Source organism: Lysinibacillus pakistanensis, assembly GCF_030123245.1.
Lineage (GTDB): Bacteria > Bacillota > Bacilli > Bacillales_A > Planococcaceae > Lysinibacillus > Lysinibacillus pakistanensis.
On sequence record NZ_CP126101.1, the window covers coordinates 3,176,395 to 3,234,065 of the forward strand.

General features: G+C 37.2%; 52 protein-coding genes, 1 pseudogene and 1 riboswitch (2 of these 54 only partly in view). Of the genes and pseudogenes, 17 read left to right on the top strand and 36 right to left on the bottom strand.

The genetic code is table 11. The annotated features are described in order from the left end of the window. The 3 genes in view from QNH24_RS15765 to QNH24_RS15775 are tightly spaced (at most 43 nt apart) and all read left to right on the top strand, a layout consistent with a single transcriptional unit that may run on beyond the window. Nucleotides 1-337 carry the 3' portion of a glycosyltransferase family 2 protein gene (locus QNH24_RS15765; RefSeq protein ID WP_054772184.1) on the top strand. Its footprint begins 263 nt before the window's first position, so the window shows 337 of its 600 coding nt (coding positions 264-600); the start codon falls outside the window, past its left edge; the stop codon is at nt 335-337. A 43-nt stretch (nt 338-380) separates the two neighbouring features. Then, the gene (locus tag QNH24_RS15770) at nt 381-1,409 is read left to right on the top strand and encodes a polysaccharide biosynthesis protein (RefSeq protein WP_283872866.1); all 1,029 of its coding nucleotides are present in this window, start codon (nt 381-383) and stop codon (nt 1,407-1,409) included. Continuing rightward, entirely contained in the window at nt 1,406-2,260 is an 855-nt protein-coding gene (locus QNH24_RS15775; RefSeq protein ID WP_283868517.1) for an SDR family oxidoreductase, read from the top strand. The genes QNH24_RS15770 and QNH24_RS15775 overlap by 4 nt, the downstream gene beginning before the upstream one ends. Before the next feature lie 46 nt (nt 2,261-2,306). Here the strand turns inward: QNH24_RS15775 and QNH24_RS15780 are convergent, their stop codons facing one another. The 3 genes from QNH24_RS15780 to QNH24_RS15790 are packed head-to-tail and all read right to left on the bottom strand — an operon-like array spanning nt 2,307 to nt 5,765. Then, a complete protein-coding gene (locus tag QNH24_RS15780; protein WP_283868518.1) occupies nt 2,307-3,062 on the bottom strand; it encodes an alpha/beta fold hydrolase in 756 nt (251 codons plus the stop codon). A 17-nt stretch (nt 3,063-3,079) separates the two neighbouring features. Further along, complete coding sequence (locus tag QNH24_RS15785; protein WP_283868519.1) at nt 3,080-4,318, bottom strand: DNA polymerase IV; 1,239 nt, start codon at nt 4,316-4,318, stop codon at nt 3,080-3,082. A 49-nt stretch (nt 4,319-4,367) separates the two neighbouring features. After that, nucleotides 4,368-5,765: an aminotransferase-like domain-containing protein gene (locus tag QNH24_RS15790; protein WP_283868520.1), complete on the bottom strand. Its 1,398-nt coding sequence runs from the start codon at nt 5,763-5,765 to the stop codon at nt 4,368-4,370. A 129-nt stretch (nt 5,766-5,894) separates the two neighbouring features. On the opposite strand from QNH24_RS15790, the gene QNH24_RS15795 reads away from it, so the two are divergent. Next, on the top strand, nt 5,895-7,058 hold the full coding sequence (locus tag QNH24_RS15795; protein ID WP_283868521.1) for an aminotransferase-like domain-containing protein: 1,164 nt from the start codon (nt 5,895-5,897) through the stop codon (nt 7,056-7,058). 51 nt (nt 7,059-7,109) lie between these two features. Here QNH24_RS15795 and QNH24_RS15800 read toward each other — a convergent pair whose 3' ends face one another. Continuing rightward, nucleotides 7,110-7,664, bottom strand: a complete 555-nt coding sequence (locus tag QNH24_RS15800) for a helix-turn-helix domain-containing protein (RefSeq protein ID WP_283872867.1) — start codon at nt 7,662-7,664, stop codon at nt 7,110-7,112. 116 nt (nt 7,665-7,780) lie between these two features. On the opposite strand from QNH24_RS15800, the gene QNH24_RS15805 reads away from it, so the two are divergent. Next, entirely contained in the window at nt 7,781-8,371 is a 591-nt protein-coding gene (locus QNH24_RS15805; protein WP_283868522.1) for a LysE family transporter, read from the top strand. Nucleotides 8,372-8,426: 55 nt separating this feature from the next. Here the strand turns inward: QNH24_RS15805 and QNH24_RS15810 are convergent, their stop codons facing one another. Next, on the bottom strand, nt 8,427-8,549 hold the full coding sequence (locus QNH24_RS15810) for a hypothetical protein (protein ID WP_283868523.1): 123 nt from the start codon (nt 8,547-8,549) through the stop codon (nt 8,427-8,429). 511 nt (nt 8,550-9,060) lie between these two features. Here QNH24_RS15810 and QNH24_RS15815 point away from each other — a divergent pair. Then, complete coding sequence (locus QNH24_RS15815) at nt 9,061-9,264, top strand: hypothetical protein (protein WP_283868524.1); 204 nt, start codon at nt 9,061-9,063, stop codon at nt 9,262-9,264. An 85-nt stretch (nt 9,265-9,349) separates the two neighbouring features. Then, nucleotides 9,350-9,691, top strand: a pseudogene (locus tag QNH24_RS15820) (transposase); the annotation flags it as partial. A gap of 108 nt (nt 9,692-9,799) precedes the next feature. On the opposite strand, the gene QNH24_RS15825 reads toward QNH24_RS15820, so the two are convergent. The 6 genes from QNH24_RS15825 to bioD form a co-directional block, all read right to left on the bottom strand. Further along, nucleotides 9,800-10,525, bottom strand: a complete 726-nt coding sequence (locus QNH24_RS15825) for a hypothetical protein (protein WP_283868525.1) — start codon at nt 10,523-10,525, stop codon at nt 9,800-9,802. Nucleotides 10,526-10,656: 131 nt separating this feature from the next. After that, the gene (locus QNH24_RS15830) at nt 10,657-11,136 is read right to left on the bottom strand and encodes a PH domain-containing protein (RefSeq protein ID WP_283868526.1); all 480 of its coding nucleotides are present in this window, start codon (nt 11,134-11,136) and stop codon (nt 10,657-10,659) included. A gap of 728 nt (nt 11,137-11,864) precedes the next feature. Beyond that, nucleotides 11,865-12,860 (bottom strand): biotin synthase BioB, encoded by a 996-nt coding sequence (gene bioB, locus QNH24_RS15835; protein WP_283868527.1) that lies wholly within the window; start codon nt 12,858-12,860, stop codon nt 11,865-11,867. Further along, on the bottom strand, nt 12,860-13,450 hold the full coding sequence (locus QNH24_RS15840) for a biotin transporter BioY (protein ID WP_283868528.1): 591 nt from the start codon (nt 13,448-13,450) through the stop codon (nt 12,860-12,862). The genes bioB and QNH24_RS15840 overlap by 1 nt, the downstream gene beginning before the upstream one ends. Next, on the bottom strand, nt 13,414-14,820 hold the full coding sequence (bioA, locus tag QNH24_RS15845) for an adenosylmethionine--8-amino-7-oxononanoate transaminase (RefSeq protein ID WP_283872868.1): 1,407 nt from the start codon (nt 14,818-14,820) through the stop codon (nt 13,414-13,416). The genes QNH24_RS15840 and bioA overlap by 37 nt, the downstream gene beginning before the upstream one ends. Beyond that, complete coding sequence (gene bioD / locus QNH24_RS15850) at nt 14,801-15,505, bottom strand: dethiobiotin synthase (RefSeq protein ID WP_283868529.1); 705 nt, start codon at nt 15,503-15,505, stop codon at nt 14,801-14,803. The genes bioA and bioD overlap by 20 nt, the downstream gene beginning before the upstream one ends. A gap of 264 nt (nt 15,506-15,769) precedes the next feature. Between bioD and QNH24_RS15855 the strand changes: the two genes are divergently transcribed. From QNH24_RS15855 to QNH24_RS15865, 3 genes are all read left to right on the top strand, one after another. Continuing rightward, nucleotides 15,770-16,234: a hypothetical protein gene (locus QNH24_RS15855; RefSeq protein ID WP_054771665.1), complete on the top strand. Its 465-nt coding sequence runs from the start codon at nt 15,770-15,772 to the stop codon at nt 16,232-16,234. Between the two features lie 73 nt (nt 16,235-16,307). Continuing rightward, entirely contained in the window at nt 16,308-16,832 is a 525-nt protein-coding gene (locus QNH24_RS15860; RefSeq protein WP_283868530.1) for a hypothetical protein, read from the top strand. A 78-nt stretch (nt 16,833-16,910) separates the two neighbouring features. Continuing rightward, nucleotides 16,911-17,597, top strand: coding sequence for a response regulator transcription factor (locus tag QNH24_RS15865; RefSeq protein WP_283868531.1), 687 nt, complete (start codon nt 16,911-16,913; stop codon nt 17,595-17,597). Nucleotides 17,598-17,619: 22 nt separating this feature from the next. On the opposite strand, the gene QNH24_RS15870 is transcribed toward QNH24_RS15865, so the two are convergent. The 5 genes from QNH24_RS15870 to QNH24_RS15890 form a co-directional block, all read right to left on the bottom strand. After that, the gene (locus QNH24_RS15870; protein ID WP_283868532.1) at nt 17,620-22,758 is read right to left on the bottom strand and encodes an ATP-binding protein; all 5,139 of its coding nucleotides are present in this window, start codon (nt 22,756-22,758) and stop codon (nt 17,620-17,622) included. A gap of 22 nt (nt 22,759-22,780) precedes the next feature. Next, a complete protein-coding gene (locus tag QNH24_RS15875; RefSeq protein ID WP_283868533.1) occupies nt 22,781-22,999 on the bottom strand; it encodes a hypothetical protein in 219 nt (72 codons plus the stop codon). Between the two features lie 68 nt (nt 23,000-23,067). After that, complete coding sequence (locus QNH24_RS15880; RefSeq protein ID WP_283868534.1) at nt 23,068-24,468, bottom strand: HD-GYP domain-containing protein; 1,401 nt, start codon at nt 24,466-24,468, stop codon at nt 23,068-23,070. Nucleotides 24,469-24,700: 232 nt separating this feature from the next. Then, nucleotides 24,701-25,738, bottom strand: coding sequence for a beta-carotene 15,15'-monooxygenase (locus QNH24_RS15885; RefSeq protein ID WP_283868535.1), 1,038 nt, complete (start codon nt 25,736-25,738; stop codon nt 24,701-24,703). Between the two features lie 396 nt (nt 25,739-26,134). Beyond that, nucleotides 26,135-27,019 (bottom strand): AraC family transcriptional regulator, encoded by an 885-nt coding sequence (locus QNH24_RS15890; RefSeq protein ID WP_283868536.1) that lies wholly within the window; start codon nt 27,017-27,019, stop codon nt 26,135-26,137. Nucleotides 27,020-27,128: 109 nt separating this feature from the next. Between QNH24_RS15890 and QNH24_RS15895 the strand changes: the two genes are divergently transcribed. Together QNH24_RS15895 and QNH24_RS15900 are read left to right on the top strand one after the other, a co-directional pair. Further along, nucleotides 27,129-28,046 carry an EamA family transporter gene (locus QNH24_RS15895; RefSeq protein WP_283868537.1) on the top strand — a complete coding sequence of 306 codons (918 nt, stop codon included), beginning with the start codon at nt 27,129-27,131 and terminating at the stop codon, nt 28,044-28,046. 200 nt (nt 28,047-28,246) lie between these two features. Further along, the gene (locus QNH24_RS15900; protein WP_283868538.1) at nt 28,247-29,293 is read left to right on the top strand and encodes a Cj0069 family protein; all 1,047 of its coding nucleotides are present in this window, start codon (nt 28,247-28,249) and stop codon (nt 29,291-29,293) included. A 56-nt stretch (nt 29,294-29,349) separates the two neighbouring features. Here QNH24_RS15900 and QNH24_RS15905 read toward each other — a convergent pair whose 3' ends face one another. The 4 genes from QNH24_RS15905 to QNH24_RS15920 form a co-directional block, all read right to left on the bottom strand. Then, nucleotides 29,350-29,982: a LysE family transporter gene (locus tag QNH24_RS15905; protein ID WP_283868539.1), complete on the bottom strand. Its 633-nt coding sequence runs from the start codon at nt 29,980-29,982 to the stop codon at nt 29,350-29,352. A 326-nt stretch (nt 29,983-30,308) separates the two neighbouring features. Further along, on the bottom strand, nt 30,309-30,761 hold the full coding sequence (locus tag QNH24_RS15910; protein ID WP_283868540.1) for a hypothetical protein: 453 nt from the start codon (nt 30,759-30,761) through the stop codon (nt 30,309-30,311). Nucleotides 30,762-31,094: 333 nt separating this feature from the next. Continuing rightward, the gene (locus QNH24_RS15915; protein ID WP_283868541.1) at nt 31,095-31,835 is read right to left on the bottom strand and encodes a tetratricopeptide repeat protein; all 741 of its coding nucleotides are present in this window, start codon (nt 31,833-31,835) and stop codon (nt 31,095-31,097) included. 107 nt (nt 31,836-31,942) lie between these two features. After that, complete coding sequence (locus tag QNH24_RS15920; RefSeq protein WP_283868542.1) at nt 31,943-33,658, bottom strand: methyl-accepting chemotaxis protein; 1,716 nt, start codon at nt 33,656-33,658, stop codon at nt 31,943-31,945. A gap of 201 nt (nt 33,659-33,859) precedes the next feature. Here QNH24_RS15920 and QNH24_RS15925 point away from each other — a divergent pair, with 201 nt between their 5' ends. The 3 genes from QNH24_RS15925 (at nt 33,860) to nspC (ending at nt 36,722) form a co-directional block, all read left to right on the top strand. Next, the gene (locus QNH24_RS15925; RefSeq protein WP_054771659.1) at nt 33,860-34,066 is read left to right on the top strand and encodes a hypothetical protein; all 207 of its coding nucleotides are present in this window, start codon (nt 33,860-33,862) and stop codon (nt 34,064-34,066) included. 290 nt (nt 34,067-34,356) lie between these two features. Beyond that, nucleotides 34,357-35,586, top strand: coding sequence for a saccharopine dehydrogenase family protein (locus QNH24_RS15930; protein WP_283868543.1), 1,230 nt, complete (start codon nt 34,357-34,359; stop codon nt 35,584-35,586). Continuing rightward, complete coding sequence (gene nspC, locus QNH24_RS15935; RefSeq protein ID WP_283868544.1) at nt 35,583-36,722, top strand: carboxynorspermidine decarboxylase; 1,140 nt, start codon at nt 35,583-35,585, stop codon at nt 36,720-36,722. Before QNH24_RS15930 ends, nspC begins: the two co-directional genes overlap by 4 nt. A 428-nt stretch (nt 36,723-37,150) precedes the next feature. Here nspC and QNH24_RS15940 read toward each other — a convergent pair whose 3' ends face one another. The 6 genes from QNH24_RS15940 to mce all read right to left on the bottom strand — a co-directional run bounded on the left by QNH24_RS15940 (nt 37,151) and on the right by mce (nt 43,473). Next, complete coding sequence (locus QNH24_RS15940) at nt 37,151-38,038, bottom strand: amidase (protein ID WP_283868545.1); 888 nt, start codon at nt 38,036-38,038, stop codon at nt 37,151-37,153. 43 nt (nt 38,039-38,081) lie between these two features. After that, nucleotides 38,082-38,169: riboswitch (cyclic di-GMP riboswitch) on the bottom strand. Nucleotides 38,170-38,306: 137 nt separating this feature from the next. Further along, nucleotides 38,307-38,795, bottom strand: coding sequence for a chemotaxis protein CheW (locus QNH24_RS15945; protein ID WP_283868546.1), 489 nt, complete (start codon nt 38,793-38,795; stop codon nt 38,307-38,309). Between the two features lie 26 nt (nt 38,796-38,821). Continuing rightward, complete coding sequence (locus QNH24_RS15950) at nt 38,822-39,937, bottom strand: M20/M25/M40 family metallo-hydrolase (protein ID WP_054771657.1); 1,116 nt, start codon at nt 39,935-39,937, stop codon at nt 38,822-38,824. A 477-nt stretch (nt 39,938-40,414) separates the two neighbouring features. Then, nucleotides 40,415-41,368: a hypothetical protein gene (locus QNH24_RS15955; protein WP_283868547.1), complete on the bottom strand. Its 954-nt coding sequence runs from the start codon at nt 41,366-41,368 to the stop codon at nt 40,415-40,417. A gap of 138 nt (nt 41,369-41,506) precedes the next feature. Beyond that, nucleotides 41,507-43,054: an acyl-CoA carboxylase subunit beta gene (locus QNH24_RS15960; protein WP_283868548.1), complete on the bottom strand. Its 1,548-nt coding sequence runs from the start codon at nt 43,052-43,054 to the stop codon at nt 41,507-41,509. Nucleotides 43,055-43,059: 5 nt separating this feature from the next. Then, the gene (gene mce / locus QNH24_RS15965; protein WP_283868549.1) at nt 43,060-43,473 is read right to left on the bottom strand and encodes a methylmalonyl-CoA epimerase; all 414 of its coding nucleotides are present in this window, start codon (nt 43,471-43,473) and stop codon (nt 43,060-43,062) included. Nucleotides 43,474-43,598: 125 nt separating this feature from the next. On the opposite strand from mce, the gene prli42 reads away from it, so the two are divergent. Next, nucleotides 43,599-43,694, top strand: coding sequence for a stressosome-associated protein Prli42 (gene prli42, locus QNH24_RS15970; RefSeq protein ID WP_158003016.1), 96 nt, complete (start codon nt 43,599-43,601; stop codon nt 43,692-43,694). Nucleotides 43,695-43,714: 20 nt separating this feature from the next. Here prli42 and QNH24_RS15975 read toward each other — a convergent pair whose 3' ends face one another. The 10 genes from QNH24_RS15975 to QNH24_RS16020 all read right to left on the bottom strand — a co-directional run bounded on the left by QNH24_RS15975 (nt 43,715) and on the right by QNH24_RS16020 (nt 57,193). Then, complete coding sequence (locus tag QNH24_RS15975) at nt 43,715-44,692, bottom strand: aromatic acid exporter family protein (RefSeq protein WP_283868550.1); 978 nt, start codon at nt 44,690-44,692, stop codon at nt 43,715-43,717. Nucleotides 44,693-44,920: 228 nt separating this feature from the next. Then, complete coding sequence (locus QNH24_RS15980) at nt 44,921-45,361, bottom strand: BrxA/BrxB family bacilliredoxin (RefSeq protein WP_054771654.1); 441 nt, start codon at nt 45,359-45,361, stop codon at nt 44,921-44,923. Between the two features lie 171 nt (nt 45,362-45,532). Further along, entirely contained in the window at nt 45,533-46,624 is a 1,092-nt protein-coding gene (gene meaB, locus QNH24_RS15985) for a methylmalonyl Co-A mutase-associated GTPase MeaB (RefSeq protein WP_283868551.1), read from the bottom strand. After that, nucleotides 46,624-48,777: a methylmalonyl-CoA mutase gene (scpA, locus tag QNH24_RS15990; RefSeq protein ID WP_054771653.1), complete on the bottom strand. Its 2,154-nt coding sequence runs from the start codon at nt 48,775-48,777 to the stop codon at nt 46,624-46,626. Before scpA ends, meaB begins: the two co-directional genes overlap by 1 nt. Beyond that, nucleotides 48,774-50,477: a methylmalonyl-CoA mutase family protein gene (locus QNH24_RS15995; RefSeq protein WP_283868552.1), complete on the bottom strand. Its 1,704-nt coding sequence runs from the start codon at nt 50,475-50,477 to the stop codon at nt 48,774-48,776. Before QNH24_RS15995 ends, scpA begins: the two co-directional genes overlap by 4 nt. Nucleotides 50,478-50,598: 121 nt before the next feature. Continuing rightward, nucleotides 50,599-51,945, bottom strand: coding sequence for a dihydrolipoamide acetyltransferase family protein (locus tag QNH24_RS16000; protein WP_283872869.1), 1,347 nt, complete (start codon nt 51,943-51,945; stop codon nt 50,599-50,601). Nucleotides 51,946-52,152: 207 nt separating this feature from the next. Continuing rightward, nucleotides 52,153-53,136 (bottom strand): alpha-ketoacid dehydrogenase subunit beta, encoded by a 984-nt coding sequence (locus QNH24_RS16005; protein ID WP_283868553.1) that lies wholly within the window; start codon nt 53,134-53,136, stop codon nt 52,153-52,155. Continuing rightward, the gene (locus QNH24_RS16010; RefSeq protein ID WP_283868554.1) at nt 53,136-54,152 is read right to left on the bottom strand and encodes a thiamine pyrophosphate-dependent dehydrogenase E1 component subunit alpha; all 1,017 of its coding nucleotides are present in this window, start codon (nt 54,150-54,152) and stop codon (nt 53,136-53,138) included. Before QNH24_RS16010 ends, QNH24_RS16005 begins: the two co-directional genes overlap by 1 nt. A 338-nt stretch (nt 54,153-54,490) precedes the next feature. Further along, nucleotides 54,491-55,918: a dihydrolipoyl dehydrogenase gene (gene lpdA / locus QNH24_RS16015; RefSeq protein WP_283868555.1), complete on the bottom strand. Its 1,428-nt coding sequence runs from the start codon at nt 55,916-55,918 to the stop codon at nt 54,491-54,493. A 180-nt stretch (nt 55,919-56,098) separates the two neighbouring features. Beyond that, entirely contained in the window at nt 56,099-57,193 is a 1,095-nt protein-coding gene (locus QNH24_RS16020) for a Leu/Phe/Val dehydrogenase (RefSeq protein WP_283868556.1), read from the bottom strand. A gap of 307 nt (nt 57,194-57,500) precedes the next feature. On the opposite strand from QNH24_RS16020, the gene QNH24_RS16025 reads away from it, so the two are divergent. Further along, a protein-coding gene (locus tag QNH24_RS16025) for a DUF2627 domain-containing protein (RefSeq protein ID WP_283868557.1) crosses the window boundary here: on the top strand, nt 57,501-57,671 show its 5' portion. The gene runs 66 nt beyond the window's last position; only the first 171 of its 237 coding nucleotides appear in the window; it begins with the start codon at nt 57,501-57,503; its stop codon lies beyond the right edge, outside the window.

Sequence of the window (57,671 nt, forward strand, 5' to 3'; positions counted from 1 at the left end):
TGATGATCATTATTTGCCCGCTATACGTAATGTGTTAGCACAGGTAGATGGTCAATATGATATTTATTATTACAACATGCTAACAAAGGCTGGTTATGCATTTATAAAAGATGACTCCAATCGTTATACATTACCTGGACAATTTAAAATTATTCGAAGAAGTTTAATAGGAGATGCGAAATTTACTATAAGAAAAGATATTGCTGGGGATTGGGATTTTAATTGTGCCTTAATGGATAAAAACCCCACTAGTAAATATACAAATGAATTAGCCTATTGGTATAACTTTCCGAGAGAAAATTCTGAATATGATTTACACCGAAGAGGCTTAAAATAACAGCATTTTCAAAATTGATTGAGGAGGTGTGACAGTCAAAACAATGTTTAAAGATAAAATTTTGCTAATCACCGGGGGCACTGGCTCTTTTGGCAATGCGGTATTAAAAAAGTTTTTAAATACCGACATTCAAGAAATTCGTATTTTCTCTAGAGATGAGAAAAAACAAGATGATATGCGTAAGCTCTATCAGCATCCTAATCTTAAATTTTTTATTGGGGATGTACGAGATATTCAAAGCATCCATAATGCAATGTATAATGTCGATTATGTTTTTCATGCCGCTGCTCTTAAGCAAGTTCCTTCCTGCGAATTCTTTCCTTTAGAGGCTGTGAAAACAAATATTCTAGGAACAGATAATGTATTAACCGCTGCTATTCAAGCTGGTGTACAAAAAATTATTTGCTTATCTACGGATAAAGCTGCCTATCCTGTTAATGCGATGGGCATTTCCAAGGCGATGATGGAAAAAACCTTAATTGCTAAATCAAGAATGGTTCATCAAGATCAAACATTGATCTGCGGTACACGATATGGCAATGTCATGGCTTCACGAGGCTCTGTCATTCCTTTATTTATCGAACAAATTAAATCTGGTAAGCCTTTAACCATTACAGACCCAAAAATGACGCGCTTTATGATGACCCTTGATGAAGCGGTAGAATTAGTTTTATACGCCTACCATCATGCTGAGAACGGAGATATTATGGTACAAAAATCTCCAGCAGCCTATATCGAGAATTTAGCTCAAGCGTTACTAGAAATTTTCCAAGCTCAGAATAGCATACAAACAATTGGAACACGACATGGAGAAAAGCTGTATGAGGTGTTATTAACAAAGGAAGAGGCCGCAAAAGCCATCGATATGGGCAATTTTTATAGAATCCCTGCCGATAATCGCGATTTAAATTATGGAAAGTATTTAGAAGAAGGCTCGCCGAAAATAACATTATCGAATGAGTACAACTCTAATAATACAAAAATACTGACAGTAGCTGAAATAAAAGAAAAGTTACTAAAGCTCACTCTTCTGCAAGAAGAACTACAACATTGGACGGGAGGAAAGCCTTGAAATATTTAGTGCTTGGTGCTACTGGAATGGCAGGTCACATCATTTCCATCTATTTGAGTGAGCAAGGGCATGATGTGACAACCTATTCTAGAACTGCCTTTTCATATGGAAGAAATAGAACCGGGGATATAACAGATCCTATTTTTTTATGTTCACTTTTACTAGATGATACCTATGATGTTGTCATCAATTGTATTGGTATGCTTAATAATGCCTGTGAGATGAATCAGAAGGAAAGTATCTATGTCAATAGCTATTTACCACATGCCATTGTTTCCTTATTGGAAAATCGTCAAACGAAGCTTATTCATCTAAGCACGGATTGCGTATTCTCAGGAAAGGCGCCTCCCTATCAGGAAAATAGCCTGCGTGATGGGGAAACCTTTTATGATCGTACAAAGGGATTAGGAGAAATCGAAAATCCAAAACACTTAACATTGCGTAATTCTATTATTGGACCCGATATGAAGGTGGATGGTATTGGCCTCTTCAACTGGTTTATGAAACAGCAAAACATGATGAACGGCTATACTGGCGCGATTTGGACGGGAGTTACTACTCTTGCTCTAGCAAAGGCGATAGAGCGTGCACCATCTGAAGGAATAACAGGCATCTATCACCTCGTTAACAATCAGAGTATTTCAAAGTACGATCTTTTGCAGCTATTCAATAAACACTTTAAGGACAATCAGGCAACCATCCATGCATGTCAACTTCTGAACGTCGATAAAACGCTTATTAATACTCGAAACGATTTTTCATTTGTTGTCCCTAGCTATGAGGAGATGGTCATTGAAATGAAGCACTGGGTAGAAGCGCATAAGGATTTATACCCTCACTATTTTAACTAATGAAAACTTTACTGAATCTACTAGCTTTAAGTTATGTAGGTTCTTTTTAATGAATAATTTTTCCTTCTGGCAGATGCCCCTCCTTCATCCAATTCTCAACAAAATGGTTAAAGAATGTAGGATTTGCGAAAGATATACCATGGCCAATATTAGATAGCACAACACCCTTACAATTGGGATTACGATTAACTAGCAGTCTAGCAGATTTTTTCATGATTCCCTTTTCCCTTTCACCAACGGTCACCAAAATCTGGCAGCTAGCTTGAGAAAAGTTGTCAGGGATTGCAAAGGACATATTTTCTTGCAGAATATTCGTAAGTGTTTCTATTTTTATTTTTAAACTATCTTGATAATACTGCTGAAAATATTCTTGATTTATATACAATGCTTTAGCTTGTAGCTTTGCGAATGATTTATTTTTTATGAGAGGAAAAGATAATGTAATGAATGGTCCTATCAGCTTTTTTGTAATTGGAGAAGGTATAACTAAAGCACTGTTAATAATCGCATTATCTATCAATTGAGCATTTAAACTTAGCATTTTTACAATAATTTGTGCACCTAAAGAAAAGCCGATCACTGTGACATGTTTACCATGTGCTTTTTCTTCTATTATTTTTAGAAGTTTCCTGGCACACTCTTCAATTGAAAAATGCATATCGTCATCTATTAATTCTGGCACAACACAGTGAAATTTGGAAAAATGTTGGATTTGTTTATCCCACATCCATCCCCCAACGCCACCACCATGAATAAACATCACAAAAGTGGTATGTTCACTACCATATTCTTGATAATCCATAACCCAATCCCCCAATACTACTCATGATCATCTAAAAAATCTTTACTAAAGCTCGTTTGTGATTGATAGTTTGAGCGTTTGCCGATATCAACCCCTCGCTTAATAATGCCCTTCCCAAAGCGTGCTTCGATTTCATCAACAATTTTTATTATAGGTTCGTCCTTGATATGCTCTTCAAAATTGAAAATAGAAAGCTGCTGTGAAAAATCTTTACGATCCACAACATTTGACACTGTCACGCCTAATAATCTAACAGGTGCCTCATCCCAATGCTTATCAAAGAGTTCACAGGCAACTTGGTAAATTTCTTCAAAGCGATAAATAGCATTGGATACCGTTTTTGAGCGTGTATGATTATGCCAATCTGCATCACGGATTTGTATGCTTACTGTTGAACCCGCCAGACGTTTGGCATCTAATCGTTCCGCAACCTTTTGACAAAGTCCATCAATTGTTTTATGTAGAATCCGAATGTCTACTACATCCTCTGGTAAGGTTGTGGAGTTCCCAACACTTTTTGTATCAAAAATGGCATCTGGATCTACCATTCTTGAATCCTCCCCATTCGCCCTAGCATGGAGACGTACACCATTCTTTCCTAAAATCTGCTTTATCGTATATTCCTCAGCTTTAGCTAAATCGCCAATTGTAAAAATACTGTGTGCATTTAATTTTTTGGCTGTACTAGTCCCAATGCCATGCATAGTAACAACATCAAAAGGCCAAAGAATTTGCTCAATATCTCGGATTCGTAATACAGTAATGCCCATTGGTTTTTTCATATCAGAGGCTGTTTTTGCCAAAAATTTATTTGGTGCAATACCAATAGAGCATGGTAAATCAAGCTCTGCATGTATTTGATCTTGTATTTCCTGGGCAATATTAAGTGCATGTCGCTCCTTACTTAATTCAGTAACATCCATATACCCCTCATCAATAGAAACAGGCTCCACTAAATCGGTATAGCTACGTAGTATGGTAAACATCTGCTTGGATGCTTCACGATACTTTTGAAAATCTGGTGGTAATAACAATAATTCGGGACATTTTCTCAATGCCTCATGAACTGTCATTGTTGTGTAAATCCCGAGAGCCCTTGCCTCATACGAGCAAGTGACAAGAATACCGCGGCGTTCTTTTGGGTTCCCAGCAATCGCTATAGGCTTACCCTTTAAGCTTGGGTTATGTGCCTGTTCAACTGAAGCATAAAAACTATTCATATCTACATGAAAAATAATACGCCCTTTATGCGTCATCCCTATCACCACTTTTCCTTACATAGCCCTATTATAAGCCTTCTTTTCTTTAATCAACAAATGTATAATCTCCATTGCTTTCAAGTAAATCCTTCAAAATAATGAGTGCCTGTTCAAGCTGATTCTCCGGTGCAGTAATGGCTAGTCGAACTGCGTTGATCGGTTTCGCATTTCCCACTGCAAAACGCTCTGCAGCATACACCTGTACACCAGCCTTTGCTGCAAGCAATTCAAACTGTACACCTGTAAATTTATCAGGAAGTATAAGCCATCTGAAAATACATGCTTCATCCCCTAAAATATTGTAATTACCTAGGTATTGATTAACCAATGCATTTTGTTGCTTTGCATACAACTTGTGTTTTTCTAAAATCGTTTCTGCTACACCATCATGAATCAATCTTGTGGCAAGCTCTAGCATCATTGGTGATATCGAAATATTGATATTATAAAGCGTCTCCATTATTCTTTTTCGCAGTGCTGAAGGTGTAATGATATACGATAATCGTAATCCAGGTGATATGGTTTTAGACAAGCTGGCAATATAAATAACTTTTTCTGGTGCATAGGAAGCTATCGGTGCAAGAGGCTGCTCCTTCAAAAAGCTATAGATGGCATCCTCAATAATAATTAAACCTGTATCCCTTGCTACTTCTGCAATCATTCTCCTTGTTTCTAAAGACATTGTGTGAGTAGTTGGGTTGTGAAAATCCGGAATTACATACAAACCTTTAATATGCTCATTTTTACAGGCATATAATAGCCCCTCTCTGGTCATTTCACCATCCTTTTGCTGTATTGCTACTAGTTGGATTCCTAACATATTGGCAGCTGTTTTTATCCCAGCATAGGTGATAGGGTCTGTGCCAATTCTATCTCCCGCTTGGAATAAAGCAGCTAATGTTCCGACAATCGCATTTTGTCCCCCAGCCCCAAGCAAAATAGGCTGATCCGTTTGAAAATTGACTTTTTCTAAAAGCTTTAATGCTGCCTCATTTTGCCACACATTTCCTTCAAGACGTCCATATTGAAAGAGTTTATTAAAATTAGAATCATTCATCATTTTTTTCATATAACGAGTAATATCTTCATTTACATAGTTATCTGGCAGAACAGAGCCCATTTCGATCATATGAGGGGAATGGTTAGTGGGTAATAAAATTTTATTGGTTGCGGCATCAGAGGACACAAATGTTCCGCTTCCTATCGAAGCATAGATGAGCCCCTTTTGCCCACAAAGTTTAAAAGCTCTTGTGATTGTACTTAAATTAACATCTAAAAAGTCAGCTAATTCCCGTTGCGGGGGCAGCTTTGTCCCAGGTAAGAGCTTCCCGTCCTTTATATCTTGTTCAAGCTGTTCAGCTATGGCTATATATAATGGAGCTGAAATATTGCTAATATTTGGTCTCCAGCTCATTGGATACTCTTCAAATGAATTTACTGGCATTCTCTATGCTCCTTTTCTCGTCATTTTTGCATACAATATTTTAATTGTCTTGCATACAATGATAATATTGTATGCATGTGATTTCAATGCTATAATTTTTAAAAAATCAGAAAAAAGGAACGATTAATTATGCAATATTCAGAAAGAATCTTAAAAACACCTTCTTCATTCATCCGCAATATCTTGAAAGTAACAGATGCAGAGGACGTTATTTCCTTTGCAGGGGGTCTTCCTAACCCCATCTCTTTCCCAATCGATGCGTTAAGAGCATCTGTCGATCATGCCATCACAGAAAATGGTAGCCGACTATTCCAATATTCTTCAACACAGGGATATGCACCATTACGTGAGTACATTGCTGCAAAATACCAACGTCTACATGGATTAGATGTTCACGCTGATGATGTCTTTATTACTACAGGTTCACAGCAAGCTCTTGAATTAATTGGAAAGGTACTAATTAACAAAGGAGACGGCATCGTTATTGAAGAGCCTGGTTATTTAGGTGCCATTCAAGCCTTTACATTAAGTGAGCCAACATTTTATGGTGTAACACTCGAAAATGATGGTCTAAATTTAGAAGAGCTAGAGAAAGCCCTACAACAGCCAAATGTAAAATTTATTTATACAGTTCCAAATTTCCAAAATCCAACAGGGCTAACGTATTCTAAAGAAAAACGTCAGCAGATTTGCGACATCATCGCAAAATATGATGTGGCGTTAATTGAGGATGATCCATATGGAGAATTGCGCTTTCAGGGCGAGCCACTGCCATACATCGGTGCAGGCAAATTAGAGAACAGCATTTTACTTGGTTCTTTCTCTAAAACGATTACGCCAGGAATGCGTCTAGGCTTTATCATTACAAAGAATAAAGAGCTCATGCAACATATTGAAACAGCAAAGCAAGCAACTGATCTACACACAAATATTTTTGCTCAATATGTAATTTATGACTATCTAGCAAACAATGATTATACTGAGCATGTTCAGAAAATTATAACATTATATAAAAATCAAGCTGAAGCAATGCTAGATGCGATGCAAGAGTTCTTCCCGGCACATGTGGAGTATACAAGACCTGAGGGTGGTATGTTTATTTGGGCTACGATGAACAATGGTGCATCAGCTCTTGATGTCTTCCACAAAGCAATGGAGCAAAAAGTAGCATTTGTCCCTGGCGACCCATTCTATACAGCAAAAACGGGAGTAAGTACAATGCGTCTTAATTATACAAATGCAACCCCTGAAATTATTCGTGAAGGCATTAAACGATTAGGTAGCATTTTATAATCTACATCAAAGAAACCGTATGAGCTTTTTAGATTCGCTCATACGGTTTGTTTATATAGGATAATAGATTGTCATACTTAACCGTGTTAAGGACTGGCCCGCATTAAAATAGATGTGCGGCCGATCTGCTTTAAATCGAATAGAGTCACCAGCTTTTATGGTGTATTGCTTGTCATTGATCGTCAATGCTAGTTCCCCATCAAAAACCGTGATAAATTCTTCTGTCCCATCTCGATGTGCCTCGGCAATTAACTTTCCTTGATGGTCAATCTCCACAGTATAAATTTCGAAGCGATTCTCCTCCTGAAAAGAAAAATAAGGATAAACCCTATACCTTCCATTATCCTCCGTTAATACTTGAACATCCTCTAATAAAATTACCTCTGTTTCAGGTTGTGGTTGATTAATGAGCGTCGTAAATGAAACCTTTAGACCATTTGCAATCTTCCAAATGGTTGTGAGCGTTGGGCTCGATTCCCCTCGTTCAATTTGCCCTATCATGGTCTTACTTACTCCACAAAGCTGTGAAACTTTCTCTAGGCTTAGCTTTTCCTTCTCTCGAATAGCTTTTAAATTTTTTGCAAACACAAGATGAATTTCTTCTATCTTTCAACACCCCTTTTGTATGTACAATATAACGTACATTTTGTATAATAAAAAGCACGAACGTTATATTGTTTATTTCGAACATTATAACATACTATCAAAAAGGAGGGACTACAGTGCCATTATTTTCTTTTTTAACTTTCGTTGTCATTACAAGTTTTACCCCAGGTCCTAATAACTTTATGGCCATGCTATTTGCCAATAAACAAGGTTTTACAAAAACGATTCCCTTTTCTCTCGGAGTCGGTGCAGGCTTTTTTATGCTGATTGGTTTATGTAGCTTTTTTAATATTGCCCTGACAAATATTATGCCCTTTATAAAGTTACCCTTGACCCTATTTGGGGTTGGCTATATGTTGTATTTAGCCTTTAAAATAGTAAAAAGCAAAGCCAGTGATCTTGAAAAAGAAGAAGGCAACAACAATCATTTATTTTTAGTAGGTATTTTATTACAATTTATAAATCCTAAAGGGATATTGTTTGGCATTACTGTAGTAGCAACCTATATCCTCCCTTATTATTCTTCATATTTTAGCTTTTTTCTTTTCGCTGTATTTTTAGGAATCGTTGGCATCCTCAGTACAAGTAGCTGGGCTCTGTTTGGTTCAGCTTTCCAAAAAATGCTTCATCAATATCGGCAACCTTTTAATATCATCATGGCTCTTTTATTGGTCTATAGTGCGATTTCAATTCTTGTTCAATCATAGCAAAAAACAACCCTTCTCGTACGCTATAGCGTCGAAAAGGGCTGCCGCCTCAAATTTATTTTGTATATGTTAAAACGGCATTTTTTTTGAATTTAGCCAATGCTTGTGTAGCCTCACTTTTGTTTGTGTATTCAAAAATTCGAACATCCTTTTTATCAAATACTGTAATGACCCACATAGAAAATTCTCCCTTCAAACTTGTTTTTTGTATTTAACAATCACCGAACAATGTGATACTTCCTGTAAACTATATTTTATCATTGCCTTACCTGATTCTTATTTTACGCTGATTTTTGTAAAAATAAAGCCTTATGTGAAGCCCTTCACAAACTGTTCAATTTCAAAACGCTTTCATTGAACATTTTGTGAAAAGCCATGTTTTTTAGGCATAAAGTGGAATCTCAATGTGCGACAACACCATACGTTTCATCCTCTACCCAACAGTTCCTACTGCTATTTCGTCTCATATAGAAAAACCGTATAAACGCCTTTTCCACGACAAGTTATAAAAACGGAAGAAAAAAGATCACCCATCACGGTGCTGCACCCCAAAAGTTAGACTTTTTGGCGTAATAACCAAGGTTTTAAATTAAAGATTGTTCAAGAGTATTTAAAAGGTCGCAACTTGGAACAGTAATTTTTTAAAAGAAGGAGTAGAAGGCCTGAAACATGCGAGAGAAAGGCCCTCTATGTCTAAAAAAACAAAAGCTACAGTGACAAAAGCAGAAAAAACAATGTCTCATGAGGGGCAGTTAGAACGTGAAAATGAACTACTTCGTCTAGAGGTTGCGTATTTAAAAAAGTTGAAGGCTTTTCGAGAGAACCCGGATGCCTTCCTCCAAAAGCACAAGCAGCAATCGCCTTTGAACTCAAAGAAGGGGGGTTCCGATTAAAAGACATCTTTAAACAGGTCGGTATTCTAGAAGCAACATATCACTATCACATCAAGCAATAGCAGCTAAAGAGCAGCCAAAAAAATTTAACAAGATAAAATTAGCGATTCGTTCATTAAAAGAAGGTGAGCAGCCATTAATTCATAGCGAGCGAGGCTTTCAATATACATCACACAGATTTAAGCGATTCATCGATAAAGCAAAACTGATACAAAGTATGTCACGTGTAGGTCGATGTATTGATAACGGACCGATTGAAGCATTTTGGGGCACATTGAAATGTGAGAAGTATTATCTACATAAGTACGATTCATATGAAGAGTTAAAAGTAGCGATAGATGACTATATTCATTTCTATAATCACTATCGCTACCAGAAAAGATTAAACGGCTTGAGCCCTTTAGAATTCAGGAATCAAGCCGCTTAATACATTTTTTATTATTTCCACTGTCTACTTGACGGGGTGCAGTTCACATTTTTATGAGCGCCTGGTCTATTTGATTCTTGAACTTTATTTTTTGTTTTATATATCTTATTATTGCTTTTCTAATATTCTTTTTGAATGCTCCATTTCCATATTATATATTTTGCAAAATTCCTCCCTCTTCATTTCTTCTAGAGGGGTTGGATAATACCTCCAAATGCCTCTTGAAGTGCCCATCACACGCTGACCGCCAATATTCAGTTCATATTCTTCTCCATAACCTGTCGTATAAGCAGTTGTAATATTTCCGTATTTGCTATTAAAACCTTTGACCTCATCCAAACCAGACAATATATCGACGAGTGTAAAGTTTATTGGATATGTCGGTTGTTCTTCTTTTGCTTTTTGCAGCTCTTTTTCTGCTTGTTTGTACAAGGCTTTTCGGTCTGGTGAAACATCAGAAATATATTGTGTAGATAAATAGTCTTTCATTCGCTCTATATGATCAGATTGTTCATAGTTGTTTGAATACCTCATCATGGCTTCACGCTGTGCTACGCTTTTGATTTGTTCGAGCATCTCTTCATTTGATAACGTTCGCCCGCCTTTTGTAGGAATCCTACTCCAATCTGGTGCGGAAATGGAACTAAATGCTGAATAGCTCCTTCCTAAAGGATTTTTTACTTCCTTCATCGAATAGCCCCACAAACCCCCTTTACCTGAAGAACGAATAAATTCGTCTGTTTTAGTAGTTGGCGATGTTGTATTTTTTGTCGTATTTCTCTGATGCGCATTTTCAAAAAAATTACTTTGTGTTTGTCCAACTTTCCCTATCATTTTCTAACCACCTTTTTTATCTTTGTGATTTTATCGACAAAAAAGGGAAATATTTGAATTTAAAATAATTACCAAAGCGTTGTTTTAGAAGATTTTTTACTTAGCGTTGTAAATCCAGCATCTTTATGATGCTACCCCATTTTGTGTAAAGCATGCTGGATTTCATCTATCCAACTTTTCCCGCCATATACGACAAAGGTTGTTTCATTATCTTTCACATCGAAGATTTTTACTCTTTGGGAAATAAGGAGATTTAAACCTAGTTCTGCTCGATTTACTTCTTTTAAACTTAGTTCCCAAAATAAATTTGGATTAATATTTAAGGCATGGGCACAAAAGATCAACCGTTGATTTGTTAACAACAAACGGCCACCGTCAGATTTAGTTGCACTGTAATACATGTTTGCTAAACCTGAGCGAATTGGAAATTCATTTGTATTCATTTCAATCTCATGGAAAAAGATTTTTCTATTTGTAAGTTTGAATTCGTTATAATCGTATGTAATCTGTTTTGCTTCTGACGTAATGATGTAACTACCACAGTATTCACAATTAATTTGTTTAGGGTCAAATACTGCAGCACAGTTTGGACAATTGAAAGCTTTAACCATGCTTTATCGCTCCTAATATTTGCTATTATTAAGTATAGTTCGAATTACCAAATATACCAACAATATTAATAAAAAATGCCTAGGCTCAAATTAATTGAGTACCTGGGTTTTGGCGTTACTTTATAAATTTGTCATAGTGACGTTTAAGCAAGTCGTTTTTATGTACTTAGTTTTTTACTCCATATAAACTATACATAATAATACAGAAGGAGAATATTGATGGAATTTCGATTAGAATTATTCGTTGAAGATTTACATTACATTTCATAATAAGACCGAAGTTAGTGCAATTATTAAAATGAAGAATTTTGCTTTATTATTAACATCTGATAACGTTCTTAATGAAAATCATTATTTTAAAAAAGGCGGTTTAAGACCAAAAGGAAAAGGTATTGAAGTAGTGATACTACTAGATAATATCGAACAAACATATCAACGTGTTCTAGATAAACATTATCCAGTTGAATCCAGTCTTGTTTTGTAATCATGAGGTATGAATTACAAAAATGTTTAATCACTTTTAGCAAATGAATTTTATAGAAAAGAGGACTTTGGTAGAATAGGTGCTAAAAACGATAATTGTAAGGCATCAAGAAATTCATTCTTTTTGAATGAAACTTTTAAGCCTTAGTTTTTAGCACCGTCCACGACGACCATACGGTTTATATCCATGCATGCCCATTAAATAATAAATTGTAGTAGTAGATTTTTATTTCATAAGCATGTATTTAGCAGAATACTTCTTCCTGCTTTTTTGTTAATTCAATTTCAAAGCCTAAATCCTCAAGCATACGATAATCGCTATTTGCCTCTTGGCCTGCTGTTGTTAAATAATCTCCTACAAAAATGCTATTTGCCGCATACATTCCCAGTGGCTGAAGGGACCCAAGATTGACTTCACGACCACCAGAAATACGAATTTCCTTTGTTGGATTTATATAACGGAACAATGCTAAAACCTTTAAACAATATCGTGGATTTAATTCCTTTGTCCCTTCCAGCTTTGTGCCGTCTATAGCATTTAAAAAATTGACTGGGATCGAATCAGCATCTAATTGATGTAGGGCACGCGCAATGTTGACGACATCCTCTTTTGTTTCCTTCATTCCAATGATTGCTCCTGAGCAAGGCGAAATTCCATGCTTTTTTGCAATTTCTACCGTATTCACACGATCCTCATAGGTATGCGATGTAGTAATGTATGAGTGATGACGCTCTGATGTATTTAAATTATGATTGTAGCGATCTACCCCCGCCTCTTTTAATTGCTGTGCCTGTTCTTCTTTTAATAAGCCAAGACAGGCACATACTTTTAAGCCATACTTCTCTTTAATTTCAGTGACTGCTTCACTGACAACATTGACATCCTTCCGCGTTGGCCCACGTCCACTTGCCACGATGCAATAGGTGCCAATTTTATTGTCAAATGCTCGTTTTGCACCCTCTAAAATTTCTTCCTTCGTAATAAATGGATATTTTTCAATCGGTGCAGATGATTTAGATGATTGGGAACAATAGCCACAATCCTCTGGACAATAGCCACTTTTCGCGTTCATAATCATATTCAATTTTACTTTTTTCCCATAATAATGCTTACGAATGGCAAATGCACCATCCATTACCTTTAATAGTTCATCATCATCACTATTTAAAATGGCAAGTGCTTCATCATTACTAATCACCTTACCTGCAATTACATCCTCTGCTAACTGTAACCAATTCACTAAACATTCTCCCTTTCTACTTGCATGATTTTCACTGTTCTTACTGACTGAAATACCTTATATAAGCGTTCGGCTAACAGTGCAGACGCTAAAGCTAAGCAAAAATCTGCAACAATACTATTTAAAAAACCAACTACAAATATATGAGACCAGCTCGTTTGCATATGGAGCCAGAAATTCATTGATAAATATAAGTAAGGTACCGCAATCGCATAAATAATAATAAGCCCCACAATATTTGCACCAATAAAATGTTTTTTCGTTGGTGAATCTATTCTTTCAATGATGAATCCTATGATGAATGCTGCTAGTGCAAAGCCGATGAGGTAGCCAAATGTTGGCTGCAATACATAGGTAATGCCTCCGCCCTGTGTAAAAACAGGTAATCCAACTAAACCGACCCCTATGTAAACGAGCTGACTTTGAAATCCATTACGACTACCAAGTAAGCTTCCAGCTAAAAAAACAAAGATAATTTGTAGTGTAAAGGGCACTACTGGTAACGGTATCTTAATAAATGCACCAATTGCCGTTAAAGCTGCAAACATCGCAATCATGACGAGGGACAGTGTTGATTGTCGTTTAAACAATTTATGCCCTCCCACTCCTCAAAAAATTGTACAATCGTTTCTTTTGTTGTATGAATCATAAATCTCATTTCTTCATCAGAAATAATGTAAGGCGGCATAAAATATAATATATTGCCAAGTGGGCGAATCAGTAAGCCCTTTGCTAAAGCACGCTGATAAATTTGATAGCCAATACGCGCCTCATTTGGGAATGGCTCCTTTGTCCGATAATTGGCGACTAGCTCAATGGCACCCACTAACCCTATCTGTCGATACTCTCCAACATAGGGTAATTGATCAAATGCCGCCTGTGCTAACGCTCGCATTCGTTCTCCCTTATTTTGAATCATATCGATAACCTGGTCCTCTTCAAACATTGTCAATACCTCTAGTGCTACACGACAAGCAAGCGGATTTCCAGAATAGCTATGAGAATGTAAAAATGCTTTCATTGTTCCGTAATCATCGTAAAAGGCATTGTAAATGTCATCAGTGGTTATTACCGTGGATAGCGGTAAATAGCCACCTGTTAAACCTTTTGACAAGCACATAAAATCCGGTGCAATCTGTGCTTGCTCACAGGCAAATAATGTACCAGTTCGTCCAAACCCAACTGCAATTTCATCTGCAATTAAGTGTACATCGTAGGCTGTACAAAGCTCTCGTAATTGCTTTAAATAGATTGGCGGATACATTTTCATGCCCGCAGCTGCTTGAATAAGTGGCTCAATAATCACAGCTGTCATTTCTTCATGATGCGCATGAAGCTCTTCTTCAACATACTGAATACATTGAGCATGACAGCTTTCTGGCTTATCTTGAAAAGGACATCTAAAGCAATCTGGCCCTTGTGCACGTAAGGTATCTAATAACAAGGGTTGGTATACTTCGTTATAAAGCCCTACTCCACCAACAGATAAAGCGCCAAGTGTCTCACCATGGTAGGCATCTGTTAAAGCCAAGAAGCGTTTTTTTGCAGTTTTTCCCGTTTGCATATGATATTGAAAGCTCATTTTTAATGCAACCTCTATAGCGGATGAGCCATTGTCTGCAAAAAATACTTTATTCAAACTAACTGGCGTTAAATCTACTAATTTTTCAGCTACTTTAACCGCTGGCTCATGTGTAAAATTCGCAAAAATTGTATGCTCTAATGTAAATGCCTGATCACTTAATACTTGACTTATTCGAGGATTCGCATGTCCAAATAAATTTACCCACCAGGAGGAGACAGCATCTAAATAGCGATGATTATTTTCATCATAGAGCCATACACCTTGTCCTTTTTTAATGACGATTGGTGGAAATTGCTCATAATCCTTCATTTGTGAACAAGGATGCCAAACATGCCTTAAATCTCTTGCCTGCAAATCAGTTAACACTTGTTTCATCATTGACCAACCTTTCAAACAATGAAGTGTGAGAAATGGAATAATCAACAAGCTGCGCAATCTCTTGGATTTGCGGGATAATTGCATATGGCAAATCATGAAACTGTAATATGGTTTTCATAGTATCTTGTTCTATCAAACTCCCTGAATTTCCATTAAATACAATGCCCAGAATATCAATATTACGCGAATGCAAAGCCTCAATCGTTAGTAATGTGTGGTTAATTGTTCCTAGTGTTGTTCGAGAAACAAGAACAACTGGAAGCTTACTTTGCACGATAACATCAAGAAGCGTTATTTTTCTTTGTAAATCTAAAGGCACAAAAAGTCCACCAGCTCCCTCACAAATTACCATATCGTTTGATTGCTGTAGCACCTGTATTTGCTGTAGTAAATAATGCACATTAATTTGCTGTACCTCCAGTTGTGCAGCAAAATGTGGTGAAGCTGCCTCTTTAAACGAATACCCATTCAAACTTTCTGTCCTTAGCACCTGTAATGAATACTTTTCATATACTGTTGTATCGTAGTAATAGGAATGATCATTTTCATGCACTTCACCAGTTTGTACAGGCTTAAAAGGCGTGACGCGAAGGTTCTGTCGCTGAAATTGTCGCATCAGCAATGTGGTGACCGCCGTTTTACCGACATCAGTATCTGTCCCAACAACCCAAAAATGTTGCATCGTTAACCTCCCCCTTTTTAGTTAACCATATATACTTTTTAAGTTAACACATATGTTTTTATTTTGTAAATGCTATTTCAATAATTTTTCCAAAAACAGAAGTTTCGCAATAACAATGAAACACTAAAACCTTACCTTTATATAGCAAAATCTAGCGATACCCGTACGGTTGCTAAAAAATTGTTTAATTGTTTTTGAATACTATTAAAAATTTAGAGGATTTCACTACTTTTGTGTTGTATTAAACTAAACGGGGGTGGCTGTATGTTTGGCCTTTTTAAAGAATCAGAAAAATTGATAGATACATATGAACAAGTAGCATGTATTTTAAAGTCCTTGCTTACCTACGAGCTCAGAGACTTACCTAGCCGTTACGAATTTTGGTACCGTGCGGCGTTACGTTTGGAAGAATATCGAACGTTAAATGCGGAGCATCGCTCAAAGCGATCTATGACCACAGCTGTTGGACGCTTTCATCAAACTCAATATGATGTTACGAAACAAAAACTAGCAAGGCTAGAGCGTCTAATAGATATATATAAATCCTTTTGTCTGGAAGAAGAGCGAGAAATATTAAATCATCGGCTCCATTTTCAGAAGGAAGTAATTGCCGAGCTCTATAATCATCTTCAAAATAAAGAGTTATATACGTATTGTAGTACTGTACAGCAGCAATTTTGGGAAGCTGTCAGTGAGGATATACTACTTGCAATTGCCCAACTGGATTAAAGTGGTTACATTTGCTGGATTCTTCTTCGTTGTTTGAGGATATGTTTTTTAGTTTAAAAGTTGGAGGTTTTTTATGATTGCATGGATTATTGCAGCAGAAATTGCTTTTTGGATAGTCATTTTATTTGGGTTGGTTGCCCGCTATATTTTAAAAAAACCAAAGCTAAGTTTCTTCTTGTTTTCCTTAACATTAGGTATCGATTCTTTACTGATATTGCTAACTGCGATAGATTTAAAAGCAGGTACCCCCGCATCTATCTCACATGGGATTGCTGCTATTTATATTGGTGTTTCAATCGCCTATGGTAAAACTATGATTAGTTGGGCAGATGAGCAATTTCAACGTTGGTTTTTAAAAACTGGGGATAAGAAAGTACGTCTTACAGGATCTGCAAAAGGGAAACATGAGATAAAGATGCTGATTCGCCATGTAGTAGCTTTTCTCATTGGCACTGGACTTTTGTCTATCATGGCACTTTATATTGGATCTCAGTCTGACACATCTTCCCTATTTCAGGTGATGAAAGTTTGGGGCATCGTATTAACTATTGATGCCATTATAAGTATTTCATATGTGATTTTTCCTAGTCAAAAATAACGAATGTCCTAGAAGTTTTCTTTCCATTTCTATCTAAAAATTGATATATTAGAAGATGGAGAAAGGAGATTCATGGGTGTGGTAAATGAGAAAATCTTAATCGTAGAAGATGATATTGACATTATGGAGGTTCTATCTCTTACAATTGCAAATGCAAACTACCTAGTTTTCAAGGCATCATCCATTTACGAAGGTTGGAAGGCAGTAATCAAAGAAGAGCCTGATTTAATTTTATTGGATGTTAATTTACCTGATGGCAATGGCTTTGAATTAGCGAGAAGGGTTCGTGAAGTGTCGGATGCTATTATTATTTTTGTAACTGTTAATCACTTAATTGACCATAAACTAGAAGGCTTTGAAGTAGGTGCAGATGATTATATAACAAAGCCGTTTATTCCAAAAGAATTACTCGCTCGTATACAAGCAAACTTAAAAAGAAAGACGACATCCATAAGAAATCCTATATTACATATTGATAACTTAGTCATTCATTTTGATGAAAAAAATGTTTATAAAAACGGAAAACGTTTAAATCTTTTTACGAAAGAAAAGCTACTACTATTTTTTCTGATCGAACATGCCAATAAGGTAATTAGTGTAGACCAACTGATAGATAATGTTTGGGGACAGGATGGTGTAACTGATTCAAAAACGGTTTCTGTCCATATTAGTACACTGCGACGAAAAATTGAGGACGTTCCAGCTAAGCCTAAGTGGATTCAAACTGTTCGGGGCTTCGGCTACCAATTTGTTTATAAAAAATAAAGTGCTGAGCTGCGAAAAATGCTCAACACTTTATTTTTTCTATTACCAAAGGCAATGTAAAGCTAAATATGGACCCTTCACCCTCTATGCTTTCCACATATATTTCCCCATTATGTTGTTCCACAATTTGCTTACAAATGGCTAAGCCAATTCCGTGTGAATCCACTTTATCAACATTAGATGCTCGATAATAACTATCGAATATAAAGGGAATATCGCTCTGTGGGATACCTATGCCACTATCTGAAATTGAACAGATTAAGTGTGTGTCCTCCACATACATTAAAAATTGAATACTGCCATTTGAAGTATATTTCATGGCATTTGTCATTAAATTTTCCATCACCTGATTGATTCGGGCACGATCGATTAGCAGCTGTGCCTCCTGATGACCATAAAAATCGGCATAATAGTCTAAGCCCAGTTGTTTTATCTCTCGTTCAAAACGGAAGCGAAATTGTTGAAATAGATTAATGGCCCTTACTTCTATAAAGGTATATTCTGCTCTCCCCGCTTCTAGATTAGCTAAATCAAATAAATCTTGAATTAAAACATTTAACGATAGCAATCTTTCCTTACTTCGAATTAAATATTTTTCTTGTTCTGATTCCTCTTTAATAACCCCGTCTAATATTAATTCGATATAACCTAGTGTTGAAGTGATGGGTGAGCGTAGTTCATGTGAAATACTATGCAATAATTTCTTCCGTTCTAATTCATTTTTCTCTAATCGTTCATTGACCTTTTTCAAATGATTATTTGTTTCATCCAATTCCTTTGTCCGTGAAAGAACACGTTTTTCTAATTCACCATATATTTTTGCATTTTCAATCGATACGGCTATTTGTCCAGAGATCATTTTTAACAAATTCACATGTGTTGGATGAAAGGCATTAGTAATTAATGTGTTTTCCAAATATAAAATGGCTATAATCTCATCTTTAAGATGAATCGGTACACATAAAATAGACTTAGCAGCCGAGAAAGCACTAAGATAAACACTCTGTGCTTGTGTATTTTGAATAATTAGTTGCTCTCCGCTTTGTAACACAAAATAGACAATGGATTGCATGGTTTCACTGAATTCTTCAATCTTATGGTCATGAAATATCGTAAATTTGGTTTCATTGGCCTCAGCCTGTGCTAACACTTGTAATTGCTCATGATGTCTATGAATAAAATACCCGACATCTGCACCAGCATGTTTTAATAAGGCAAATAAGATTTTACGAAGCAAATCCTCCATCCGTATTTCTGTTGCTAGGGACTGGGTCGTTTCGAAGACAGTCATCATATCAAATGATACTGTTCCGCTATGTTGGCCTTTTGGTACGTGATTGGCATGATACACTTTTTCCCAATGACTAGCAACCGTATTGGCCCCCCACTCCTTTATTACCTGTATACCACATAAAATATAATGTCTCGCCGTTTTTTTATGATTGATAGCATGATAGTAATTAGCAGCTCGTTCATAAGAAATGGCAGCATCTTGAAGAAAATTATTCATTTGTGCAAGCTGAATTGCTCGATCGTAATAAAGAATGGCATTCTCGCCCTGCTTTTTCATTCGATAATTTTCAGCCATTAATAAACAATAGAGATGCTCATAGTTTTCAGGTGCATATTGAGCCCATTTTTTAAATTGACGAATACTTTTACTAATCTCCATCCTATATGTTCTTAATTCTGTTTTCGAGGAATATCGCTTTTGATGAATAAAATGAAACTGCCAAAGAGCACGATAAAAATAATAAATTGGCGTGATGGGCAAAGTATATATTTCTTTCTCTATCACCTTTAATATCTCCATAAACTCTTTTCCATGCTGATCGTCCCCCAATAAAAATGACATTTTCAATCGAATAGAATAATGCATCATTTTAATAATAGGCTGGTCTAATATAGCAAAGGGATATGCCCAATCAATAGGGGAATTAGGGTTTTGTAGCACATTCATCCATAACCCCATTTCAGCTAAAAAATCTATTGATAATGCACTGGCATGAATGGAAAACTCCTGTTGTTGGCGCTCAATTTCCTGCTGTAAATCCTGAATAGGTGTTCCATTAATGAATTGGATGGCCACGATAAAACAAGAAGCAGCAGAGACCAAATGATGCAAGCCGATTTCCTGGCTATTGTGCTGAGCCTTTTGAATATATTGAAGACTGGATTCATATGGATTTGTCCAATGATTAATAAATATGCCATAGACAAAATAAATACGGCCCTTGATGTAAATATTATTTTCATTCTCAGCAAAGGTGATGGCTATTTTTCCAAAGCGTGCAGAGTCTTGAATATTATTGAAGCCAGCATTTAAAAGCATGGCATAGTTAATATAGACAACTCCACTTTTTGTTCCGTTCCCGTATTTAAGCTGTAATCGCAACCCTCTCATTAATAAAATTCCCGTTAAATTAGGATTAAGCATAAATGTGCTTGCCGTCATATTGATAATCAAATGGATTAACGTATCCATTTCTTTATCCTGAATAGGAGGATACTTTAAAAGATCTATATCAGATTTATTGTGCAAAGCTTTTCTTAATAATAAATACTCCTTTAAAAGTTGAATTTTTGAGGGGTTCTCAGCAATATTCATATTGGTAATTTGTAGACCTTTTATGCCAGCCTCAATTCCTACCGTATGATTGTCTGATTCAATGTATAGTAACGTTTTTAAATTATAAATTAATAATTTTTCTAAAACTGTTTTTGAATGCCGCAACGCTTCTGTTAAATGAAATTCTGATACATCATAACGTCCAACTAAATATGCGCACTCTCCTAAGTTAGCATATATTTTTACAGACATTTTACGAAAAGACTGCCAATGATTGTCTGGAAGGAGCTCTATACTCGTCGTTAAAAAGGAGATGGCACTGTCAAACAGTCCAATTCTTTTTGCCGCAATACCAAGTTTATAATTCCATATTGCTAAATTTTGTTTTTCGTCAGCATTCAACAGTTGCTGACCATAATTAAAATGTTTCACCACTTCACTTAAATGATAACTATCTACTATATTCGGGATATTTTTCGTTAATAATTTTCCAATTTGATAATGAAGCCTTGTCCGTTCTTCATCAGATAAATCATGATAGGCTACCTGCTGAATACGATCGTGTACAAACTGAAACTTCATATGAAATGTATGTAAAATACCCTCATGTTCAAACTTACTAGCCCATTTAAAATGGGCATCCATTGGTACAATAAAGCCATGCTCTACAAGTGTACCCAAAAGCTTCAGCAAATCTTGGGCTGAAATGGAGACTAGCTTTAATAAGGAACTAAACTCAAAGCTTTGGCCAAAACAAGAGACAATTCTTAAAATCCCCTGAGCGTCTTTATCGAGAGTTGCCATTCTATTTTCAATAAAAGTCAGTAATTCATTATTAAAAAAGGACTGATTGTATTTATGAATACTAAATTGCCACTCTTTTGTTTCGGTATTGAAATAGATGGTATTACTTTGCTGTAAGGAACGAAAAGCTTCCTTCACAAATAACGGATTTCCTTTTGTTAAACGAAATAATTGTGTAGAAATTAATTTAATGGTAGTTGATTTCGCATGTAATGATTCCTCTAGCCATAACCGTACATCATCTTCCTCAAGAGGATTTATCTCTATATGCTGATTGGATGGGAAGTTTTTCAAGGACTTATAATTCTTTTTTAAATCCCCCTCCTCATTTGATCGAAAAGTAGTTATCCACATTAAATAGCCTGCTCGATGTTGTTCATATAGTTGGGTCATCATCTCAAGTGTACTAGCATTTGCCCATTGTAAATCATCCATTAACCATACAATTGGCTTCTTTTGCATGGCAAAGGCTAATAGAATCTTTTGCAAAGAACTAAATATATACGTATGTAGCTGTTTGGCATTTTCACGTACATCTGTCCGAAAACCTGCTTCTTCTTTAAAAAACCATCGAAGCTCTGGTAGTAAATGAACAAGTCGATCTGTTACCATTAACTTTACATCATGAAATAGTTTGCGTAATGCTTGAACAGAATTCTCACCTTCTAAATAAACGATTTTCAATAAATTTCTTAAAGGCTGTACAACAGCTGTAAAGTCATTTTCTAGCTGTAATTGCTCATACTTCGTTTCTACAAAATACCCTTTAGCAGCAGCAATGTCTCCCTTTAATGTATAAACAAGCTTAGATTTCCCAGACCCAGCTTTGCCAGAAATCATTACTATTTTTTTTTCGCCATTTACCACCTGATGAAACATAGAAGAAAGGTCCATGATTTGTTGCTTTCTACCATAGTACTTTGTAGAAAGCACCGCATTTAAATGAATGTCAAATTCACCTAAGTGGAAGTCATGAAGCGGTTCATCTATTAACAGTTTATGTTGAATTTGTAATAAATCCTCTCTTAGCCCGACAGCACTTTGATAGCGAAATTCTGGATTTTTCGCTAATAACTTTTCTATTATATTCCAAATAATAGGATGCGGATAAGGCTGAAGATTTACCAATGAATTCGGCACTTTTGTTAGAATTTCATAGATAAGCTCAGAAGATTCCTCTTTTTGGAAAGGTAATTGACCACTGAGTATTTCGTAAAAAATAATACCGAGTGCATATAAATCAGAACGATGGTCAATTTCTAGATTAACTCTTCCGGTTTGTTCTGGTGCATAATATGGCAGCTGTTCAAGTCGCTCATAAAGATTTTCTATAATGACGGGAGATTCTGCATCATATTTTAAACTGTATTCAGAACTTAGTAATTTTACCTTTAATGAATTGGGATTAATTAATATTTGGCTGGGATTCAAATTAAGATAGAGTAAATCACTTTGTTGCATTTTAATACAGGCATTCACAAGTTCAAGTGCAATTTGTAAAAATTGATGCAAAGAAATATGCTTATTTCTAAACTCATGTAGGGGTACACCATTAAAATTTTCATAAATAATTGCGTATTGATTGTCAATATAATCAATGGCTAATGGCTTTAACAACCACGGATTTTGTTCGTTCGCAAACAATGAAAATTCATATTGCAGTCTAGCTCTCTTTTCGGCTGAATTATGATGAATACTTTTTACTAGTACTAAATTCTTGAATTTATTAATATACATTCTTTGCAAATTCCAATCTTCTTTTGTTTGTAAAAGTATGCAATCATTCACCGTATGTGCCTCCCTTATTCATTTATGTAGTGATTAATTTTGTAACCGCTTTATATTTTTGTAATTTATCTTTTAAATTCACTTCTTTATGTGAAGCTCCAGCAAAGCTGAAGACAAAGCTCTCTAACTTCTCTGGGGGGATATGGTACTGCTCTAATTTCCGAGTAGTTCCATGAAGGTCAAGACATTCATTACAAAATACACAAATTGCAGATGCCTCACAATAATCTGCAATGTTCAAAAGCTCCTCCTTACTAGTTGAGATATCTAGTAGAAACGGATTAATTTCTTTTGCATAAAATAGTCCTTCTAATAACTGAATAAAAAATTTGTTCGTAAATCTTGGTCAACTATAAAAAGTATAGCATCATTTTTTCTAGTTTCACTTCGTAATTGAAGCAGCATATTATTCAGGAGTTCCTTTAGAGTTAAACGCACAACCTTTAAGCGGACATCCTCCATCACTAGTTGTTGTTCAATTACCTCAAAAATTTGGTAGATAGGGATATAGATCTTAGTAAAGCACTCAGCGAACGTATACTGATCCATCAACTGCCGATAGTACTTTTCCATTAAATTTATTTCACCATTTATTAAATACTCAGAGAATTTTTGGAATAGCTTTTCGGGTGTTTCCACGTAATAGGAAATTAACTTGACTACTTTAAGCTGAAAATCAAATGGTAACCTAAAGACTTTATTTGTATCTAGCCTTCTTACAATTGGAAGGAGTGGATACATATTATTGACATTATCTACTAGAGCATGAGAACCATCTGATAATAACACAATTGAATTTTGGGGATAAATACCAATAAAATCGACAAATCTGGCCAAAAGCTTTTCATCAAGAAGATGCTTTTCTTTATAAATAATTGCCATTGCTTCGGCAGCTCCGACCTCGCGTTTATAGGGTCGATTTAATGTAAGAGCTGAGTAAATATCGATTAGCTGTAATATGAATACTTCTCTAGGTATATCAGACTCCTCTAGTCCATCTGGATACCCGGAGCCATCGATTCGCTCATGATGTGACTTAGCTAAATAAGCAATGGATACAAGTCCTAAATCGCACAATAAATCATAGCCAAACTGTGTATGCTTCTGCATGACTTCAAACTCACTAGGTGAAAGTCTTCCCTCTTTTTTTAAAATAGCCAGTGGTATTTTCAGCTTCCCAATATCATGAAATAAAAATCCAAGCGCACAATGTTCTAAATTTTGTATGCCTTCTTTTTTAGCAAATAGAGTACATAATGTAAATACATCGATAGCGTGCATATATGTGTATGTGTCATAATCTTTTAACGTATTGAGCAGTTTTCGATAATGGCTATTTTCCATATAGCGGTGAAATAAATTGCGTATAAATAGTATATCGTCCATATTTTTTAATACATGACCATACCGAATCTCCGTGCTCAATTCTCCTAATGCCTGTAGAAAAAGAGAATTTTCTGTCTCACTATTTACAACGGTCTTCTCGTGCAGTTTTACACCTAACAGCCCATCCTGTTCAGCTTGAAGGTCTGTTTCTACAATCCGTGTCTGAATATAAACATCGTGAACATGGCGATTTTTCAATAATGTTATAATTCTTGCTGTTATTACACTTCCCTTTTTCATCAACAAACGATTTTCAACATATAAATCCTGCCCAAGAACCAATCCTTCCTGTAAATCAACAATGTTTGTTTTAACTAACTTCAAAAATAACACTCCTCTACTTTTATACATAAATCACTATAAAAGATGAAGGTTAAAATCTGATTAAATAGTATGTAAATTTTAAAAATGGCATGAGAATATATCCATACAAGGAAAAATATGATGTATATCAATTGAACGGCATAAATGAAATGCATTAAGTATAAAGATATAGGAAAAAGGCTGAACGATTTATAATCGTACAGCCTAGAGATAAAATTAATTGTTGTAGAACTTATGAATTTACTCCCATCCCTTGGACAAGAATTGTTTTCAATTCTTGCTTTTGGTCTGCTTTAATAGCGACATTGTGATATTTCTTTTTTATGCCTAGCATAAACGTAACATCAATAGGCTCCTTCAGCTTTAAGATAAACTGAGGATACGCCTCATCGAAATCACGTGCCACAAAATCAATAGTATCTTTCGATAATTTTCCTTCTAATTCATGTTTATCCTCAATAAGCGCTTCAATATTATCAAAACGAATTTCTGCTCGTTTCATTAAACCTAATGATAAATATAACTTATCAGCTGTAACATGCACAGGATTTAAACGAACAGCCTGCATATCCGCTATAAAAAATATAACGGAGTAGACATTTAAAATAAGCAAAATAATAGAGAGAACCATCGACTTTTCATGTAGCCACCAATGGATGCCAATTGTTTCAATAACAATGCCATGAATAAGCATAATCTGGAAGGCGATATAACTAGAACTCTTATGCAAGGTTAAGCCTGAACGCTCTTTTCTTTTCCAGCTTGCGAAAGCATAGTAAAGCATCAAAAAGTCAGTGCACAACATTTGAATAATTAAATGCTTTGGTGCATGTTTTTCAACTGCTTTTGAAAAAGAGAACAAATCTGGTAGATTACTTAATCTTACATCCGCTAGTATTTTAGGCATATAGCGGACAAATGTCACAAGAAGCAAAATTTCTAATAGTATAATTGAACCTTCAATCACAAACCCAGCCCATGTAATGGCTACAAATGGCTGAAGATGATCGATTGGAATTATAAATCGAGCTACAATACAACCAGCAGCGGCTAAAAGAATGGCTTGTTTTACAGAGTACTTACCTTTATAAAGCATAAATAAAATCGGCATAACAATGACGAAATCAATTAATGAGCCAATGACTACTCCTTTTGTTTCTGCTGGTAAAATGGATAAACCTAAACCCGTGTTATAAAGTGTGTAATTACTGGCAAGAACGACTAATAAAAAAGCTAGCCATACATTTTGCTTTTTCTTGAAAACAATCATACATTATCACTCCTTATTTTACTTACCTGTTCTTCATTAATTAATCATTCCTCTAACACATTTTGACTTAATTTCTGAATAATCTCCCTTAGCAGCAACAATTTATTCAGTTCAAGCCTTGAATAATATTTAGAAATAATATACCGTTTGATTTCTTCTTCCCTTTCAAATACTCCATACCCTTTCTATCTAGTTGTACAATTATTTCTCGATTATTTTCAGGATTGATGCTTCGAAAAGCATAACATTTTCATTCAATTCAATCCTTAAAGTAATATTAATAGTAAAGTTATCTTCACTATTAATATCACCTTATTATTTATGGTTATAATTGTCAATGACTCCATCAAAAATAGGTGTTTTTATGCTACTGTTTTGTCAAAAATTTTTCATATATTATCTTCTACAAAATCTTTTGCGATAAACATATGGAGAAAATCCTGTATAATCCTTAAATTTTTCTATAAAATAACTAACTGTACTAAATCCTGTTGTTGATGCAATGCTAGTGATGGATTGCTCACTATCTCGTAATAACTGCAAACTTTTACGAAGACGATACAGTAATAAATAGCTGAATGGTGACATACCCACCATTTTTTTAAACAAACGACTGCATTCTTCCCTGCTTAAATAAACATGTGCGGCTAATTGCTCCAATATTATTTTCTCTGCATAATTCACATGTAAATAATCCAGCATTTCCTTCACACGTTCATGCTGGACAATTTTCGTAGGTTCTAGCATTTCAACGGTCAGCATGGATTGCGTTAGCATAGCTTCCCAAATGGCTACAAGCTCTCTCCAAACCTTTAACTCATAAAAATCATTCTGCATTTGTAATATGCCTGCGATCTCTTTTACCTTTTGTGCTAAATAACCTGAAAGCCTTACATAAGGTAAACGATTACTTGTAATGTATGGTTTTACATATTTCTCGGTAAATACACTTCCCTCATGTCCTCCTAGCAACATTGGGTCCACATTGAGACAGTAAATTCTTGCTAGATTTATTTCATACGGCTTTGCCTCGTGCAACCCTAAAGCATTAATAAATAGTCCATCTCCCTCCTTGAGTATAAAAACGTCCCCTCCTACTCGATATTCTATACGACCTTCTTTCACATAAACGAATTGAATCTCTTTATGCCAATGCAATGGCAAAAAATCTAAGCTTTCTAGTCGCATAGTCGTCTCGTACAAAGCAACTGGAAATGCCTTCGTTCCATGTGAGGTTAGTTCTTGTAAATCCTTTGCAATTTTTATATGAGTTAAGACCATTTCTCTATTCACCTCAATATATTGATACTTTTAACCATTAAATCGATATTTATTACACCTATAAGTCCTTATAATTTCTTTATATTGATAGTTTAGGAGATGTTTCAAAATGAATCAAACACAACTTAATAAACGTACTTTTGGTTTTATTCTCGTCATTCTAGGGGCAAGCTTTTGGGGTATTGGCGGGACTGTTGCGCAAAAGCTTTTTCAGCAGGAAAATATCGAAGTAGGATGGCTTGTTTCAAGTCGCCTTCTTATAGCAGGTCTATTATTAATCGGAGTCTATAAAATAACACATTGGAATAATTCAATTTTTGTTATGTTTCGTACAAAGCACAATGCCTTCAGACAAATATTATTTAGTTTACTAGGCATGCTTGCAGTTCAATATACGTATATGATGTCGATTTCAATCGGTAACTCAGCTGTCGCGACATTACTTCAATACCTAGCTCCACTTTTTATTATGGGCTATTATCTAATAACAAAGCATAGTCAATTAACAAGGCAGGATGGTATTGCTGTCACACTGACGTTGGTTGGTACTTTTTTATTACTTACAAACGGCTCCTTTTCAACCCTCTCTGTTCCAGGTTTGGCAGTATTTTGGGGCATTTTATCTGGTCTCTCTGCAGCTTTTTATACGCTATATGCTGTTCCGCTGTTACAGCAATTTCATTCATTGCTAGTGGTAGGGTGGTCGATGGTTATTGGTGGTATTGTGATGAGTCTATTTCATCAACCGTGGCAAATTAACATGTCTAATTGGGAATTGTCAACCATTGCTTATTTTTTGTTTATTGTTATTTTTGGAACAATGCTAGCCTTCTGGTTTTATATTGCTAGCCTACATTATTTAACGCCGAAAGAAACAAGCTTACTTGGCAGTTTAGAACCTTTAACAGCTGTTATGACAAGCGTGTTATGGCTCAAAATTAACTTTGGAGGTTTTCAGTTGCTTGGAACGATGCTAATCCTTTGTATGATTCTGTATCTCACGGTCTTTCCCAAAAAGCAACAATAATACTGACGAATAAAATCTAGCGAATGCAAATTCGAGGACACAAGCTGTTTAGTACTTCACTTAAGCATGATAGGCGATCTTTACTGATGTTTATGTGGGATAAAATTTAAATTAATACATAAAATTTACATATTTTATATATCTTTTATCCCTTTCAGTCTATTATACTGAAACTATCATCATACTAAGGAGGTATTTATATGGATAAAAAAGTTATATTTTTCGAGGTTCGTGGTGGGTCAGATAAGGGACCAGATGGCTATAGGAAAGATACAATGCCAATGGTGGATGCATTAAAGCAACGTGGTCAGAATGCGGAGGTTATTTTCTTTGATGTGACAAGAAAAGAAGAAATTTATAATTACGTGAAAGAAAATGGAGTCGCTTATGTATCACGTATTAATCCTGGAAATTTACAGCATGAGGAAGAATACTTTGCGATGTTACGAGACCTATGTAATGCAGGTGTCATTGGAATGCCGCACCCTGATGCCATGATTGGTTATGGCTCGAAAGATGTCTTATCAAAATTGTCCTCTACCAATTTAGTGCCTGATGATACATTTGCCTATTATACAATTGAAGCCTTTAAAGCCCAATTTCCTACCTCTCTGGCTATTACAGAACGCGTTTTAAAGCAAAATCGTGGTTCAACAGGAGAAGGAATTTGGCGAGTAAAATTGGTAGAACCTCTTGCAGAAGGAGTCACAGAGGTACCACTTGATGCTCAAATTAAATGTACGGAAGCCAAGGATAATCATGTGGAATATTGGAAGCTTAGTGATTTTATGATGTTTTGCGAGCAGTACATTACAGGTGCAAATGGCATGCTTATCGATATGCGCTTCCTGCCACGTATTACAGAGGGGGAAATTCGCTTATTTATGTTACGTGATAAACCCGTACACGTTGTACATAAAAAGCCAGCAGATTCTGAGGATGCCTTTAGCGCTACATTATTTTCTGGTGCCAAGTACCGCTACGATTCTCCAGACGACTGGGAAGAGCTGGTGCAAAACTTCTTAACACAGCTACCTCTTGTCACTAGCCTGCTTGGTGGTTATGATTTGCCATTAATATGGACGGCTGATTTCATGTTAGATACTGATGCAGCAGGAGAAGATTGCTATGTTTTAGGTGAGATGAATTGCTCTTGTGTAGGCTTTACTTCTGAGCTTACCTTAGCACACCAAGTAGCTGAGGAAATTATCGCTTGCATCAGGGAGCGTACAGAGGTTTCCGCTTAACTAATTAACATTTACAAACAAAAATAAAAAGTGCGATCATGTAAATCGCACTTTTTTCATATATAGACCTTAATAGCTTGAATAAATTCATAGATAAAATATCCAGCAAAGCCAATTAGTAAGACGCCTGCTGCCATTGTAAGAGTCTTAATGACCTTACGATTCATCGCTTTTCGAGTCACGGAAACAATGGCCATTAAGCCAATATCATGCAATAATATACCACTCAGAACACCTGCTGCAATGACTAAAAAGCTGGTTGATTCACCTTCACCATATGATTTGGCTAGAACCACACCGAAAACATTCACCCAAAATACGAGATTTCCAGGTGAAATGGCTACTAGCAGTCCATTACGATAAGAAGTAAAAAACGATTTTGTTACTTTCTCTCCTGCTAGCGTAATATCATGGTCCGCATTTTTAATTGAATCTAACCCTAAGAAGAATAAAAAGCCTGCCCCTATTATCCACATTGGAATTTGAATAATTGGCATTGCTAAAATCGAGGCTAATCCCATATACAATGCAAATACTAATACTACGTCAATCGTCATGCCACCAAGTCCTACTGCCCAACCATGGATAAAGCCATTCTTTAAACCCTGCTTCGTCATTTCGACGGTAATGGCCCCAACTGGCATGGCAATCGCAAGTCCTACCAATACATATGCTACATATAAACTCAAACAAACACTTCTTTCATGCTATAAAATAAGCTTCATACGTCCGTTTGTTTGATTATAGCATAAAAATACGACATCGGAAGCGATTATTAATAATTATTCAACTTTATAGAATAATATTGAAAATGAAAACTATATTTCATATTATCCCCAATAAAGTAATATTCCTACCATTAAAGGTTTCTCCTACCAAAATACATATTGAACTAGTACAGTTTTGAAGTGACTTATAATTGATGACCCTAATAGGCTTGAGTAGCTGTTGTCATCCTGAAAATTAAACAAAAGAAGATTATTCATCTGCATCCATTCCCGACTTTGTGACGGCTTTACAGGAAGAAAGATTTTAAGTAGTAAATAATGAATAATGCTGTTGACTGAGCGACTTTCTCCCTCACTTGATCGGATAATGCCGTTGACTGAGCGACTTTCTCTCTCATCTGAGCGGATAGTGCTGTTGACTGAGCGACTTTCTCTCTCATCTGAGCGGATAATGCTGTTGACTGAGCGACTTTCTCCCTCACCTGAGCGGATAGTGCTGTTGACTGAGCAGTTTTCTCCCTCACCTGAGCGGATAATCCGTTGACTGAGCGACTTTCTCCCTCACCTGAGCGGATAATGCCGTTGACTGAGCGACTTTCTCTCTCACCTGAGCGGATAATGCTGTTGACTGAGCGACTTTCTCTCTCACCTGAGCGGATAGTGCTGTTGACTGAGCAGTTTTCTCTCTCACCTGAACGGAAATCAGCTATGTGATCAAGATGCCGATGATGAATATGCAATCTGGTTTTCTTCATAGGAAAGTGAAAAGTGGTGAGATTGGGGATTATATGTATGTTTGATATGGAGTTTCTTTTTTATCGTACCCAGGACATGCCAGTGCTACTAAATTTTTTGTAGAAGAACAAGAAAAGCAAGGGACTGTATTAACGGAAAAAGAGGTTATACAGGAAGCTGTAAAGGAGCTTGACAAATCACGGAGAGCATTATAGCTGGGGTGTTTGCTTTGAAAATGAAAATTTAAACAAGTCCGATATAGCTATACATATAAAGGATAAGTCGTAATCTTTTTGGTGCGAAAAGGCATCTCCCAGGTGAAAGATGCCATTTTTTCCTTAAAGCATTTGCTTTTTCCATTGAGTAAGAATATCAGTGGATTTCGCAATGTCCATCTTTAACATTACCTGCTTAGCAGAGCAACGTTTTTTAGCCTTTTCCCATGCCTCCTCTAAGGCGGGTAAATAGCTTAAATTTTTTGTGGCTGCAACAAGCTGGAAAAAAATATTACCTTGAATATAATACCAGCGTGGGTTCATGCTATCTAACTGAATTGCTTCTTCAATAAGACGAAGGGCTAAATATGGACTGCCCTCACTGCGATTCAGAAATTGGGCAAAAGCCCCCCAGTAAAGTGCTTTATTTGGTTGTAGTTTGATGGCTTCCGCGTATTGAATATTTGCCTTATCATGCTCTTTCGCCAAAACAAAATATTCAGCCATTATATAGTAAGCATTCGCCTGTGCCTCAATGGACCCAGCTAGCAATTCATCCATCACTTTACCAAACTGCTCATCATCCTGGCTTCCCGTATAAGCCGAAAGGACATCACGCTCTGGATAGGAGCCATCTGCTCGTTCCATATTTTGTTTCAGTTTTTCACCAGTAGGAATAGGCATATTCGCATAGCCATTCGCCTCCAATAAAGCAACATGTTGCTGAATCATAGCAAATGCCGCATGCTCTGCGAATGCATTATCAGTTACAATATTTTTGGCTAACTGATAGCTTTCCTTCACGCTCCCATTTACAAATAGTTCATTAATCTGTTGGACAAGCTCATCAAACTGTTTGATCACTATTAAAACCCTCACCTTCACCAAAAGAAACGTTTTATTGGTAGTTTACCATCTTATCGAGAGAAAAGGAGCGCATATCATGTAATACAAGGGTAAATATTTAAAGTTTAACATTCTTTTAATTTGAACGACTTTACATGTTGTTCAAGTGTATGTGCCATTTGATTCGTTTCATTTGAGCTATACGCTACCTCATCAATACTTGCTGTTGTTTGCTGGGCTGCCGCTGTAATTGCATTCAATGTTTCCTTAATCTCTTGAATAGACTGCGTTAATTGTTGAATCATCTGAACAACATGATCTGATTTCTCTGCCTCCAAAGTCAAAGCATGTGATATCTCAATGATTTCTTCCACTGTATGTGAAACAGCTGCTGAAATATTTCCTAATGATTGAGCAGTTAAACGAACCGTCTTTGTCCCCTTTTCAATATATTTTGTATTATCCTGCGTTGAAGAAGTAACCTGCTGAATATGTCCCATAATTTCCTGTATTAGCTGGTCAACCTTTAATACTTCTTGATTCGATTGCTCAGCAAGTTTTCGAACTTCCTCTGCTACCACTGCAAAGCCCTTGCCATGTTCTCCTGCTCTTGCTGCTTCAATGGAGGCATTCAAAGCCAGTAAATTGGTTTGTTCAGCAATACCAGCAATGGATGTCGTAATAGCCTGAACTCGCGTTGCTGATGTGACTAAATTACTAACCGTGTTACTAACCATATCAGAGCCATTACGGATTAACGTCATGTCATTATTTATATCCTTAGCAAGTTGCTCTCCTTGTGCAGCAATTTTCATTGTTCCTCTTGAGGTTTCAACACTTGTATCTGCTTTCACTTTTATAGTTTGTAAATCCTCTGCTAAGGATGTAAGTACATCTGTTGCATTTTCTGCATGATGCAGACCATCTGTTACTGTCGCCGTAACTTCATAGATATTGTGCGCGACGCCTTGAATCGTATTTGACATATCATTTAATGTGTTAGCGGTTTCATCAGCATTCGTGGCTAATGTAATAGATGTAGTGCGCATCGTCATAATCATATTTTGTAAGTTGACGGTCATACGATCTAATGTGCTTGCTAAATCTCCTACTTCATCATTCCTTTTTACCTTCATTTCCTCCACCGCTAAATTTCCATTAGCTATTTGCTTGGCCTGATGAATTAGTAAGGTAATAGGCTTAACCTTACGTCGAATTAAAAAGCCTGTAATAATTGAAGCAATTAACATTGGAAAAATACTAATTAAAATACCACTCTGCACAACATCCCAAGTTCGCTCCTTCACAATAGTAGCGTCGAAATCAATGACACTAATGGCAATGATTTCTTTACTTGTGTCATGATCCTTAAAAATTGGTGCATAGCCTGATAATCGCTCCATTCCACCATATGTATAGGGTTCAGAGTATGTTGGATGCTTTTTCTCAAGTAATAATTGGATTGCCTCTTGGTCCATGTAAAATGTATCTCCAGGTGCAAAGCCCTTCTCTGCCAAATGATCATCCAAGGCTAGCAATGTACCATCTAGTGTTAAAATATATTGCGTTTGAAAGATGTCTTTGTGTCCTGTTGTCCAGTTTAAATCCTTCCCAATACTCTCTTTTGCTGCTTGCTCCCCACTCAATGCTCTTTCCATATCTTCTGGGCGAATCAAGCCTGTTGTTATATTAGCACATCCATATGCCTCGATTCCCGCTGCATCATATAATTTATTATAAGCCGTTATATATGTAGCGAACGATGTAATTCCTAGCATCACTACTAAGATACCAGCAATGATCGTTCCGAGTTGAAAAGTTAATGAATTTCGTAATTTCACGATTCATCATCTCCCCTTTCTAGTAAAAATCTATGAATATTCACTTTATTTCTATCATACTATAAAAAGATGTATTTAAAAAGCATCTTTTATTGAATAATAGAATGGAAAAAGTATTGGATAAAGTTCTGAATTATGAGATAATTGAAGTGCTATATCTTCATCTATTGGGCATAAAATCTTCATTTAGGAGGGCTTGCTATGAATAGACGTTTTCATGTTGTATCGCTTTTTATTGGAAATTTGTTAACACTAGGCGCTATTTTCATTTATGCTATGCAAAGTCAAGTGAATGTTGCCCTCAGTACTTATGCCCTTGTAATGGCTTATTTAAGTACATTGCTCATGATCTTTTTCTATGTGTGGGGAGATGAAAAGAAACAAATTTCAAATCGGTTTTCTAAATAATTTAGCAATAATTAAAATCTATTTGAATTTTTCCCTTCCTGCTCTAGTAGGAAAGGGAATTTTTCATGTGCTTCCTTTTCACTCAAAAAGTAAAACTTCAATCACTAGTAATTTCTATTCCCCTCTAGTTATTGATGAATCATTCAGCTTTATTGGAGTAAAATAAGTCCAATTGTTGTAGAAAAATAAATTTTTTTGTAGAAAATTTTAAAACAATGATTGAGTACTATATCAAATTTCTGTATAATCAGCTTGTTTGACAATACTTTTATGAACTTGGGGGTAGACAATTGGGTAAAGCATTGATTATCGGAGCTGGCGGAGTTGCCAGTGTTGTGGTACACAAGTGTGTTCAAAATTCGGACGTATTTGAGGAAATTTGTATCGCAAGTAGAACTGTTTCAAAATGTGACGCTCTAAAAGAAAAACTAGACGGCGGAAAAACAAAAATTCATACTGCACAGGTAGACGCAGACAATACAGAAGAGGTTATTGAGCTTATTAAAGCTTTTGGACCAGATGTAGTCATTAACGTTGCACTACCTTATCAGGACTTAACGATTATGGATGCTTGCTTAGCGACAGGTGTGCACTATGTGGATACTGCAAACTACGAGCCACCTGAAACGGCAAAATTTGAATATAAATGGCAATGGGCTTATAAAGAGAAGTTTGAAAAAGCTGGCTTAACTGCATTACTTGGTAGCGGTTTTGATCCAGGTGTAACAGGCGTTTTCACAGCTCATGCGCAAAAACATGAATTTGATGAAATTCACTATATTGATATCGTGGATGCAAATGCGGGAGATCATGGCTATCATTTCGCTACAAACTTCAACCCAGAAATTAACATTCGTGAAATAACAGCGAATGGTCGTTACTGGAAAGAAGGCAAGTGGGTTGAAACAGCACCACTTGAGAAAAAAGAGGTTTATAACTTACCAGAAATCGGACCAAAAGATATTTACCTTCTATACCATGAAGAGCTTGAATCACTTGCGAAAAATATTAAAGGTTTAAAACAAATCCGCTTCTGGATGACGTTCTCTGAAAAATACTTAACACACTTAAAAGTATTAGAAAACGTTGGCATGACATCAATCGAGCCGATCGAATTTGAAGGTCAAATGATTCAGCCAATCCACTTCCTTAAAGCGGTATTACCAGATCCAGCTTCTCTTGGACCACGTACAAAAGGTAAAACAAATATCGGTTGTATTATTCGCGGTCTTAAAGATGGCAAAGAAAAAACGTACTATGTATACAACGTATGTGACCATGAAGAGTGCTATAACGAAGTTGGTTCACAAGCGATTTCTTATACAACTGGTGTACCAGCTATGATTGGTGCAATGCTTGTGATGAACGGTGAATGGCGCAAACCAGGTGTTTGGAATGTAGAAGATTTCAATCCAGATCCATTCATGGATGCATTAAATAAATGGGGTCTACCATGGCAAGAAAGCCATAACCCAGAATTACTTGACCTTGATTTAGATGCAAAGGAATTAAGCCGATGAAACCAATTGATTTTTCAAAAGTTCCATCCCCTTCTTATGTAGTGGATGAGCGATTATTAACAAAAAATCTTGAGCTTTTAAAATCAATTCAAGATCGTACAGGCTGCCGCATTTTACTAGCCCTTAAAGGTTTTTCTATGCATTCAACATTCCCTTTAGTAGGGGAATATTTAGCAGGCATTACAGCTAGCTCACTGCATGAAGCACGTCTTGGCTATGAAAAAATGGGCAAAGAAGTTCACGTTTATGCTCCTGCTTATATTGAGCATGAAATGGACGAGCTTCTAGGCTATGTGGATCACATCGTGTTTAACTCATTTAACCAATGGGCTCAGTTCAAGGATAAAGTGAAATCTGCTGGTAAAACAATTGAATGTGGTATTCGTGTGAATCCTGAGTACTCTGAAATTGAAACAGCTCTTTACGATCCTTGCTATACGAATTCCCGTCTTGGCACAACTTTGGCTAACTTTGATAAAACACAGCTTGACGGCATCGATGGTTTACACTTCCATGCGATGTGTGAACAAAATTCAGATACGTTAGAGCGTATTATTGAAGTAGTGGAAGAAAAGTTTGGTGATGTTTTACACCAAATGAAATGGTTGAACTTTGGTGGTGGCCACCATATTACTCGTGAAGATTATGATGTAGAGAAGCTTGTGAATATCATTAATTATGTGCAAGAAAAGTATAACCTGCTTGTGTATTTAGAGCCAGGTGAAGCAGTAGCCCTTAATACTGGTTATTTAGTAGCTACTGTGCTTGATATCCAAGAAAATGGGATGGATCTTGCTATTTTAGATACGTCCGCAACATGTCATATGCCTGACGTCCTTGAAATGCCGTACCGTCCAATGATTATCGGTTCTGGTCAAGCGAATGAATTAGCCCACACATATCGCCTAGGTGGACTTACATGTCTTGCTGGTGATGTAATTGGCGATTATTCATTTGAGCAGCCATTAAAACCAGGTGACCGTCTTGTATTTACGGATATGGCCCATTATTCCATGGTGAAAAACCATATGTTTAACGGCGTCAACTTACCTTCAATCGTTTCTTACAATGATGAAGAGGGCATTAAAGTCATTCGTGAATTTAAATTTGAAGACTATAGTGGCCGACTTTCTTAATAAAATGTCAAACACCTCCAGCTAAAATTGGAGGTGTTTTATTATCTTTTTAGGTTTTAAAAGGACTACCTTTCTCCTGGCTCTTGAAAAATAGTCTTAGCGTTTTACATCATTCAACTTCGATTTCAGTTCTTAACAGTAATACTTCCTCTATAGTTAAGCTAGTTAATTGCATAATTAGTTCATTATCGTAACCTCATGCAATCATTTTTTGCCACCGCTTTAATTCCCCTCTATTCCTTCTTGTTGTGCATGATATTTAGCATCCTCTAGTTTAGCTACTTAATCAATGATGTACTTTAAACGAGACTGGTAGGCAATAATTGTTTCAGGTGTTTGGCTTAACTCTTCCCATGCACTAAGTCCTTGCTGCAAGTTTTCGTCTTTCATTGCTAATGCCTCCAATTCATCAAGTGTACTTTGCTCTACTATGGCTGCATATTCATCCAACTATCAACATGATGAATCGCAACTCCTTGATAGCTTGTTTTTTTCGCATAGTGACGTTGAACAAGAGCTAGTTGTTTATTCATAAAGGCTTCACCATTATCATAAAAAGTAATATTTTGGTTATCATCTAATGCACCAGTTTCAACACTAATCACAATGGATTTATTAACTTTTTTTGCATAGGCGACTTCATGTTGTACAATTTTAATAATATCTTTTGCAGTATTTCGATAAGCCATAATAGAAACGCTCTCTACTTGATTTATCACCCATTCAGCAAGTAAGCCTTTTCCAAATCGATTGTTGTATTTAATTTCGTCAAACCAGAACGGCATATCTGCTTCCAAAGGTAATTGTAATTGCTTGGTTTCCTTTTTGGCTCTTGTAAGAAGTGCTTGATAGGATTCAATTGTTTGCGTTTGATTATAGCTCCATCCACTATTTAAGTATGGTTCTATATCGAGATGAACGCCTGAAAATTGCTCTGTCACGTCAGCATTTTTATTATATGTATGTAACCAATCAAACAACTGATTCTGCATTTTATAGCCATCTTTAGATACCCAATCTGGCGCTCCGTCCAATGCATATATTTTGATACCCTTTGCAGTTGCATGACTAATAAAACGCTTATAGTCAACACTTCCTATATCCGTATTAATCTGTAAATAAAGTTTGTTTACCTGCTTGTTCTCTAAAAACGAAAGTACTCCTGCTTCATCCTCAATAATTCTAGAAGTATCCCATAACCAAGTAGCCTTATCTTCCACGGTCACTGCGTCTACCTTTCCAAATGATAGTCCAAACGTACTGGCAATTGTAACAAAAATAACAATAGTTACTGTTAATAAAGAGCAACTTTTCATGTCTTACAGCTCCATTCTATTTGCCATGGCTCCTAGAACAGAACCTGGTAACCTGACAATCATGCACTAGAATAGTGTTTAGACTCATGGCTTTGCGTCCTTCTCTTTCGACAAGTTTGCCTTTTACAGTTGTTTTCTTTTCTCTTATCATACATGGCAAAAATAAAAATGTCTGTAGGAAAAATGCATACTAATCATAAATAAGGGGGAATAAAATGATATTCATACGGGTTATTTTTACTATAAAAAATAAAAAAACGTAGAGCCTTCAAGCATCTACGTTTTCTTGTTCATTTTCCAGCATTTTATGCAAGTAATTAATAATTTCACGAATTCCTTCTAGTGAATTGACTAGTATTTTTGGGTCCACATAGGTAATCATACGATTTTCCAGGTTTGCCACTGCTGTAAAATAACGCGTTTTTGAATAGTTAACAAGTCCCATCTGCTGTAAAACAGACGTGTCAAAATCTAGAATTTCACGCGCTTCCGTTACAAGTAATCCATAATTCACAACATCTGTATTCAATACTATAATACGTGCTGTTACAGCATTTGAAGAACGATTATAAAGAATACGTTCAAAATCAAGCACTGGGATAAGCTCACCACGAATTCTCGTGAAGCCTAGAAGATAATTAGGTAAATGAGGAATCGGTGTTACCTGCTCTAATTTTTCAATTGAAATTGCTTGTTCCACAGGCACTGCATACTCTTCAGTTCCACAAGCAAAAACTACTGCCTTTACACTTTCCATGCGGTCACATCCTTCAATTTCTGCTGTTATTTTTTTGCAGATTCTTTGACAATTTCAACTAGTAAATCTGCTAATTTTTCTAATTCTTCTACTGGGATTTTTTCATTTGTTGTATGAATATCTTCGTAGCCAACAGAAAGGTTGACTGTAGGGATGCCAAATCCTGCAATTACATTTGCATCTGAACCTCCTCCAGAAATCCCTAGCGTCGGTGTGCGATCAATGTTACGTGCTGCTGCCATTGCGACTTGAACGACTTTATCTGTTTCAGTAACTCGGAATCCTGGATACATAAGCTTTACTTCTACTTCAGCACGTGCTCCAAGTGATGCAGAGATTTGTTCAAATGTCTCCTGCATATGCTTCGTTTGAGCATCGAGCTTCGTTTTATCAATTGAACGAGCCTCTGCAAGAATATTCACTTCATCACATACAATATTCGTAGCCTGACCACCCTCAAAACGACCAATATTTGCTGTAGTTTCTTCATCTAAACGTCCTAGCTTCATCTGTGCAATACATTTTGCAGCCACTGTAATCGCTGACACTCCTTTTTCTGGAGCTACACCAGCATGGGCAGTTTTGCCAATAATTTTAGCGAAGACTTTTGCTTGATATGGTGCTGCTGTAACAATTCCACCCACTTTGCCATCACTATCCACTGCAAAGCCGTATTTGGCTTTAATTTTGGATGAATCTAACTCTTTAGCCCCAACAAGTCCACTTTCTTCACCCGCAGTGATGATAAATTCAATATCTCCATGCTCAATATTTTGCTCTTTTAAACGTTTCACCATTTCTAGTAATGCTGCAAGCCCAGCTTTATCATCAGCGCCCAAAATTGTAGTACCATCGGACACGATATAACCATCCTCTCGTAAAGATGGCTTAATTCCTTTACCTGGTACAACTGTATCCATATGAGAAGTAAAATAAATTGGTTCAACATCTAAAGAACCTTTTAAAGTAGCCAATATATTGCCTGCTCCATGTCCATTTCGTGTATGGGCATCATCCTGTTCTACTGTAAAACCAAGCGCTGTTAATTTATCGATTAAAACTGGCGCAATCAAATGCTCATATTTTGTTTCTGAATCAATTTGTACGAGCTCGAAAAACTCTTCTACTAAACGACTTGTCATGTTGTAAGACTCCCTTAGTTTACGTGTATTACCACGTTATAGTATATGTATTATTTTAGCACAACGTTAGAGGAGTTGAAATAATTCACAAGCAGTTCGAGACTAATTTTTGGAAGGAGATCAATTATGCCTCGGCATATTGGCGTCCGGAATTGGCTTTGTGCTTGCACAAAGCACTCCTTTCCGATTCCGTGACATCCGCCGGAGGCTTTGGGCCAACATGATGTTGGTCACTAAGTCGTTGCCACAAGACGTGGCGTTCTTAGACTGAGTTCCGCTATTTCAGTAGGTATTTGGACACCCACTGAAAAGGAAACAAAACCGCATTCATCTCACCATTTGTAAATGTGGGAGTCTTCTGTATCTGCCGCTGTCGCGCATAAAACATCTGCCACTATGCTTTCGATAAAAAAAACATTTGCTGAATGAAGATAAAAAGCTCGTGAAAGAGGGAGTTTATCCCTTTCCACAAGCTTCTTATAGCTGGAAGATAGCCTCTTTCTCACGTTCAAGTAACTGAAGATGTTCAACCGCTTTATGATGCTTATCCTGTAAACGCCAAATTGTATTATGTACATCATCTTGCACACGAGATACTTGCTCCCTAGCAGTTGATATTTTGGAGTGGACAGACCAGGCTGAGAAAATATCGTCAAAGAAGTAGTCTGCAAATTTGACAAAGCCATCTGTTTCAACATGTAATGATTTCGTTGATAAATCATGGATGTCCAGAAGCTCATTATGAAATCGCTGTAAAGCAATTTGAGCATCGTGAAGATAATTTTCAGACTGATTTAGTGCATCATGCTTCAAATGCGTAGCAATAAGTCCCCCTCCCAAAAACGTATCCCATGTTGAAAAACCATTAGCGGAATGTAGAGAAGCAGCCGCTTGCCCAAGCTTTGTTAATGCATTTTCTCCAGCTTCTTCTGCCTCCTTCATTTCTATAATTAATTGCTTCGTTACTATTTCTTCGTGGGCTAATTGCTCTAATTTTTTTGCTTGCTCTGGCTCATGTATTTGTAAGTAGCCCTTCTTTTTAGCATTCAACTTGTTTAAAGCTACTTGTAAATGTTGTTCATTAATTTGTGTGAGCTTTGACTCAGCTTGTGCTAAATCGATAGTTAAATCTTCCTGCATTTTCTTTGCTTCATTTATTTTTAATTCAAGAACGGCTGCTTTATCAATTTTCTCTGCTCGTAGCTCATCTTGCTGCCCCGTCCACGTACGAATCATATTCATAAACGAAAAGCCTTCTAATTTATCAAGTTTCGTTCGAATGTGATTGAGTGCTATAGAATGTTTGTAAATGTCCTGTTGTGCACGCTCAAGTTGCTTTTCAATTAATCGTTTTTGCTCATTTAATCTACTAACATTTCTTAATTGTGCATGTATGATTTCCTGTTCATTTTGTAATTGTTTCCATTCCATTCATCTCAACTCCTCTTATCTATTTGTACGGATGAAAAGAGTTAATGTTTCAATTATCTGTCATCTTTTATCATTTTTCGTCAATTTCTTTGTGTAAAAAGGAAAGCCCAGCAAATGGCTGCTGGGCTTGTACAAATTTTATAGTGGAATATTTCCGTGTTTTTTCTCTGGGCGTGATTCATGTTTATTTGAAAGCATGTCTAAACCTTGAATTAGCTTAATACGTGTATCACGTGGATCAATGACATCATCTACCATACCGCGAGATGCTGCAACATATGGGTTTGCGAACTTTTCTTTGTATTCTTCAATTTTCGCTGCACGTGTTGCTTCTGGATCATCAGATTTTGCAATCTCGCGTGCAAAGATAATATTCGCGGCACCTGCTGCACCCATAACAGCGATTTCAGCGTTTGGCCAAGCAAATACAAGGTCAGCCCCAATTGATTTTGAGTTTAACGCAACATAAGCACCGCCATAAGCCTTACGTAAAATAACTGTAATTTTCGGTACAGTTGCTTCAGAGTATGCATAAAGGATTTTTGCTCCATGACGGATGATTCCACCATGCTCTTGCTTAACGCCTGGGAAGAAGCCAGAAACGTCTTCAAAAGTGATGATTGGAACATTGTATGCATCACAAGTACGGATGAAACGAGCCGCTTTGTCAGAAGAATCGATATCTAGTCCACCAGCAAGTACTTTTGGTTGGTTACATACTAGACCAACAGATTCACCTGCGATACGTGCAAAACCTACTACTACGTTTTTCGCAAATTCTGAGTGAACTTCCATAAATGAACCTTCGTCCACTACTTGCTCAACTACTCTACGTACATCATAAGGGCGAGTTGTTTCGATTGGCACAGTATCCACAATTTCAGGACGGTAGTCGTCACCTTCTGGACGTGCCTGACGTGGCGCTTTTTCCTTATTATTTTGTGGGAGATAGCTTAATAGTTTTTTAATTTGATCAATCGCTTCTTCTTCAGATGGTGCACGGAAGTGTGCATTACCACTTACAGCATTGTTCACTTTTGAACCACCTAAGTCTTCTGCAGAGATTTTTTCACCTGTTACTGTTTCAATAACTTTAGGACCTGTTATGAACATTTGAGATGTTTTGTCAACCATTAGGATGAAGTCTGTGATTGCGGGAGAATAAACTGCTCCACCAGCACATGGTCCCATAATTACTGAAATTTGTGGGATTACGCCAGAGTAGATGGCATTACGATAGAAAATATGACCATATCCATCAAGTGAAAGTACGCCTTCTTGAATACGTGCACCACCTGAATCATTAATACCAATGAATGGTGTGCCGTTTTTCGCAGCAAGATCCATTACTGTGGCCATTTTTTTCGCATGCATTTCACCCAGTGCTCCACCAAATACAGTAAAATCTTGAGAGAATAAGTAAACTGGACGTCCGTTAATTTTACCGAAACCAGTAACTACACCATCACCAGGTCCTTCCATCTTGTCCATACCGAAGTCAACTGTACGATGTGTAATGAATGGGTTGATTTCGAAAAATGTACCTTCGTCCAGCAATAATTCAATGCGCTCACGAGCAGTTAGTTTACCTTTCTCATGTTGTTTGTCGATGCGCTCATAGCCACCACCAAGTTCAATTACCGTCTTACGGTCATATAACTCATTAATTTTGTCGAACATATCCATACTAATCACTTATCCCCTTTTCCACTTTTATCGCATAATTCATATAACACACCGAAAGATGATTTAGGATGCATGAAGGCTACCTCTGCACCACCGGCACCAGGTCCTGGCTCTTCTGATAAAAGACGTACACCTTTTTCACGAAGCTCTGCCATACGCTCACGAATCCCTGTCACACCGAAAGCTACATGGTGAATACCTTCCCCACGTTTTTCGATATATCCATGAATGGTACTTTTTTCACTCATCGGTTCCAGCAATTCGATTTTTACATTGCCAGCGTCTATAAATGCAACGCGAACCTGTTGAGATTCAACCTCTTCCACTTTTAACAGCTTTAAGCCTAAAGTTTCTGTATAATATGTAATGCGTTCATCAAGATCACGCACCGCAATCCCAATATGATCTACTTTCTCCATGGTGACATCTCCTTCTGTTATGGTACATATTCTATTTTACAGACTTTTTTGTCAAAACTCTACTACTTGAGAAATTTTTCAGATTTGCTAAACTATTTATAAGAAAAGAAGGAGCGAACGAGCATATGAGTAATAAAAAATTTCAAAAAATCGTTGTTTATACGATGGTCGCAATCATGGTAATTTCATCTCTAGCATTCGGCTTATCTATGTTAGTGTAATGAAAAGTTAGGCGTCCGCATTACTGCGGGCGCTCTTTCTTTACCTTCAATCCCTTGAAAGATTGTTTAATTTCTAAATATCGATCCATTTCCTCAATAAATTGATAGAGTGCCGCTTGTGCTAAAAATTGCTCATGATTTTTCGGTAAAGGTAATTGGGCGAAATCTAGCTTTACCTGCTCTAGCTTCTCTCTAAAATGACTAGCCGTATTTCCTGAATGAACATGCTCAGCAAGATCTTGAACAAAGTCAGCCACTATTGTTGCCTCTTGTACTATAACAGGTAGGGCTGTTATTTTTGGGAGTACTCTTTCAATAATTTCGAGTTGCTGTTCACGCATATCAAAATAGACATAGTAATCATTTTTTCGTCTCATAAAATGATTTTCAACATCTTTAAAGGCTAGTGATTTCGCATTATTTAAAGCTGTAATAGCTTCAATTATTTCTTGCCCATCCCACATTGTATCGCCTTCTCTTAAATAATTAGCAATTTCTAAAAAAATTTTACTATATAGCTCCTCAATTTTAACTCGATAGTAATTTAATTCCTTTTGTATATCTGGCATATACATATTAATCGCTATTCCCGTTCCATAACCAATTGCCATTAAAGCAAATTCATTTGAAACCAATGTCCACGAGAATTTTTCAGCAGCATAAATATGCATAATAATTACTGCACTTGAGACAAAGCCGTCTGCTACCTTCAATGATACAATTGTGGGGATAAAAATAATGAGCATCCCTGCTAGTGTAAGTGGGTGATATGAAAATAACTCAAAGCTTAAAAAGGCATAAAGCATACCGATAATACTTGCGACAAATCGTGTATAAGCAGCATGAAGGGATTTTTTCTTCGTTGGCTGTACACAAAGTATTGTTAAAATACCTGCAGATGCATAAGAAGCTAATTCGAAATACTGGGCAATGGCTATTGCAATGGCTGCACCAGTTGCCGTTTTTAATGTACGATAGCCGATTGAAAACTTCTTCAAGTCGACTGCCTCCCATCCTCCATTACTCTTCACTTATTCTATTCATCAAATCAATTCAATTTTTTCAGATAAATCATTTAGCTAATATTTAAAAAATTCCAAATATATTTTTGCTATTATTACAGTAGAATGTACCAATTATCTACTATTTATTGATAAGAAACAGTCCCCGCAACTAGTGATGTTGCTGCGGGGCGTTCATCTTATCAAATTAATTAATGAATAATATTAAAGTTCATCGCAGTATTCTTCAAAGTTTGCTTGTAAATTTGTTACAACAGACATTGGATCATGACCTTCAATTTCATAGCGCCCAACTTCAGCTACCACTTGTCCATCCTTTAACAGAATAAATGATGGAGAGGATGGTAAGTGATCTTCTCCGAAGTGATAACGAGCAGCTGCCGTTGCTTCTTTATCTTGACCAGCAAAAACTGTAACAAGATGATCTGGACGTTTATCGTAATGAACGCTTTGTGCTGCAGCCGGACGAGCAATACCTCCTGCACAGCCACATACTGAATTGACCATGACTAATGTAGTACCTGGACGAGCAAACGCCTCTTCAACAGCTTCTGGTGTGCGTAGCTGTTCATAACCAGCAGCCTCAATTTCCGCACGTGCTGTTTTTGAAATTTCCTGCATAAATAAATCGTAATCCATATTCATAACGATAGCTCCTTTCAAGTTCGTGTCACCTTAGACTTTAGACTGACACTAATACATCTCCTATCATAGCAGTTAGTGGCGATTTTGTGCACCTACTTGCTCAGTAATTTCGCATTGGTTTCTACATCCACTACTAACACTTTTGCTAAATGAAGATACAACAGTTTATGGCTATGATTGATTATCGCTAAATAAACGATCTACACCTTGTGTTACTGTTAGCTGTCCATTTAAAATTTGGCTTTCTAACAGTTGCACTTGTGCCTTGCGTTCTGGATTACCATAAAACGCATCGATTAAATGGTCAGTAATCATTGATTGGAACCAATCCTTGGTTTGATTTTGACGTCTAATCGACCAGTAATTATTTGCTTCGACCGTTTGTCTAAATTCTCTGATTGTATCCCATACTTTGTCGAGACCGCGTTTTTCCCATGAACTAACCGGCATAGCAGTAGACATCCACCCTGGCGTAGCTGGCTGTAAGAAATGCAAAATTTGCTTATACTCAGATACAGTCTTTTTGGCTAAACGTACGTTATCTCCATCCGCCTTGTGCACTACGATGGCATCTGCTAATTCCATAATGCCCTTTTTCATGCCTTGTAGCTCGTCACCAGCTCCTGTTAATACTAGCAACAGGAAGAAGTCAACCATACCACGGACATATGTTTCACTTTGTCCAACACCAACAGTTTCAATTAAAATAACATCATAGCCAGCAGCTTCACAAACTAGCATTGTTTCACGTGTTTTTTTATGGACACCCCCTAGGGTACCAGCTGAAGGAGATGGTCGAACAAATGCATTCGACTTCTTAACAAGCTCCTCCATACGTGTTTTGTCACCTAAAATACTCCCTCCAGATAGTGAGGAACTTGGATCAATCGCTAGCACTGCAACCTTCATCCCCATCTCACAAAGCATCGTTCCGAAAGCCTCAATAAATGAGCTTTTTCCAGCACCAGGAACTCCTGTAATGCCTATACGAACACTATTTCCTGTATGCGGTAGAAGCTCCTGTAAAAGCTCTTGTGCCTGTGCTTTATGCACGATATTTGAGCTTTCAATGAGTGTTATCGCCTTTGATAATTGAGTACGGGAACCCTTCATTACCTCACGGGCAAGCGCCTGTATGTCAATTTTGTCAGCTTTTTTCTTTCGGAATTTTTTTGGTACACCATATTGCATACCATCGTGAGATGCTGCTACTCCATCCATGACAAATAGTGCACTTTCCTGCATCTCTTTGTTTTTGTCCATTACTTAGACACTTCCTCATAACCTAAGCGTTTGTAGATTTCTTCAATAATTTTAATGGCAGATACAGGGATAACTGTACCTGGTCCAAAGATTGCTACGGCACCAGCTTCATAAAGGAATTCATAATCCTGTGCTGGAATAACACCACCAACAATAATGATAATATCTTCACGACCTAGCTTTGTTAGCTCAGATACCAGTGCAGGAACTAATGTTTTGTGTCCTGCTGCTAAAGAGGAAACACCGATACAATGTACGTCATTTTCAACCGCCATTTGAGCTGTTTCCTCTGGTGTCATAAATAGTGGAGAAATATCTACGTCAAAACCTAAGTCAGCATAGCCTGTTGCGATAACTTTGGCACCGCGATCATGACCATCTTGCCCCATTTTTGCTACTAAAATACGTGGGCGGCGACCTTCATTTTCAAGGAATTCGTCTGTCATTCGTTTTACTTCAAGAATCTGCTCCTCATCAGAGAAGTTCGCAGAGTAAACACCAGAAATGGAACGGATAATTGCTTTATGACGGCCAGAGACAACTTCAATTGCATCTGAAATTTCCCCTAAAGACGCACGAGCACGCGCTGCATCTACTGCTACTGCTAATAAGTTTTCTCCGCCTTCTTTTGCAGCCTTTGTTAGTCGAGCAAGATGTTTTTGTACTTCTTCTTCATTACGAGCTGCGCGCATTGATTCTAATCGCTCAATTTGTTTTTGACGTACTAATGTATTATCGATGTCGAGAATATCAATAGGCTCTTCTTTTTCTAGACGATATTTATTGACACCAACAATTGTTTCGGATTTAGAGTCGATTTTTGCCTGACGTTTTGCCGCAGCTTCCTCAACTTTCATTTTTGGAAGACCTGTTTCAATCGCTTTCGCCATTCCACCTAGTTCTTCGATTTCTTCGATTAATGCCCATGCGGATTTTGTAATTTCCTCCGTTAATTTCTCCACATAGTATGAACCACCCCATGGATCAATCACTTTCGTCATAGCCGTTTCTTCCTGTAAGAATAACTGTGTATTACGTGCAATACGAGCAGAGAAGTCTGTTGGAAGAGCAATCGCCTCATCAAGTGCGTTTGTATGAAGAGATTGTGTATGACCCATTGAAGATGCATTAGCCTCAATTAATGTACGTGTTACGTTATTAAATGGATCTTGCTCTGTTAAAGACCAGCCAGATGTTTGTGAATGTGTACGAAGTGCTAATGTCTTTGGATTTTTCGGATTGAACGTAGACATCATTTGCGCCCAAATACGACGAGCAGCACGCATTTTTGCAACTTCCATATAATAATTCATACCGATTGCCCAGAAGAACGATAAACGCGGGGCAAAGGCATCAATATCGATGCCAGCTTTCAATCCCGTACGGACATACTCAAGACCATCTGCTAATGTATAAGCAAGCTCGATGTCATTAGTTGCTCCGGCTTCTTGAATATGGTAACCAGAGATTGAAATAGAGTTAAATTTTGGCATAAATTTCGCTGTATATTCGAAAATATCTGCAATAATTTTCATAGACATTGCTGGTGGATAAATATAAGTATTACGAACCATGTATTCTTTTAAAATATCGTTTTGAATTGTACCTGCCAGCTTGTCAGGTGTAACCCCCTGTTCTTCAGCTGCAACGATATAGAATGCCAATACTGGTAATACCGCACCATTCATTGTCATTGACACGGACATTTGATCTAAAGGAATTTGGTCGAATAGGATTTTCATATCTTCGACAGAATCAATGGCAACCCCAGCTTTACCAACATCCCCAGTTACGCGTGGATGATCGGAATCATAGCCACGGTGAGTAGCTAAGTCAAAAGCAACAGAAAGACCTTTTTGTCCCATCGCCAGATTACGTTTGTAGAATGCATTGGATTCCTCAGCTGTAGAGAAACCAGCGTATTGGCGAACAGTCCAAGGACGTGCTACATACATCGTAGGGTATGGACCACGTGTGTTTGGTGCAATACCTGCTACATCATTTAAATGCTTTGCCTCTTTAATATCTTCTTTTGTGTATATATCTTTAATTTCGATCCCTTCATTTGTCATGAATTTTTCTTCTGACGCTTGAGGTGCTTCTGCTGCTAAAACTTTTTCGATTTCAACTGCACTAAAATTTGGCTTGCTCATCGTTGGACCTCCTTCATGCTAGCGAACACTGAATTTAATTTTTCAATGATGTTCTGTCCTGCGAAAATAAAGCCGTTTAAGCCATCTGCTAACCAAGCTTCTTCTTCGTCTTTATATTTACCTGCAACATCAACAAGCACATTAGCAGGTTTACCCGCTAGAATCGCTGGTACTAATTCTTTTGTATCGTCATCATTGCCAGCAATCACCACATAGGTTGCTTCTGTAGTATTTAACCATGCCACTGCTTCTTCGGCCGTTGCGATTGGTTCACTTTTTTCTGGTACTACACCTACTGTATTTAAGAAACCAGATACAAAATCAGCACGTGGTTTCGAGCTTTTTAATGTACCTAATGCTAAGATTCCTGTTTTCACATTAGCAGCCGTCATGTCTGCTCGTAATTGCTCGAAAGGTATAGCAATTCGCTTAATATCTGCAAATAATGGATTCGTTTCACTCTCAAGCACATCTGCTGGATTTGCATAAATATTCGTACCAATTAGAGATTGCTTTCGTGTTTGTGTAGCTTTAATACGAGCTTGGTATGATTGCTCTAATTCTTCTGCTAGCTTTCCTGAGGCAATATAAGCATCAATGCCCCCAGCAGCTTCAATATCTAAGAATAATGCCCAAGCTTCTTTCACAAAATCAGCTGTCAATGACTCAATGAAATATGAACCTCCAGCTGGGTCAGTTACTTTTAACACATTTGTTTCTTCTTTTAAAACTAAAGATACATTACGTGCAATACGAATTGATTGATCAGTTGGCTTTGTTAATGCATCATGTGGATGAACAGTAAAGACATCTGCCCCACCAATTAAGCCAGAAAGCGCTTCATTTGCTGCACGTAGTAGGTTTACATAAACATCTAATTTTGAGAAGCTTCTTAATGAAGTTTCTGCAAGTGTTGGAATTTTAATATTTTTTTCTATACCATAAGCAGATGAGAACGCTTTCCAAAGTACTTTAAAAGCACGAAGTTTAGCAATCTCTGTAAAGAACTGTGTATCAATGGCAAAGGATACATAAAATCGCTTTGCAAAGGCTTCAAAGCTTTCTTCTTGCTCTACATATTTAGCCGCAAACGCAAGTGCATATGCTAATTCTTGTACAGCATTTGCTCCTTGATTGTGATAAACCGTAATATCTGCACCGATTGAGCGCACGTTCGGAAAATCAGTTAAAGTGATAGGGTTTTTTGAAACGATGAAACCTTTGGTAGCTTCTCGTTGTTCAATGGCAATGTTGTCGAATACTGCTAATAATGGGTCTTTTGAATTTTCAACCGTAATTTTAAACGAATATTCTGAGAAATAAGTCGCTAATTTTGCTACTATTTCTGCAGTCCATTCAAAATTAACACGGCTATCAATTGTTACTACTTCGTTTCCACGTGCTAAACTATCATCTAGCTGAGCAAAAAATGCTTCGCCTGTGTCAGCATAAACTTGCTGTGCCACTTTAAAGACTTGACTATTTTGTAGGGAACGGATTGTGGCAACTTGTTTATCAAGTTCTTCACCAAGTTTTGCTACTAAACTTTCTTGTGTGTAAAGAGGTTCTAATGTAATACCTTCACTTGTTTTCGTTAAAAGAGACTCGAATGGTTTCCCTTTTAAAGCCTTGATTGCTGCATCTTGCCATTCTGAATAGGACGGCTTTTCAAATTCAATATTTTTCATGTTGTTTGACATGCGGACGCTTAATCAGCTTCCCCCCTTAGTAGTTTCTATTTGTTATTCTACATGACAAATTGCGACTCGAAAAGCAAAAAAAAATTCGGAAACCGTTATACAACAGGTTTCCGAGTAGTCATCAGTAGACTGACGTCGAAGATTTATTTGTATTTTCGAGTATTTCTTTTACTCTATTTAGGAATTTACCACAAACAAGTCCGTCTAAAACGCGGTGATCTAATGATAAACATAAATTCACAATATCACGTGCAGCAAACATGCCACCCGGTAAAACAACTGGTTTTTTTACAATACTTTCCACCTGCAAAATTGCTGCTTGTGGATAATTGATGATGCCCATCGACTGCACAGAGCCGAATGCACCCGTATTATTGACCGTAAAAGTTCCACCTTTGATATCATCCATTGACAATTTTCCAGCACGTACTTTGACAGCGAGCTCATTAATTTCCCTCGCAATCCCTTTAATTGATTTTTCATCAGCGTGTTTTATAACAGGAACAAATAAGGCATCATCAGTTGCGACGGCAATGGAAATGTTAATGTCATGCTTCTGAATAATTTTATCCTCTGCCCACATAGAATTCATCATTGGGAACTCTTTTAATGCTTGTGCAACTGCCTTCACAAAGAAGGCAAAATACGTAATATTAAAGCCTTCTTTTTGTTTAAACTCTGTCTTTATACTGTCTCGATAAGTGACTAAATCCGTTACATCCACTTCCATCATCATCCATGCATGCGGCACTTCATGAACACTTCTTACCATATTATTGGCGATAGCACGACGCACTTTCGTTACAGGTATTTCAATATCCCCTGCTTGCAAAGGCTGTGTAGGTGTGACTGGCTTCATATCGTTCTGTGGATTTACATTTGCTACAGCAGGCGCTGACTGTTGTACAGGAGTATCAGCGATAGAAGGTGTTTCAGCCTGTGTAGTTGGCACAGCTCCCGCTTCAATTAAGGCAAGAAGGTCTTTTCTTGTAATACGTCCTCCTTCACCTGTTCCTGAAACTTGCTCAAGCGCAATATCATGCTCCTGTGCAAGTCGAAGAACTGCTGGTGAATAGCGAACTTTATCCTTCCTTACTGGTTTTGGTGGTGCTACCGTAGCTGTCGTAGCTTGTTGTGTTTCTTGTTTTCTTTGTACACCTGCATTTAAAATCGCTGTACTAACTGCTGATTTCTTCGTTGGAGGTGGAGGTGGTAGCTCGCTGTCACCGGCAATTTCAATAGAGCAAACGATTGCACCTACTGGTAACGTTTGGCCTTCCTCTGCAAGCAACTCTGTAATAACACCTTCAAAAGATGAAGGGATTTCTGCATTTACTTTATCTGTTGCAACTTCTGCTAGAGGATCATATTTTTTTACTGTATCACCAGGCTTAACAAGCCATTTTTCAATTGTTCCTTCTGTTACACTTTCACCGAGTTGTGGCATTGTGATATTTTGAATCGCCATCATCTATTCCTCCCATCCATTTAAGCCTAGCCGTATTTATATGTGACAAACCATTTTAGAATGAATAGCCGACAGGACACTGTAGAAAAACAGTTCTCAAAACGGACTATTCGACTGAGGCTTTCCTTTTACAATAAGTATTTGTAGCACTCATTAATCAAAGATTTTCACTAAATACTTTTTCAATTTGTGAGAAGTGCCTTCTATTTAGAAGGCAGCTAGTTCACGCATCGAGCGTTCTACTTTATCAGGATTTATCATAAAATACTTTTCCATTGTTGGAGCATAAGGCATTGCCGGAACATCTGGTCCTGCAAGGCGTTGAATGGGTGCATCAAGATCAAATAAACAATGCTCAGCGATGATGGCCGCCACCTCGCTCATGATACTACCTTCTTTATTATCCTCTGTTACCAGCAACACTTTTCCTGTTTTACTTGCAGCCTCAATAATTGCCTCCTTATCAAGTGGATATACAGTACGAAGATCTAGAATATGTGCAGAAATACCATCTGCTGCTAGTCGCTCCGCAGCTTGTAATGCAAAATGTACAGCTAAACCGTACGTAATGACCGTAATGTCATCTCCCTCACGTTTAACATCCGCTTTACCAATTGGTAATGTGTAATCATCCGCAGGCACTTCACCTTTAATCAAGCGATATGCACGTTTATGCTCAAAAAATAACACAGGGTCTTCATCACGAATAGCTGCTTTTAATAAGCCTTTAGCATCATATGGTGTTGATGGAATAACAATTTTCAATCCTGGCGTTCCTGCAAAAAGTGCCTCTACAGATTGGGAATGATAGAGTGCTCCATGTATACCCCCACCAAACGGGGCACGTATTACCATTGGACAAGTCCAGTCATTATTTGAACGGTAACGAATTTTTGCTGCCTCAGAGACGATTTGGTTCACAGCAGGCATAATAAAATCTGCAAACTGCATTTCGGCAATTGGGCGCATACCATACATCGCAGCTCCTATACCAACACCGGCTATAGCACTTTCTGCAAGAGGCGTATCAAGTACACGATATTCACCAAATTGATCGTACAAGCCAGAAGTTGCTTTAAATACTCCGCCCTTACGACCAACATCCTCTCCTAAAATGAAAACACGCTCATCACGTTCCATTTCTTCCTTCATCGCTAATGTAATCGCATCAATATAAGACATCACTGCCATTACACGTCACCTCCGTCCACTGGTGCATACACGTATTTCAAAGCATGTTCCGGTGTGGCATACGGTGCAGCCTCTGCATAATCCGTAGCCTCATTTACTTCAGCCATCACACGTTTCTCGATTTCTGAACGTAGTTTCTCTGACATTACACCCATATCCATAAGATACTTTTCAAATAGTAAAATAGGATCCTTAGCCTTTCCTTCTGCTATATCTTCAGCAGTACGGTATTGACGATCATCATCATCGGAAGAGTGAGCCGTTAGACGGTATGTCACAGTTTCTATTAAACTTGGACCTTCACCATTACGCGCACGGTCTGCAGCCTCTTTCACCACTTTATAGACTTGTAATGGACATTTGCCATCAACCGTAACACCCGGCATACCGTAGCCAATGCCACGATCCGATACTTTCGCACAGCCTAATTGACGTTCAACAGGCACAGAAATTGCATAGTGATTATTTTCTACCATTATAATGACTGGAAGCTTATGAACACCTGCAAAATTCGCGCCTTCATGGAAATCCCCTTGGTTAGAAGAACCTTCACCAAGCGTAACGAAAGAAACAAAATCTTCTTTCTGTAGCCGTCCTGCAAGTGCAACGCCCACTGCATGTGGAACTTGCGTTGTAACAGGAGATGATCCCGTTAAAATACGATTTTTCTTTTGACCAAAATGACCTGGCATTTGACGACCACCAGAGTTTGGATCTTCCGCTTTGGCAAATGCAGACAGCATCAATTCTCTTGGTGTCATACCAAAATGTAAAACAACGCCCATATCACGATAATATGGTGCAATATAATCCTTCTCTTTATCGAGTGCAAAGGCTGCTCCAACTTGTGCTGCCTCTTGTCCCTGACAAGAAATAACAAAGGGAATTTTACCTGAACGGTTTAATAACCACATACGCTCATCTAATCTTCTTGCCATTAACATCGTTTCGAACATTGCAAGGACATCTTCATTTGATAAACCTAAATCTTCATGCTTGATTTGAACATCTTGCATACGAACACCCCTTTCGCATTGTAAAGAAATAACTAAAGTATATAATCCTCTCACACGATAATACTTTAGTTATGAAATGATAAATTATCAATTATGCCTCGGCACAATTGCGTCCAGAATCGGCTTTGTGTTTACACAAAGAACTCCCTTTCGATTCCGTGACATCCGCCAGAGGCTTTGGGCCAACACGATGTTGGTCACTCAGGCGTTTTCACAGGATGTGAAGATCTTAGCCTGAGTTCCTCTATTTCAGCGTGTCTTTGGCCACCCCTTGAAACGTAGCTGAATTCACATTCATCTCACGACCTATAAAGGTGGGAGACTTCTGCTGAGAGAGGTTAAAAATGAATAGCACGATTATCCACAGCTAATGCTGATTCTACTAGCACCTCATTAAGAGACGGATGCGGATGAATAGCCTGACTAACTTCCCATGGCGTTGCATCAAGTAATTTAGCAAGTGATGCTTCACCAATTAAATCTGTTACATGTGGACCTACCATATGAATACCCAAAATATCATTTGTTTCTTCATCTGCTATAATTTTTACAAAGCCGTCTGTCTCCCCATTTACAAGTGCTTTACCAATCGCCTTGAATGGAAACTTTCCTATTTTTAAGGTATAGCCCTGCTCCTTAGCAGCACTTTCTGTTAAGCCAATGCTTGCAACCTCTGGAAAAGAGTAAACGCATTTTGGCACCTTTAGTACATCTAGTGCTTCTGTTTTTCCTGAGGCAATATGTTCAATGGCACATAATCCTTCGTGTGAAGCTACATGTGCTAATTGTAACCCACCAATCACATCCCCAATGGCATACATATGTGATTCCTTTGTCTGATACGAATTATTAACTTTAATAAACCCATTCTCAATTTCGATTTCTGTATTTTCTAAGCCTATACCTTGTGTATTTGCTTCACGCCCTACGCTAAGCAATAATTTATCAGCCTCGAATAATTCATCCTTATCGTTAACTTTCGCAGAAATGAAAACGTTATCATTTTCAATTTTGAACGTTTCTGTATCTAAGCGGGCGTTTGTCACAATACGAACGCCTCTTTTTTCAAGCTGCTTCGTGACTTCTTTGACAATGTCTGCATCTTCTGATGGTAAAATCGATGGCCCATATTCAATAACCGTTACATATACGCCAAAATCACAAAGCATGGATGCCCATTCGATTCCAATAACACCGCCACCAACAATTAGCAATGACTTCGGTAGCTCCTCCATCTGTAATGCATGATCTGAGTTCATGACATATTTCCCATCAATTGTTAATCCAGCCATTCCTCTAGGCTTTGAACCTGTTGCAATCACAACATTTGTTGGCACAAGCATTTCATTTTCCTCGCCATTACTCATTTCCACTGAAATAGTACCTGGCATTGGTGAAAAGATAGAAGGGCCTAAAATTCTGCCTGTTCCCTGATAAACATCTATTTTACCTTTTTTCATTAGTGTATTCACACCTTGGCTCAACTGCTCAACAATGGCTTGTTTCCTAGCCTGTACTTTGTCAAACTGCAATGTAACTCCTTCAATATCTACACCAAATTCTGCAGCCGTTTTATTGGCCATACGATACACTTCAGCACTTCGAAGTAAGGCCTTACTTGGTATACAGCCTTTATGTAAGCATGTGCCACCAAGTTGCTCACGTTCAACAATAGCTGTTTTTAAACCTAACTGTGCCGCACGAATTGCTGCAACATAGCCTCCTGTACCTCCACCTAAAATGACAACATCATAATTTTGAGCCATATTGTTTCCCCCTTATGAGAAAAGTGCTAAATCCGCCTATCCTTCAATCACATTGGATAATATAAGAAAAATCCCTTTCACTCCTTGGTAGGGCTTTAGCTTTATTTCAGTTAAGCTACTAATCTCTAATTAAAGTTAGAAGAAGTCGACAATGCGACTTCCCTAATGATTAAGTGATTTTTAACGACCATGTAAAATATTTTTTTCATTTTTTAAAAATTGGCTACGTGATTTAGACACTCGTGCAATTCGTTCTTCTGCTAAACGATTAGCCGCTACATACGTAGGAATACCATCTCGTTTGGAAATAGCAAAGATTTTTTCAATACTATCATAAATACCATCAACACGCTTCATCGCTCGCTCACGATTATAGCCATATAATTCATCTGCAACGTTTATAACCCCACCTGCATTGATAACATAATCAGGCGCATAAACAATTCCTAATTCATGTAAGATATCACCATGGCGAGAATCTTGTAGTTGGTTATTGGCAGAACCAGCAACAACCCTTGCCTTTAATTGTGGAATCGTTTCATCATTTAAAATTGCTCCTAATGCACAAGGTGAGAAGATATCCACTTCCTGTGAATAGATGTCATCTGGTGCGACAGCTGTTGCGCCAAAATCATGAACTACTCGATCAATTGCTGCTTGATTAATATCAGTCACAACAAGTTTTGCACCCTCATTATGTAAATACTCGCAAAGCTTGTAAGCAACATTTCCTAGCCCTTGTACAGAAATTGTACGTCCCTCTAATGAATCAGATCCAAAGGCTTCTTTTGCTGCTGCCTTCATCCCACGATAAACACCGTACGCAGTTACTGGAGATGGATTACCTGATGAACCAAATGCTGGAGAAATACCAGTTACATAATTTGTTTCTTCATGGATTAAATCCATATCTGTTACTGTTGTACCAACATCCTCCGCTGTAATGTAGCGTCCATTAAGCCCTTGGATAAAACGTCCCAGTGCTCTGAACATTTCCTCATTTTTATCTTTAAATGGGTCACCGATAATGACCGTTTTCCCACCGCCAAGGTTTAAACCAGCAGCTGCATTTTTATAAGTCATGCCACGTGCTAAACGTAATGCATCCTCAATCGCATTCTCTTCTGATGCATATGTCCACATACGTGCCCCGCCTAATGCTGGTCCAAGTGTTGTGTCATGGATTGCGATAATCGCTTTTAACCCTGATGCTTCATCTTGGCAAAATACCAATTGTTCATAATCATACTTTTCCATATACTTGAAGATTTCCATGAAAACTCGCCCCTTTGCTTTGGAAAGTGCATCCCCAAATGCCCATCCAATCAAGTTTTAAATGATAATAAAATTGTTTAGTAATGGATAATAATGCTCCATTTAATTTTACAATACTGACAATTTCACAATTTCGCAACTATTATTACACATTCTCGATTAAGTAAGAATTTTCTAAACATTCAGTTACGAATCCTAGTTTATACCCTTTGTGCTCATGGCTTCAGCAGTCACATAGTGAAATAACGTTTCTTGACATTCCAATAACCACAGGTACAATTAAACTTAGGAATAAGGAGGGACATGCATGGCTCGTTTAGCTGCATTTATTGTAATGCTTATTCCAGGTCTTATGGCTGCAGGTGGCATTAAATTCATGCGTGATACATTATTTGGTAAACTTATTGCACCTTTCCCGTTTTTATGGTTACAGTTCGTTGTGGGCGTCATTCTCTTTGTAATAGGATTTGGCTTTTTT

Bases quoted from the DNA above. Each gene is read 5' to 3' on its own strand.
- meaB (WP_283868551.1), bottom strand. From the start codon at position 46,624: ATGGACAAAAACAAAGAGATGCAGGAAAGTGCACTATTTGTCATGGAT.
- QNH24_RS15945 (WP_283868546.1), bottom strand. From the start codon at position 38,795: ATGGAAAGTGTAAAGGCAGTAGTTTTTGCTTGTGGAACTGAAGAGTAT.
- QNH24_RS15785 (WP_283868519.1), bottom strand. From the start codon at position 4,318: ATGACGCATAAAGGGCGTATTATTTTTCATGTAGATATGAATAGTTTT.
- QNH24_RS15885 (WP_283868535.1), bottom strand. From the start codon at position 25,738: ATGATTGTTTTCAAGAAAAAGCAAAATGTATGGCTAGCTTTTTTATTA.
- QNH24_RS16005 (WP_283868553.1), bottom strand. From the start codon at position 53,136: ATGGCAGTGATGTCTTATATTGATGCGATTACATTAGCGATGAAGGAA.
- QNH24_RS15980 (WP_054771654.1), bottom strand. From the start codon at position 45,361: ATGAATATGGATTACGATTTATTTATGCAGGAAATTTCAAAAACAGCA.
- prli42 (WP_158003016.1), top strand. From the start codon at position 43,599: ATGAGTAATAAAAAATTTCAAAAAATCGTTGTTTATACGATGGTCGCA.
- bioA (WP_283872868.1), bottom strand. From the start codon at position 14,820: ATGAAACAAGTGTTAACTGATTTGCAGGCAAGAGATTTAAGGCATGTT.
- QNH24_RS15995 (WP_283868552.1), bottom strand. From the start codon at position 50,477: ATGTCAAACAACATGAAAAATATTGAATTTGAAAAGCCGTCCTATTCA.
- QNH24_RS15890 (WP_283868536.1), bottom strand. From the start codon at position 27,019: ATGGTCTTAACTCATATAAAAATTGCAAAGGATTTACAAGAACTAACC.
- QNH24_RS15955 (WP_283868547.1), bottom strand. From the start codon at position 41,368: ATGGAATGGAAACAATTACAAAATGAACAGGAAATCATACATGCACAA.
- mce (WP_283868549.1), bottom strand. From the start codon at position 43,473: ATGGAGAAAGTAGATCATATTGGGATTGCGGTGCGTGATCTTGATGAA.
- QNH24_RS15780 (WP_283868518.1), bottom strand. From the start codon at position 3,062: ATGGATTATCAAGAATATGGTAGTGAACATACCACTTTTGTGATGTTT.
- nspC (WP_283868544.1), top strand. From the start codon at position 35,583: ATGAAACCAATTGATTTTTCAAAAGTTCCATCCCCTTCTTATGTAGTG.
- QNH24_RS16010 (WP_283868554.1), bottom strand. From the start codon at position 54,152: ATGCAAGATGTTCAAATCAAGCATGAAGATTTAGGTTTATCAAATGAA.
- QNH24_RS15825 (WP_283868525.1), bottom strand. From the start codon at position 10,525: ATGATAGGGAAAGTTGGACAAACACAAAGTAATTTTTTTGAAAATGCG.
- scpA (WP_054771653.1), bottom strand. From the start codon at position 48,777: ATGAGCAAGCCAAATTTTAGTGCAGTTGAAATCGAAAAAGTTTTAGCA.
- bioD (WP_283868529.1), bottom strand. From the start codon at position 15,505: ATGCAACATTTTTGGGTTGTTGGGACAGATACTGATGTCGGTAAAACG.
- QNH24_RS16020 (WP_283868556.1), bottom strand. From the start codon at position 57,193: ATGGAAATCTTCAAGTATATGGAAAAGTATGATTATGAACAATTGGTA.
- QNH24_RS15940 (WP_283868545.1), bottom strand. From the start codon at position 38,038: ATGAAAAGTTGCTCTTTATTAACAGTAACTATTGTTATTTTTGTTACA.
- QNH24_RS15795 (WP_283868521.1), top strand. From the start codon at position 5,895: ATGCAATATTCAGAAAGAATCTTAAAAACACCTTCTTCATTCATCCGC.
- QNH24_RS15810 (WP_283868523.1), bottom strand. From the start codon at position 8,549: ATGTGGGTCATTACAGTATTTGATAAAAAGGATGTTCGAATTTTTGAA.
- QNH24_RS15900 (WP_283868538.1), top strand. From the start codon at position 28,247: ATGGATAAAAAAGTTATATTTTTCGAGGTTCGTGGTGGGTCAGATAAG.
- QNH24_RS15830 (WP_283868526.1), bottom strand. From the start codon at position 11,136: ATGGTTAAAGCTTTCAATTGTCCAAACTGTGCTGCAGTATTTGACCCT.
- QNH24_RS15790 (WP_283868520.1), bottom strand. From the start codon at position 5,765: ATGCCAGTAAATTCATTTGAAGAGTATCCAATGAGCTGGAGACCAAAT.
- QNH24_RS15960 (WP_283868548.1), bottom strand. From the start codon at position 43,054: ATGGATATGTTCGACAAAATTAATGAGTTATATGACCGTAAGACGGTA.
- QNH24_RS15815 (WP_283868524.1), top strand. From the start codon at position 9,061: ATGTCTAAAAAAACAAAAGCTACAGTGACAAAAGCAGAAAAAACAATG.
- QNH24_RS15770 (WP_283872866.1), top strand. From the start codon at position 381: ATGTTTAAAGATAAAATTTTGCTAATCACCGGGGGCACTGGCTCTTTT.
- QNH24_RS15855 (WP_054771665.1), top strand. From the start codon at position 15,770: ATGTTTGGCCTTTTTAAAGAATCAGAAAAATTGATAGATACATATGAA.
- QNH24_RS15950 (WP_054771657.1), bottom strand. From the start codon at position 39,937: ATGACAAGTCGTTTAGTAGAAGAGTTTTTCGAGCTCGTACAAATTGAT.
- QNH24_RS15860 (WP_283868530.1), top strand. From the start codon at position 16,308: ATGATTGCATGGATTATTGCAGCAGAAATTGCTTTTTGGATAGTCATT.
- QNH24_RS15895 (WP_283868537.1), top strand. From the start codon at position 27,129: ATGAATCAAACACAACTTAATAAACGTACTTTTGGTTTTATTCTCGTC.
- QNH24_RS15925 (WP_054771659.1), top strand. From the start codon at position 33,860: ATGAATAGACGTTTTCATGTTGTATCGCTTTTTATTGGAAATTTGTTA.
- QNH24_RS16000 (WP_283872869.1), bottom strand. From the start codon at position 51,945: ATGGCGATTCAAAATATCACAATGCCACAACTCGGTGAAAGTGTAACA.
- lpdA (WP_283868555.1), bottom strand. From the start codon at position 55,918: ATGGCTCAAAATTATGATGTTGTCATTTTAGGTGGAGGTACAGGAGGC.